Origin of the sequence: Nostoc sp. 'Peltigera membranacea cyanobiont' 232, assembly GCF_002245985.1 — a bacterium.
Classification (GTDB): Bacteria; Cyanobacteriota; Cyanobacteriia; order Cyanobacteriales; family Nostocaceae; genus Nostoc.
The window spans coordinates 1-40,654 of record NZ_NOLK01000067.1 but is presented as its reverse complement, the minus strand read 5'-3'; the positions used below and the strand labels follow the sequence as shown (position 1 = coordinate 40,654).

The 40,654-nt window shown below is 41.9% G+C and carries 36 protein-coding genes, 2 tRNA genes, 2 pseudogenes and 1 CRISPR repeat array; of the genes and pseudogenes, 18 read left to right on the top strand and 22 right to left on the bottom strand.

Annotated features, from left to right (window positions below):
* The 3 genes from CDG79_RS43925 to CDG79_RS21590 form a co-directional block, all read right to left on the bottom strand.
* A partial coding sequence (locus CDG79_RS43925) for a hypothetical protein (RefSeq protein WP_223278248.1) occupies positions 1-284 on the bottom strand: 284 nt, incomplete at its 3' end.
* 323 nt (positions 285-607) lie between these two features.
* Entirely contained in the window at positions 608-1,261 is a 654-nt protein-coding gene (locus CDG79_RS21595; protein ID WP_094343954.1) for a DUF938 domain-containing protein, read from the bottom strand.
* A 591-nt stretch (positions 1,262-1,852) separates the two neighbouring features.
* Positions 1,853-2,839, bottom strand: a complete 987-nt coding sequence (locus CDG79_RS21590) for a LysR substrate-binding domain-containing protein (RefSeq protein ID WP_094343953.1) — start codon at positions 2,837-2,839, stop codon at positions 1,853-1,855.
* 206 nt (positions 2,840-3,045) lie between these two features.
* Between CDG79_RS21590 and CDG79_RS21585 the strand changes: the two genes are divergently transcribed.
* The 3 genes from CDG79_RS21585 (at position 3,046) to CDG79_RS21575 (ending at position 5,285) form a co-directional block, all read left to right on the top strand.
* Positions 3,046-3,756, top strand: a complete 711-nt coding sequence (locus CDG79_RS21585) for a cadmium resistance transporter (RefSeq protein ID WP_094343952.1) — start codon at positions 3,046-3,048, stop codon at positions 3,754-3,756.
* A 79-nt stretch (positions 3,757-3,835) separates the two neighbouring features.
* Positions 3,836-4,498 (top strand): hypothetical protein, encoded by a 663-nt coding sequence (locus tag CDG79_RS21580; RefSeq protein ID WP_094343957.1) that lies wholly within the window; start codon positions 3,836-3,838, stop codon positions 4,496-4,498.
* Between the two features lie 358 nt (positions 4,499-4,856).
* A complete protein-coding gene (locus CDG79_RS21575; protein ID WP_094333096.1) occupies positions 4,857-5,285 on the top strand; it encodes a YidH family protein in 429 nt (142 codons plus the stop codon).
* 60 nt (positions 5,286-5,345) lie between these two features.
* On the opposite strand, the gene CDG79_RS21570 is transcribed toward CDG79_RS21575, so the two are convergent.
* Positions 5,346-6,068, bottom strand: a complete 723-nt coding sequence (locus CDG79_RS21570; RefSeq protein ID WP_094343951.1) for a class I SAM-dependent methyltransferase — start codon at positions 6,066-6,068, stop codon at positions 5,346-5,348.
* Positions 6,069-6,596: 528 nt separating this feature from the next.
* Here CDG79_RS21570 and CDG79_RS42580 point away from each other — a divergent pair.
* Positions 6,597-6,746, top strand: coding sequence for a hypothetical protein (locus tag CDG79_RS42580; RefSeq protein WP_189525074.1), 150 nt, complete (start codon positions 6,597-6,599; stop codon positions 6,744-6,746).
* A gap of 412 nt (positions 6,747-7,158) precedes the next feature.
* Here the strand turns inward: CDG79_RS42580 and ccmS are convergent, their stop codons facing one another.
* Together ccmS and CDG79_RS43920 are read right to left on the bottom strand one after the other, a co-directional pair.
* The gene (ccmS, locus tag CDG79_RS21565; protein ID WP_094343956.1) at positions 7,159-7,587 is read right to left on the bottom strand and encodes a beta-carboxysome assembly chaperone CcmS; all 429 of its coding nucleotides are present in this window, start codon (positions 7,585-7,587) and stop codon (positions 7,159-7,161) included.
* A gap of 52 nt (positions 7,588-7,639) precedes the next feature.
* Positions 7,640-7,834: pseudogene (locus CDG79_RS43920) on the bottom strand (ABC transporter); the annotation flags it as partial.
* 355 nt (positions 7,835-8,189) lie between these two features.
* Here CDG79_RS43920 and CDG79_RS21560 point away from each other — a divergent pair.
* From CDG79_RS21560 to CDG79_RS21540, 5 genes and pseudogenes are all read left to right on the top strand, one after another.
* Positions 8,190-9,872 (top strand): SulP family inorganic anion transporter, encoded by a 1,683-nt coding sequence (locus tag CDG79_RS21560; protein ID WP_094343950.1) that lies wholly within the window; start codon positions 8,190-8,192, stop codon positions 9,870-9,872.
* A gap of 337 nt (positions 9,873-10,209) precedes the next feature.
* Positions 10,210-11,517, top strand: coding sequence for an Nramp family divalent metal transporter (locus CDG79_RS21555; protein WP_094343949.1), 1,308 nt, complete (start codon positions 10,210-10,212; stop codon positions 11,515-11,517).
* A gap of 16 nt (positions 11,518-11,533) precedes the next feature.
* A pseudogene (locus CDG79_RS42575) lies at positions 11,534-11,680 on the top strand (tetratricopeptide repeat protein); the annotation flags it as partial.
* Between the two features lie 94 nt (positions 11,681-11,774).
* Positions 11,775-11,939 (top strand): hypothetical protein, encoded by a 165-nt coding sequence (locus CDG79_RS21545; RefSeq protein ID WP_223278247.1) that lies wholly within the window; start codon positions 11,775-11,777, stop codon positions 11,937-11,939.
* A 202-nt stretch (positions 11,940-12,141) separates the two neighbouring features.
* Positions 12,142-12,954 (top strand): alpha/beta fold hydrolase, encoded by an 813-nt coding sequence (locus tag CDG79_RS21540; protein ID WP_094343947.1) that lies wholly within the window; start codon positions 12,142-12,144, stop codon positions 12,952-12,954.
* A 214-nt stretch (positions 12,955-13,168) separates the two neighbouring features.
* Here CDG79_RS21540 and CDG79_RS21535 read toward each other — a convergent pair whose 3' ends face one another.
* Positions 13,169-14,653, bottom strand: coding sequence for a CIA30 family protein (locus CDG79_RS21535; protein WP_094343946.1), 1,485 nt, complete (start codon positions 14,651-14,653; stop codon positions 13,169-13,171).
* A 272-nt stretch (positions 14,654-14,925) separates the two neighbouring features.
* Here CDG79_RS21535 and CDG79_RS21530 point away from each other — a divergent pair, with 272 nt between their 5' ends.
* Positions 14,926-15,435, top strand: a complete 510-nt coding sequence (locus tag CDG79_RS21530; RefSeq protein WP_094343945.1) for a HugZ family pyridoxamine 5'-phosphate oxidase — start codon at positions 14,926-14,928, stop codon at positions 15,433-15,435.
* Between the two features lie 195 nt (positions 15,436-15,630).
* Here the strand turns inward: CDG79_RS21530 and CDG79_RS21525 are convergent.
* From CDG79_RS21525 to CDG79_RS21510, 4 genes are all read right to left on the bottom strand, one after another.
* Positions 15,631-15,704, bottom strand: a tRNA-Pro gene (locus tag CDG79_RS21525).
* Between the two features lie 50 nt (positions 15,705-15,754).
* Positions 15,755-16,120, bottom strand: coding sequence for a DUF1818 family protein (locus tag CDG79_RS21520; protein ID WP_094343944.1), 366 nt, complete (start codon positions 16,118-16,120; stop codon positions 15,755-15,757).
* A 42-nt stretch (positions 16,121-16,162) separates the two neighbouring features.
* The gene (locus CDG79_RS21515; protein ID WP_223278249.1) at positions 16,163-16,678 is read right to left on the bottom strand and encodes a hypothetical protein; all 516 of its coding nucleotides are present in this window, start codon (positions 16,676-16,678) and stop codon (positions 16,163-16,165) included.
* Positions 16,679-16,915: 237 nt separating this feature from the next.
* On the bottom strand, positions 16,916-17,152 hold the full coding sequence (locus tag CDG79_RS21510) for a DNA-directed RNA polymerase subunit omega (RefSeq protein ID WP_073645038.1): 237 nt from the start codon (positions 17,150-17,152) through the stop codon (positions 16,916-16,918).
* Between the two features lie 158 nt (positions 17,153-17,310).
* Here CDG79_RS21510 and CDG79_RS21505 point away from each other — a divergent pair, with 158 nt between their 5' ends.
* The 3 genes from CDG79_RS21505 to CDG79_RS42570 all read left to right on the top strand — a co-directional run bounded on the left by CDG79_RS21505 (position 17,311) and on the right by CDG79_RS42570 (position 18,790).
* Complete coding sequence (locus tag CDG79_RS21505) at positions 17,311-17,730, top strand: fasciclin domain-containing protein (protein WP_094343943.1); 420 nt, start codon at positions 17,311-17,313, stop codon at positions 17,728-17,730.
* 360 nt (positions 17,731-18,090) lie between these two features.
* Positions 18,091-18,552 (top strand): tRNA (cytidine(34)-2'-O)-methyltransferase, encoded by a 462-nt coding sequence (locus CDG79_RS21500; protein WP_094343942.1) that lies wholly within the window; start codon positions 18,091-18,093, stop codon positions 18,550-18,552.
* 70 nt (positions 18,553-18,622) lie between these two features.
* Positions 18,623-18,790: a hypothetical protein gene (locus tag CDG79_RS42570; protein WP_181154117.1), complete on the top strand. Its 168-nt coding sequence runs from the start codon at positions 18,623-18,625 to the stop codon at positions 18,788-18,790.
* Positions 18,791-18,919: 129 nt separating this feature from the next.
* Here the strand turns inward: CDG79_RS42570 and CDG79_RS41220 are convergent, their stop codons facing one another.
* On the bottom strand, positions 18,920-19,153 hold the full coding sequence (locus tag CDG79_RS41220) for a hypothetical protein (protein ID WP_143855537.1): 234 nt from the start codon (positions 19,151-19,153) through the stop codon (positions 18,920-18,922).
* Between the two features lie 193 nt (positions 19,154-19,346).
* Here CDG79_RS41220 and CDG79_RS21495 point away from each other — a divergent pair, with 193 nt between their 5' ends.
* Both CDG79_RS21495 and CDG79_RS21490 read left to right on the top strand, forming a co-directional pair.
* Positions 19,347-21,662 (top strand): peptidoglycan DD-metalloendopeptidase family protein, encoded by a 2,316-nt coding sequence (locus CDG79_RS21495; RefSeq protein WP_094343941.1) that lies wholly within the window; start codon positions 19,347-19,349, stop codon positions 21,660-21,662.
* Between the two features lie 225 nt (positions 21,663-21,887).
* Positions 21,888-21,961, top strand: a tRNA-Met gene (locus CDG79_RS21490).
* Positions 21,962-22,685: 724 nt separating this feature from the next.
* Positions 22,686-23,084: direct repeats of the CRISPR family, unit length 37 nt; unit sequence CTTTCAACCCGCTCAACACGGGAAGGGTCATTGCAAC.
* A 452-nt stretch (positions 23,085-23,536) separates the two neighbouring features.
* On the opposite strand, the gene cas12k is transcribed toward CDG79_RS21490, so the two are convergent.
* Positions 23,537-25,462: a type V CRISPR-associated protein Cas12k gene (cas12k, locus tag CDG79_RS21485; protein ID WP_094343940.1), complete on the bottom strand. Its 1,926-nt coding sequence runs from the start codon at positions 25,460-25,462 to the stop codon at positions 23,537-23,539.
* A gap of 228 nt (positions 25,463-25,690) precedes the next feature.
* Between cas12k and CDG79_RS21480 the strand changes: the two genes are divergently transcribed.
* The gene (locus CDG79_RS21480; protein ID WP_094343939.1) at positions 25,691-25,957 is read left to right on the top strand and encodes a helix-turn-helix domain-containing protein; all 267 of its coding nucleotides are present in this window, start codon (positions 25,691-25,693) and stop codon (positions 25,955-25,957) included.
* Between the two features lie 108 nt (positions 25,958-26,065).
* Here CDG79_RS21480 and CDG79_RS21475 read toward each other — a convergent pair whose 3' ends face one another.
* Positions 26,066-26,359: a hypothetical protein gene (locus CDG79_RS21475; protein WP_094343938.1), complete on the bottom strand. Its 294-nt coding sequence runs from the start codon at positions 26,357-26,359 to the stop codon at positions 26,066-26,068.
* Between the two features lie 196 nt (positions 26,360-26,555).
* Between CDG79_RS21475 and CDG79_RS21470 the strand changes: the two genes are divergently transcribed.
* On the top strand, positions 26,556-26,813 hold the full coding sequence (locus tag CDG79_RS21470) for a hypothetical protein (protein WP_094343937.1): 258 nt from the start codon (positions 26,556-26,558) through the stop codon (positions 26,811-26,813).
* Positions 26,814-27,090: 277 nt separating this feature from the next.
* Here CDG79_RS21470 and CDG79_RS21465 read toward each other — a convergent pair whose 3' ends face one another.
* Positions 27,091-30,162, bottom strand: a complete 3,072-nt coding sequence (locus tag CDG79_RS21465) for a DUF499 domain-containing protein (protein ID WP_223278246.1) — start codon at positions 30,160-30,162, stop codon at positions 27,091-27,093.
* Positions 30,137-31,903 carry a DUF1156 domain-containing protein gene (locus CDG79_RS21460; RefSeq protein ID WP_094343936.1) on the bottom strand — a complete coding sequence of 589 codons (1,767 nt, stop codon included), beginning with the start codon at positions 31,901-31,903 and terminating at the stop codon, positions 30,137-30,139. The genes CDG79_RS21465 and CDG79_RS21460 overlap by 26 nt, the downstream gene beginning before the upstream one ends.
* A gap of 253 nt (positions 31,904-32,156) precedes the next feature.
* Here CDG79_RS21460 and CDG79_RS21455 point away from each other — a divergent pair, with 253 nt between their 5' ends.
* Complete coding sequence (locus CDG79_RS21455) at positions 32,157-32,504, top strand: helix-turn-helix transcriptional regulator (protein ID WP_094343935.1); 348 nt, start codon at positions 32,157-32,159, stop codon at positions 32,502-32,504.
* 328 nt (positions 32,505-32,832) lie between these two features.
* On the opposite strand, the gene CDG79_RS21450 is transcribed toward CDG79_RS21455, so the two are convergent.
* The 6 genes from CDG79_RS21450 to CDG79_RS21425 form a co-directional block, all read right to left on the bottom strand.
* The gene (locus CDG79_RS21450; RefSeq protein ID WP_094343934.1) at positions 32,833-33,219 is read right to left on the bottom strand and encodes a type II toxin-antitoxin system VapC family toxin; all 387 of its coding nucleotides are present in this window, start codon (positions 33,217-33,219) and stop codon (positions 32,833-32,835) included.
* Positions 33,219-33,497: a hypothetical protein gene (locus tag CDG79_RS21445; protein WP_094343933.1), complete on the bottom strand. Its 279-nt coding sequence runs from the start codon at positions 33,495-33,497 to the stop codon at positions 33,219-33,221. The genes CDG79_RS21450 and CDG79_RS21445 overlap by 1 nt, the downstream gene beginning before the upstream one ends.
* A 138-nt stretch (positions 33,498-33,635) precedes the next feature.
* Positions 33,636-37,154 carry a helicase-related protein gene (locus CDG79_RS21440; protein WP_094343932.1) on the bottom strand — a complete coding sequence of 1,173 codons (3,519 nt, stop codon included), beginning with the start codon at positions 37,152-37,154 and terminating at the stop codon, positions 33,636-33,638.
* Positions 37,155-37,393: 239 nt separating this feature from the next.
* Positions 37,394-37,915 (bottom strand): TniQ family protein, encoded by a 522-nt coding sequence (locus CDG79_RS21435; RefSeq protein WP_094343931.1) that lies wholly within the window; start codon positions 37,913-37,915, stop codon positions 37,394-37,396.
* Between the two features lies 1 nt (position 37,916).
* Positions 37,917-38,756, bottom strand: a complete 840-nt coding sequence (locus tag CDG79_RS21430; RefSeq protein WP_094343930.1) for a TniB family NTP-binding protein — start codon at positions 38,754-38,756, stop codon at positions 37,917-37,919.
* 9 nt (positions 38,757-38,765) lie between these two features.
* A complete protein-coding gene (locus CDG79_RS21425) occupies positions 38,766-40,532 on the bottom strand; it encodes a Mu transposase C-terminal domain-containing protein (RefSeq protein ID WP_223278245.1) in 1,767 nt (588 codons plus the stop codon).
* Positions 40,533-40,654: the final 122 nt, after the last annotated feature.

Sequence of the window (40,654 nt, the reverse complement as noted above, 5' to 3'; positions counted from 1 at the left end):
GTATGTATACCGTACCCGCATTTCTCACAAGCTTCAGGCGTTTGATAGAGCAGAGGGGCAGAGGGGCAGAGGGGCAGAGGGGCAGAGGGGAAAGAACTTGGTATTTTTGTTCTCTCCCCTGCTCCCCTGCTCCCCTGCTCCCCTGCACAAGCACGGGCTTTGAGAGGTGTGGTGAGAAATCCGGGCTGAGAAATCCGGGCGTAGACCTGTAAGGGAGATAAGAGGCTTCTTTTTCTTTCAGCTATTTCCTCCTTCCCATATCTGAAGTTGTCTTTCTGCCGCAACTATGCAATTGAGATGCTTAGGTGGATACAGAAAATGATCGTAAGCTAAGGCCATCTGTCTAGCAGCTTCACCCTAGACGGCTAATCTTTTAAGCAGTTCCTCAATTTGGGCCGGAAGATATTGGTATTTCGATGTCAGCAGGGTATTTCTCAAATCTGCCTGACGATGATGACGGTGAGTATAGCCAATAACTGTGATAGATTGCTGTTAACTTTCAGGGTAGCTGCTTTGTCTGTAGGCTGTGTAGATATGGTGGCGCTATATACCAATAAAGTTATCTGTTGCCAGATGTTCGAGTCTGCACCAAAACCATTTCCAGGAATTATTCATCAGCAGAACGTTCAAAGACTACTGAAAGATTATTTGCTGGCATTTGGTAAATCTGTTTCAAGATGAAATGTTCTGCCTTAGCTGCTGCTACTACATCATCTAAGTTCCGCACACCCCATTCTTGATTTTGTCCACGTAAATATTCGTCAAAAGCTGCATTACTCGCTGCTGTATGTTTTCCACCTTGTTTAAAAGGCCCATATAAATAGAGGATTCCTCCTGCTGTTAAGATCCGGCCTGCCCCTGCCATTAGTCCTAGACAAGCTGACCACGGTGAAATGTGAATCATATTAATGTTGACGATCGCGACTATTGGCTCCAGATTCAGCCTCTGAGTCACTGCCTCTTTCTCCACTGCCCAAACTGGTTCTCTAACATCTAGCTCAAGCGGTGCATAAACATTATGGCATCCGTCGTGTTCAGTCCATGCAATAATGCTGGCTCGTAATTCTAAATTTACATCTGTCGGTAGCCACTGACAATCCCTGAACCTAGACGCAAAAAAGACTGCGTGTTCACCAGTACCGCTTGCTATTTCTAAAATAGTTCCACTCTGAGGCAATACTTGCAAAAGTATTTCTAAAATTGGTTCGCGATTGCGCTCAGTTGCTGGGGCGTATTGTCTTGCGTCTTGTGGTGTCACCATTAATGAATTCAGCCTGTTCGCTTATATCCCCCGAATTCTATGAGACTGTTGGTCAATTCACAAGGGGTGGGGCATTTACCAAATAGCTTATACCATTTCTGTATGAACGTGCGCCGAACTATATGAGGAACGAACCGCATTCGCGCAGCGTCTCGTAAGAGTTGGACGCATAGACGCAAAGCGGTGAAGCAGCGCGGTCTTGGGGGTTTCCCCCATGAGTGACTGCTGAACCCGAAGGGTAGGGCACAAAGAAAGAAATAAGAAGCAAAGGAAATTTGGCGCAGCTTCACAAAGAAATGGTATTAGTAAGCTGTCCTGCATTTAATTTGCACGCTCGACGCGGGCAGGATGCCCGCACTACAATGATTTGAATAAATCACAATGTGCAAATTACAAGATTATTAGCTTACAGTATTTGATTAATTCGTAGCGAATTAAATTTGGCAATATCTGACATTGTTAATGTGTCAGCTTGCATTGTTGTACCTAGTACTTGGTATTATTCTTACTCAGCACTGTAAAAGCAGGCATAGGTTTCAATATTTAAGTTGGTTAAGCGGTTACTACATAAGTAGTCGAACTCGCGTTACTTTAAATAATTGATATATGTTGATGTGAACTATCTAACATAGACGATATCAACATTTGTTCAAATACTTTAGAAAGAGCAGTTTGAAAACGCTGACGATGCTTGAGTTTGAAAAAAGGTCTAACTATTTCTGCGTAGGCATAGCCCGCCGCAGGCATCGCACCTTTACCCTCTCTATTATCAATCACTCGAATTGCCCGCAGAGTTCCTAGTTGTATTTCTTTTTTTACCATCAACTCAGAAATTCCGATCGCACCGACACCATCTTCGATCGCTGCTTTTGTCATCTCCCCACTATTGAACACTAAAATTACATCCAGTTCACTGAGATTGATTCCCCAATTTAGTAAAGCTTCTTCAAACCTTTGCTGGGTTCCAGAACCTGGTTCTCGCATCACCCAAACAGTTTTAGTCAATTGGCTTAAGTCGATTTCTCCCCACTCAAACCAAGGGTGTTTTTGACCTACAACAATTTGCAAGCGATCGCTCCCTACTATTTCATACTCTAGAGTACTCTGGAGTGCTGGCTTGATATCTCCTTCCACCAAACCTAAATCAAACTGTCCTGTGGCCGTTCCGAGACAAATATCCTCTGTATTGGCAAGGCTACAGTCAATCTGGATACCGGGATATAGGCTCTTAAACTCACTAATCTTACTTGGTAGCCAGTAGTTACCAATTGTCAGACTCGATCCTAATTTCAATTCACCCCGTTGCAGATTGTTCAATTCTCGCAATCCCCTTTCAGTCAAGGAAACTTGATCGAGAATTTTCTGCGCTTCCACTTGCAGTAATTTCCCCGCTTCAGCAATCTCGATATGGCGACCAATCCGATGGAATAGCTTCACACCGTATTCTTGCTCTAAGTTGTGGATTGCTGCACTGACGGCAGGTTGTGTAATATAAAGCTCCTCGGCTGCGCGAGTAAAGTGTAAGTGCTGCGCCACAGCTAGAAAGATTTTTAGCTGTTCAAGCGTCATTCCTGCCATTTATGGTATCCCTACAACTTGGTGTCAAAATTATAATCACTTTCATTTATCATTTTGACAAACAAAAGCATTTGATTCTATCGGTTAGTTTGACTAAAGTATAAATCAAGGCTTCGGCACGGACTCAAACGGCCAACTAGAAAGCAGGGGACAGGGGGAAATAACCAACGCCCAATTCCCAAGCATGAAAATAAGGACTTCCACAAATGAGCGATTTAGTAACTGCTATTACCACAGGGATTACCGCATTCACTGCCACCAACATCGATGATATTGTCATTCTGACGTTGCTTTTTTCACAAATAAGTAAAACGTTTCGCAGTCGTCACATCCTCGCTGGTCAGTATCTCGGTTTTGCTGCATTGATCGTTGCTAGCCTTCCCGGTTTTTTCGGTGGAATGATTATACCGCAGGACTGGATTAGACTACTTGGTTTAATGCCAATAATCATTGGTGTCAGTGGTTTACTAAAACGTCAAGAGGATTCACCAGAGGAAGCCGAAGAAGAAACCGAGCCGTCTTGTCCCTCTATAGTTAGTAGTTTTCTCTCTCCGCAAACTTGCAACGTAGCGGCGATCGCTTTTGCCAATGGTAGTGATAATATCAGTGTCTACGTACCTCTGTTTGCCAACTCGGAATTAGATAGTCTGCTAGTTATCCTAAGTGTATTCTTCTCGCTAGTGGGTGTATGGTGTTACACCGCTTACAAGTTAACCTACTTGCCTGCGATCGCAAACTTCTTAACTGAAAATGGCAACACTTTTGTGCCTTGTATCTTGATTGGATTGGGTGTGTTTATTGTCACAGAAAATGTTACCTGGACTCTTTTATCTGTAATTTCTAGTTATATATTCTCATTAATTTTAGGTTTCAATACTCATTCATCTAGTCAAGAACAAGAAAAACTAAGTATCTAGAAAGAGGTACATGATGAATTTTCTCGTCAAAATGAATTTAAAACGACAAAATATTTTACCCATCAACAGGAATCAAAACATGAAAGTCTGGAAATCTCTGCTAATTCTCTTAATGATTGTCGCCAATCTAGCCTTTGCTCAACCTTCTTTTGCTGACAGACCAAAATTTAGCAAAAACCCTGACTACATCGAAGTCACGAAAGCACTTAACGAATTGTCTCAAACAAAAGATACCCAAACTCAAGTTGAAGGTTTGACAGCAGAAGAAATTCAAACGAGAACTGAGGAATTAACACTGCAAAAATATGCATTAGAGACGGGAATCAACTGGGGTAAATGCGAAAATCAAACAGGTAAGACCATCGCAGTATACGGCAAAAGACCAAATGATGAAGACAATGAAGATGCCGTATACGACAATGGTCTGTATTTTCTAGCTAATGGTCAGTCTACAAAAAATAACTGGGATTGTGATGGCATTTATCTACCGACTAATGTCAAGGTAGCGGATTTCACTTCTAGTCCTAATGGGAAAGGTGAAAAATTGACAGGGCCTGTGGCTCTAAAGATCCTTGATGGAACTCAGTTGGTTGTTAAGACAAATCCAGATACTGCTGCGATTGAATTGAATGTTCCAAGCGTGAAAGTTCTTAACAGCAATAAGGCTAACTGGTTTATCCCAGAGATATCGCAGGATATCATTGATACACGAGTTCCTAATGCGCCTAGCAATAAGTCTTGAAATAGAACTGCATAGTCTATTTTTGAATGATTGTTTTCAATTTCAACAGGGTAACAGCCAAAATTAGAGAAGAAACCTGACTAGCACTGGTGAAAAATCTCTCTAATTCTTGGCTGTTTTTTATGTCCCTTGTTACTCACAGTTTTTCTATATCATCAATTACGAAGTACGAATTATCCTGTCAGGCTTGTTTTATTTCGATATCTGCATTAAAATTAATTTTGAAAAAATGTACAATCACAATAAGCATATTTCAATAGCGCAACTATTGCGCTCGGTGCGAGTCATCAGGAAAGAGATTTCCTACTACCTTCGCATTTTTTTGATAAGAGCCGCTTTGGGGATAAGGGTGTTATTGATGCAGTTAAAATTGAAATCCACAGAAGAAGATAAAGATAAAAAAAAGCCAGGACGACTCAATCCGTCCCGAATCCGAGATCACTTGGCAAATGAGCGAACCTACCTTGCTTGGATGCGGACAGGGATCGCTCTTTTAGGTTTTGGTGTCGTCATTGTGCGTTTGCGTGCCTTCCAAGTACCTTTGATACCCCGTCCTGGCAACGGCTGGAAGTTAGGTTTAGTCTTCTCGTTGGTGGGTTTAATCACAGTCTGGCTCTCAACAGCCCACTATTTTGCAGTCCGTCGTGATATCGAAGAAGATACTTATGAACCAACAGACCGATGGGTGTTATTGTTCAGTCTTGCTGTGATGATTCTCGGAGCTGGAGTAATCTATTTTGTTTTTACAACTTCTTTAGATCCATCAAGTCCACTTATCCCTGAGTGATGGTAAGTAGGTAGGCATAACTAATCTTATTCAGCACCCTTCATGCCTAGCTACTTATTTTCAAAACCGCACTTTATACAATTGAAATAATTCCCCTGATTTTTGAGTTATTATTTTAGCACCAGCCGCCTTAATGGTTTTTTCCCACTCAGCTACAGGCTCTAAAAACACCTCAGCCCCCAAATAGGTTTCCAGAACAGCCCAATCTTCTGCTAAAGGTTGTTCTGGATTGAGGATGTCAAATACAAAATGTCCACCTGGTTTTAAGACTCGCTTAACTTCTGCCAGTACTGCATTCCAGTATTCGAGTGGAAAATAGCAGCTAAATCCTGTTGCGATCGCTAAGTCAAACTGCTCTGGTGAATAGTTTAACTGATGGGCTGCTCCCAACTCAACACCTTTGAACAGCTTGGAATTCAACTGTGGCCCGCGAGAATTAAGGGTATCGCGTGCCACGTTACTGATTTCTTGCCCATGAAAAAATGCTTGCCAATCCCGCCAAGGATAGATTAAAAAGCTGATACCACAGCCAATATCTATACAGTGCTGGTTTTTTTGAGGTTGAGCAACTTCCCAAAAAGGGGAAGCAATTCTCCCTGCAAAACTACCTCCAATCCACTCACGGAATATCGGCATCGCCTGGACTTCGGTTGGGAGTTCAAAGGTTTCACGTTGATACTCTCGGTTAAAGCGATAGGCTATTTGGGCTAATCTTTCGTCCCAATTGGTTGATTTGGCTGAAGTAAAGAGATTTTGGAACTGCGAATCAGACTTTTTAGACATTAGGTTTTTGCTACTCTTTCTCAGAATTGTAGTCAAATTCGCTTTGTGATGTCTGTTACGTCTGGGCGTAACTATAGGAATCCGGTTTGATTTGGAGAAAAGATCCGTAGGGGAGCCAGTCGTGTGCGCGGGTTTCCCGACTTGGGCGGTAGCGACTGTGCGTAGCGTCACTGGCGTTGTGTTAGCACGGAGAGTACGGCACTAAACCATCGATAATGGTGCGTTACGAACTTCGTTCTCACACAGCCTACAATACCTAATTTTGTTCAAAAATCAAATAGGAGTCTTATATAAAGCAAGTTGGTTTTCTAGGTTATTTACCAGAGTGGGGTTGAATAAATGGCTAAGTTTGAATTAGAATCAAAGAGAGAAGTTTGGCTTTTTAACAAAATAAAGTATTGCGAAGTTATCTGAATATATATTGCGTATCTTCTCGATATATTGAGGATTAGTCTCAGTCAAGAATATTCAGCATTAAAGTATAGGTAGCACAATTAAAGCGACTCAAAAATAAGGAGTCCAAATATTATGGCTATTTCCAAAATCCTTGGTAATATAACCCAGTATATTTCTGAAGCTGCAATGCGGATTTTTGGCCCTAATGATGATGCTTATCCTGCTATTGGGGTACAACCTTTTACAGGTGAGCCTTATGATAAACGTACAGATGATAACTAGTAGGCGCTGATATAGCATTGATAGAGAATACGGGAGTCGAAATTCATAATTCAGCTTGGGCAGTGAGTAGGAGATTCAATCAACCATATAATTGAAAGCCATTAGATTGTAGATTTAGCTCTGTACTTAAACCCCTTTATTTAAAAGTAGTGGCGTATTGGAATATGCCACTACTTTTAATTTATGATGTATTCTAGCTCGCGACGAATAGACATATTGTAAAATTCAATTATTCACAACTATAGGACTTGTATTTTATTTTTTAAATCCACTCTACATATACTTAGATTTATTCAAAAATCAAATATGATTGCTATAGCCTTCAGCTACTTTAAAAGCCGAAGAATGAGAAATAATTGCTACACCAATATTTTCTGCTTACCCCTATGAATAAACTTGAAGCTTTAGGTAGTCATAAATTAAAAGTTTCATTCATGCGCTGTTCTAAAGCTTCTAATAAACCATCTACATCCTTCCCAACTTGCTCAAAACAAATGGGTGGCGCGGGTTCTGGTGCAAACTGAATTAACTTAATTTCACCCTTACCAATCCCAATCATCACAACTTCCAGTTCAGGTTTATGATTCTCGACAATTCCCAATATTTCCTGAAGCCGATTTTCAACTTTAATATTTAAATTCTCTATCTGCTCTTTCGGACAATAAACAAAATGCGGCGTTGGTTGCAAATCAATACCAACAGTACCCTGACTGTCACCATTTGCTAACCACAATCCCCAAAACAGCGCCGCCAAGTCCTGCTGATTTGCTTTTACAAATCTATCCAACTGGCCACGCCACTTGTTATCACCTGATTCTGGTTGGTTATTGCCAAAAAACATAAATAATTTGTAATTTGTAATTCGTAATTGAGACAGAAATAAGGCGCGAAACTTATCTAAAACCCGATTGTACGGCCAGAGACTAAAATAAATCCGCGATTTATCCAGCAATTGCTCATGGGTTCCCGACTCTACTAATTTCCCATGTTCTATGACATAAATGCAATCGGTATTGCGGATGGTAGAAAATTATAGTTCTATCTACTGTAATCTGTTCGCGCGATCGCCAGATTGCCGCTTCTACTTTAAGTAAGTTGGCACAATCAAACCAAACTGTGTGAAGAAAAGTAAAGAAGGCTCAAACCCTTTTTCCCCTTGCTCCCTGCTCCCAGCCTTATCCAAACGATAATTATTTACGCCGACCTCCTTTATTATCTACCGCCGAGGTAGCTTCATCTCAAACCAAAACGGGCGGATTCTTCAAGACTGCGATCGCCCGCTACAAGTTAATAACAATATAATTTTGACTTTTTTCGGAGATGTCTATAATAAAGGAGCTTTTCCCTCCAGGCTCTTTGAGGTTCCGGGCATTATGCTTAATTGCCCGGATTATGACATCTATCTGTCTATTAACAAATTGTCTATGAGAGTTGAAATGGAATATGGCAATATCTGATATCCTCCAAGAACCACAGCGTCTGGATCGTTTATTTAGTGGACTGCGTGGTGATTTGACGGGAGGACTGACAGCAGCAGTGGTAGCCTTGCCTTTAGCTTTAGCTTTTGCAGTGGCAAGTGGAGTAGAACCAAAAGCTGGGCTTTACACGGCTATTGTAGCAGGAATTGTAGCGGCAATTTTTGGTGGTTCCTCAGTACAGATTACAGGCCCAACAGGTGCAATGGCTGTGATTTTGGTGGGAATTGTCGCCAAGTACGGCATTGAGAAAGTTTGGATTGCTGGGGTAATGGCTGGGATTATTCAGGTTGCCTTGGGGGTTGCCAAACTTGGACAGCTAGTGAAGTTTATTCCCTATCCAGTGACAGCAGGCTTTACCAATGGTATTGCCGTGATTATATTTTGTGGTCAGTTAAATAATTTCTTTGGCTTAAAACTACCGCGTAGCGAACATTTTTTGCCAGAAGTTTGGCAAACTGTAAGTCATGTAGAAGCTCTAAACTGGGCTGCTGTTGGGTTGGCAATGGTGGTGATTGCAACCACGGTTTTATGGCCTAGGATCAATACCACAATACCAGGTTCTTTAATGGGGTTGGTCTTGGCAACAGCGATCGCTTCTTATTTCCATTTGGATGTACCCACAATTGGCAGCATTCCGCAATCTTTACCAATGCCCCAAGGTATTCCCCATTGGAATAATTTTAGGTTAATTCGGGAACTGATTAATCCAGCTTTGGCTTTAGCAGCACTGGGAAGTATTGAATCGTTGCTGTCGGCGGTAGTGGCTGATGGGATGACAGTGAGCGAAAAACACAATAGCGATCGCGAATTAATTGGTCAAGGATTAGCAAATATTATTGTGCCATTTTTTGGTGGCATCCCCGCAACAGGTGCGATCGCTCGGACTGTTGTCAATGTCCGTTCTGGCGCGAAAACCCGACTATCTGGGGTAATTCACGGCGTTGCTTTAGCCATTATTGTTTTAACTTTAGCACCCCTAGCAGCACAGATTCCTTTAGCTGCACTTGCGGGTATTCTAATGGTGGTTAGCGTGCGGATGATTGAGTGGAAAGCCATTGGTTTATTAATGCGTGCTACCTACTCCGACTTTGCTGTGATGATTCTCACCTGGCTAGTAACAATCTTGTTTGACTTAGTTCTGGCTGTGGAGGTGGGATTGATTGCAGCCGGAGCCTTATTCATCAAACAGATGAGCGATTTAAGCCTAGTCAAAATACCTGAAACTGAAGTATTTCCCCCTGGTACTCCTCTGGAATTAGGTAAGGAAATTGCCGTTTATCGGGTAGATGGCCCCGTATTTTTTGGTGCTGCTGAACGGTTTGTTACCTTCGTCCGCCATCAACCAGAAGTAAAGTATTTAATTCTCCGGTTGCGGTTTGTGCCAAATATGGACACAACTGGGTTAGTAGCCTTAGAGGATATTTACCACGACTTGGAACGGCACGATTGCCGCTTAATTCTCACAGGTTTACAACCCGAAGTCAAACAATTACTAGAACGTTCAGGATTGTTAAAAACAATTGGGTTATCAAATTGTTTTGAAACAACAACAGATGCGATTTGCTCTATCTCTCCTCAGATTGAAGGATGTTCTCAACCGATGGCGGCTGATTTGAAAACCAAAGAATTGATGGAATTAAATGACTGAGAAGATTTTGCCATTAGTCAAAAAATCCTCTGCCCACATTTTTGTCAGATTCACGCTGACTGACATCCCGCCCAGAACTTCAGTTTAGGGCTGATAGCTTGCATTCCACTCAAGTGGACTGAATTGATCGTTTATAGGACTTACGCACACTCTACAAATTCTTCTCTTCTCTACGAGAGGCTATACCAACCAGACGCTACCGTTCGCGTAGTGTCTCGTAGAGAAAGCGACTTGGTGGTAAATCCAAGTCATCCATCCATACTCGCCTAAAGGTTGATGTTTATTCTATATTTTATGAGATTATGAAAAGAATATGAGAAGATCGACGGCAAAATAAATGGCTCCCCCAGAAAACAAACCTAGCTTACCAGAGGTTCACCGCAGCATTAGAGTCCCTAACAGCAGCAGCTTTTGGCGCAAGATGATGGCTTATACAGGGCCAGGGTATTTGGTTTCAGTGGGATACATCGATCCTGGGAATTGGGCAACAGACATCGCTGGGGGGTCAAAGTTTGGGTACACACTATTAACAGCGATCTTGTTGTCGAACCTGATGGCAATATTACTCCAATCACTATGTGTCCGTTTGGGAGTTGCTACGGGGCGAGATTTGGCACAGGCTTGTCGGGACTATTTCAGTCCAAGGGTAAGCTTTTGTTTGTGGGTACTGTGTGAGATTGCGATCGCAGCTTGTGACTTAGCAGAACTACTAGGAAGTGCGATCGCCCTACAACTTTTATTTGGTATCCCTTTGATATGGGGTGTTTGCATCACAGCACTGGATGTTCTGGTATTGTTATTCCTGCAACATAAAGGCTTTCGCTATACAGAAGCCCTGGTAATAATGCTGGTAGCAACAGTAGGCATCTGTTTTACAGCAGAAATTATCTTTTCTCGTCCCGATCTGGGGGGTATTTTGTTGGGATATCTACCCAAAAAAGAGATTTTACAAAATCCTGAAATGCTCTATATTGCTATCGGTATTTTAGGGGCAACAGTGATGCCTCACAACTTATATTTACACTCCTCAATTGTGCAAACTCGTGATTGGCAACCTAATACTGAAAAAAGGTGGGAAGCAATTAAGTTTGGCACAATTGATTCAACTTTTGCTTTGTCTTTAGCACTATTTATCAACTCAGCAATTTTAATTGTGTCTGCTGCGACATTTCATTTTTCGGGTAATCAGAATGTAGCAGAAATTCAAGATGCTTATAAATTACTTTCGCCAGTGTTAGGAGTTAGTTTTGCCAGTGCTATTTTTGGTATTGCCTTACTTGCTTCTGGACAAAGTTCAACGCTGACTGCAACTTTAGCAGGACAAATTGTTATGGAAGGCTTTTTGCAATTTCGCTTTCCATCTTGGTTACGCCGTTTAATAACCCGTTTGCTTGCCATCATTCCAGCGATAATTACCATCATTATTTTTGGCGAACATAGTACAAGTAAACTGATAGTTTTTAGTCAAGTTATCCTCAGCTTACAGTTACCATTTGCAGTGATTCCATTGGTGATGTTTACGAGTAATCGCCACTTGATGGGTGAGTTTGTGAATCCCTTGTGGTTAAAATCTTTAGCTTGGTTAGTTGCTATTGTTATCGTAGGTTTAAATGTTTGGTTGCTATTACAAAGTATTTTGGGATAAAACCTCTGAGGGGGCGAACTTTCAAGATTACTATAACCAAGGGGTGCAAAAGCTTGAACAAGGTAGCTTTACAGGTGCGATCGCAGATTTTAACTCTGTTGTGCAACTAAATCCCCAATTTTACGAGGGTTTTTGCCTGCGAGGTTTGGTTAAATCTCAATTAAACAAAGTCCCCAGCAATCGATTGCTGGGGACTTTGTTATATCCTATATACACCCACTAGACATGGCCTCAAGATTTGAGGTCATATAAATTGGTTGACGATCGCAGAACAGGCACAAAGTGTCTATGCAGACGTAAAACGAATTCGCACTCACCCATTAGTCCCACCAGAAATTCTGATTTATGGCTATCTCTACGATGTCAAAACTGGGAAATTGATTGAAATTCCAGAAGCTACACAAGTTGGTCAGGCTAGCTAGGATTATCAAATTTTTACACAGCATTTGCATCTACCCAGAGTATGAATGATACCATGTTCGAGGAACTAATGGCGATCGCAGCCACTGCCAACACGATCAATCGCCTCGCCAACGGCTATCAACGGTGGATGAGAGATTAAAGACGTAGGAGTGTAGCCTTGTCCATCCCTGCTTCAGATCGGGTTCAGCAGAATTATTGACTATGCCAAAGATTCAGATTAACGGGATTGATTTGTTTTACGATATTAAGGGAACAGGTGAGCCTTTGCTCTTAATAGCTGGCTTCCTTTGCGATCGTACCTATTGGTCACTGCTCATGCCATCACTGGTTTCACAATATCAAGTGATTCGCTTAGACAACCGAGGTATGGGGCGAAGTTCTGCTCCCGAAACTCCCTATAGTCTGAAACAGATGGCTAATGATGTTGCAGCATTGCTCGACCATCTTGCGATCGATAAGGTGCATCTAGCAGGTCATTCAATGGGTGGTCAGATAGCGCAAGAATTAGTGTTAGCACATCCTGAAAAGGTACAAAGTCTGATGCTACTTTCATCCTTGGCAAAGGGCGATCGATTATTTAACAGCATCATCGAGACTTGGGGCGATCTCTGCGGTCATGTAGACTTGAAACTTTATGAAAAAGTCATATTACCCTGGATATTTACAGATACCTTCTACTCGATTCCTGGGATGATTGAAGGTCTAATCGAATTTGCAATCAGATATCCTTTCCCACCAGCGACTCATTCACTCCATCATCACAGTCGAGCTATGCTTGACTTTGACACAACAGACCGCCTTCAACAAATTCATTGTCCTACCCTAGTTCTAGTTGGGAAACAAGACATTCTTACCCCGCTAAAGTTTTCTCAGCAACTTGTCCAAGGCATTCCCAACGCTGAACTTGTAGTCCTCGACAGTGGTGGTCATGGCTTCTTAGTTGAATCACCGGATACTGTGATTTCAGCCATGCTTAACTTCCTGCGGAAATTTAAGCCAAGTTACACTATATAGAAATCATATTTGATTTTTGAACAAAATTAGATATTGTCGGGTGTGTTAGAACGCAGTTCGTAACGCACCATCATCAAGGGCTTGGTGCCGTACTCTCCGTGCTAACACAACGCCAGTGACGCTACGCACAGTCGCTAGCGCTCAAGTCGGGAAACCCGCCCACACGACTGGCTCCCCTACGTATCTTTTCTCCAAATCAAATACTAGTCCTAATTTATTTATCCTGTTCTAAGTAAGAAAATAGCCTCTGCCAATCGATAGAGTTCACACTATTGTCTCCCTGTTTTACCTCAAAAGTAACATTAGAAGCTGTCGCTATTTTTAGCGCTTGCACGCAAAGTTCTGCCACATCTTCACGGCTGATTTTGCCCTTAATATTATCACCTTGCTCGAATATTAATTCCTTACTTCCTAATTCTTCAGTTAAAGCACAAGGTCTGATAATCGTATAAGGAATTCCACTTTCTCTTAAACTATCTTCTCCCTTCAACTTCCAAGTTAAAATTCCTCCCAATTGGTCATTTAATTTCACTGCTGGCGGTTCTTCATCTAAATTAATACCAGGGCGACCGGGACGAGTCACGCCTGCTGAACTGACTAAAATAAATTGTGGTAAAGTTGTCCCGCCGTAAGCTTTAATTGATTCCACCTGCAAAGTAAAACCACCGGGGGAAAATTTGGGATTCAAAGCCCCATCATATTCAAATTTGCTCAACATCAGTTGGAACGAACAAATTCTACTCTGCTCAATTGGCGGCGCATCTTTGACAACTTTTGCCCGAAAGACGGGAATTAAATCTGCAAAGGGAATGTGAACATCTATCCAGGTATTAGCTACAGTATCAAAAGAATAGCTATAGCCTATGCCATCCCATTTTGTATCTGTCCGTAAGAAGATTTTATAACGCTGACCGTCACCTTTGACACGCAATTTCACACCTTTGTTAGCAGATAAATTGAAGGGTGGGTCAAAATTCTTAGTTCTGACAGAAGCAAATCCGCCAGAGTTAGCGGTGGAAACATTACCAGCAAATAAAGCTGTATTTTCTACTAATTGGATATTACTAGCACTCACACCACCCATGACAACATCATCCAGCGCCCCCCAGTTATCTTTTAATTCTGCTGATGGCTTTGTGAAATCAAATATTAGTTTTTCGTTTGCTTGGGGTAAATATTTTGCGGCCGCTTGGACTAAGTTTTTAACACCTTGATATTCTACATTTTCTGGGGTGTCACCAACAATCTCCGGCTGGTAAAATTTAACACCTTGATAATATTTGGCTCTATCTGCTGTGTCTCCCTCAACTGGTTGTACGCGCACTGCTGTACAACAAACTACAGCTTGGATATCAGCCATTACTAAAGAAGTTAAGGTTTCTGGTTGTGTGATATCCGCAACAACCAAGTCTATGTCATTACCAAGAATTGACCGCGCTTTGTCAATGTCTCGAACTAAGGCGCGAACTTTATAACCCTGTTGGAGCGATCGCTGCACGACTCGTTTACCTACACCACCTGTTGCACCCGCTACTAGTATTACACCCACGTTTCTCCCTCCATTGGGTCTATCTTGATTATCCTTAGGACGACCTTGGATTAACTGCTGTACCCAGTTAAGGAAAGGAATTACCTCAAAGTAAGTCAGGGTTTCAATAAACCTGGCTAAATCCCATTGAGAACGATTTTTGTCAGTCATATTTGCGTCCTCATAACTTTCTTAAGTCTAGCCCAATGTCTGTTTCTCCAAATCCTCCGGTACTCAGAACTTTGCTTGATTAAAGGACAATGGAAAAGAGATAGTTGTAAGCTATTCCCTCCAATGATGGAGGCTAGCTACAATTAAGCCAAATAGTTTGGTATTCCATGTAATGCCGATAGCGAGTATTTGAGCGTCATAGCCCGTCGGAAATATCGCTCAATCACGTAGGATACTTAATTAGGTGTTCCCAATCAAACGGTAATTTACTTATGAGCCAATTTGAAGACATTCAAGCTGAGTACGAAAAGTTTCCTGAAAAATTTGAGAGTGTAATCATTAGCACCGTTAGCGCTCAGGCAATACCCAATGCTAGTTATGCTCCTTTAGTAATGGATGATTCCAAGAATATCTATATTTATGTTAGTGGTCTTTCAACTCATACCAAAAATCTCTATGCTAATCCTCATGTTAGTGTCTTGTTTATCGAAGATGAAGCCAAGAGTAATCTAATTTTTGCCCGTCGTCGTTTGAGTTTTGATTGTACCGCAACTTTGATAGAACGTGAAACTGACAAGTGGAATCAAATAGTTGAGCAATTTCAAGGGCGGTTTGGTCAAATTATCGAGGTTTTGCGTGGCTTGTCTGACTTCCGGATTTTCCAGCTAACTCCTAATGAAGGTCGTTTTGTAGTTGGTTTTGGAGGAGCATATCATATCAGTGGTCATAACCTCCAGCAACTTGTTCAAATCGCAGGAGATGCTGACAAAAAGCAGGGATAAATTATGAATTATGTCTGTAATTTTGGTAAGCGTTCAGGGGGTGTAAAGAACACAAAAACAACCCCCAAAATTAAGCAATAAATAGTTATATTCTGTGTGGTACGTAATTGGTATTCGGTTGAGTTTTTCGGATAGAAAGCTATTGAAAAACCTGCCAATCTTTTGAAGAGACTAGCAGGCATGGCTTATCATCAATCGGAGCGGCGGGATTCGAACCCACGACCTCCACTACCCCAAAGTGGCGCGCTACCAAGCTGCGCTACGCCCCGGTCAGAATTACTATCATATAGCAAAGCTCTAGGATAATCAAGAGGCAAATTTAAAAAACTTTAAGCATTCCAGTCGCTTGTAGTAAATCTGGAACAGCAGAAGCATCCCATTTACCCTCTACACATCGCCCTGTATTCAAGATGAAGCGCAGACTGTAATCATGAGGATAGCCTTCCACTTCCATCCATAACAAATCGCTTTCGGCTTCACAAGCAATTTTTTCCTCTTCCATTAATTCAGTTGCAAGTTGCTTCATAGTGTCTGCTAACTGTGCTAGTAGACGGCAAAAATCATTCAACTCGGCTTCAGTTAACTCAATCGCCCAATTATCTGTACCGACTAAACCTTTAAATTCAGGTGGATCGGGATTCCAGCCAATACGCCAGCCAGATCCGGTTTTGATAACGCGTTCCATAATTAGTTAGGAGTTTACAACTCACAATTCCTAACTTTCCCACTATCTCAGTAGTTCAGCACCTCCTCGTTGGGGTGACTGTGGAGTAGTTGATTTACTAGGAGTGGCTGTGGTGTCAGGAGTGGGGGATAGGGTATTTTGGGAAGTGGTGGGGTTAAATATATTTACTAAGACTTGCACTAGGGCATCTCGCTGACTGCGAGTAAGACGTGCGATCGCAGCTTTATCGCCATCAATAGGATTTTCCCGTAGCGAATCATTGCCCGGATAGGTAGTATCATACATAATTTCATTCGCGCCCAGGTAATCAGCTAAAGTCAGCTTCCAATCCAAGCGATAAATTGGGGCACGCCCTTTGGTATAAACGTGATATCTAATCAGACGATTTACTAGGGTGTTGGTTTCGGCAACTTTCCCATTTTCTTTGCTGATATACTTGTTTTCCCGTGGTAAATCTGGCAATTGCTGATAAACTAGCTGCCAAACATCGCCAGGAGTGATTCTTTGAGCATAAGCAGGTTGGATACTAAATAAATTTCGATGTAGTGATTTACCCATCCCTGAACCCAAAACAGTTACACTCACTACCATTAAGGCAAGTAGTATTGGTGTTGGCGGTAGCGGAGCGTTTAGCCCGTGCTGAGTCACGAGTTTTGAGAGGATTGATCTAGGTAGAATTTTTTTCTTGCTCATAGAACGATATCTCGAAATGAGAGTGCTATCACACTGTATTTTTACTCGGCATGGGCTAAACGCCCCGCTAACGCTAACAGCACTCTCACCCCATTACTGTTTTTATAGTTCGCCAATAATCTCTGGTTGAGTCAATTCATCAGACATTTCGATAATTGCTCTTAGAACTGGCTTCATCATCGCATCTTCGTTATTTTCAAAATCTTCATAACGCCGACGTTTAGCACGATTTGCCACCTGAACCGTAATGCGGTAACGATTTGAGGCTGCACTAATCAGATCCTCAGCCCGATGCATAATCTGAGACTGAGTTGTCTCGAACTTAGAACGCTTTAGCATAATTCAGTGGTTCTTGGGGTCATTCACCAGTGTAGCAGTACTGAGAAATCTGCTGCTGTGTATTTAATCGCCAGCAACCTCTCTGTTGATAGAGGCTAAAAGCCTTCTAATCAATTTATAAGTTACTTATATACTTTTGACTAAAGTCACATATCCTTATGGCTGACCTTGTGGAAACTGCTATCAACGCGGGAAACTTTAATACCCTGGTGAAGGCTGCTACAGCTGCAAATCTTATAGAAATTCTCAAGAGTCCTGGTTCTTTCACACTATTTGCACCAACTGACGAAGCCTTTGCCAATCTGCCAGAAGGAACTTTAGATTCGCTACTAAAAGATATCCCTAAGCTCCAGAAAATTGTGGCGTATCATATCGTTAGTGGTGATGTTCGGTCTGATGATTTGCTAGAGATTAATGAGGCAGAGACGCTTGAGGGGTCAATTGTAGCGATTGAATCTGCCGACGGCAAAATTAAAGTAAATAGCGCCAATATCCTCAAAACAGACATTCTGACAGACAATGGCGCGATCCATATTATTGATGCAGTGTTGATGCCTGCAATGGTAGCAGGGAGGTAAGGACAGGGGAGTAAGTGAGAAGTTGCAGTAAGTCTTTCCCCTTTTTATTTCCATCCTTTCTGCCTCTTCTTTAGTACTGTGAGCATTTCATGTCTTTAGACCAACGGTAGATTTTCTGGGAGACATTAGCCCCAAAAGACACAAGCACTTAACTTTATCTACACAAAACTTAATATTTACTGATTTTAGCCAAATATCCTCTCAGGCATTGCTTTGGGAGGGTTCATGCTATTGTTTTAAAAATTTAATCAATGGAAGATGCTTGATTATTATTAACAAAACCTATGAATAGCCTCTACCCTTTGGTAGATTTAACATTGACAATAAATTGTTTTATACAATACGTAGATTATACGGATAATGCCCCAGGTAGTTTTAGTTAACCCACAAATTCCTCCTAATACAGGTAATATTGCCCGTACTTGTGCAGCTACAGGTACGGAGTTGCATTTGGTAGGGCCATTGGGGTTTGAAATTAGCGATCGCTACCTCAAAAGAGCCGGTTTGGATTACTGGCCTTATGTCAAACTGCACTATCACAAATCCCTAGAAGCCTTTAAAACCGTACATCAAGAGCGGGGAGGCAGATGGTTAGGTTATACCGTTGGTGGAAATTTTAATTATGTCAACTTTCAATTTCAAGCCGATGATTGGCTACTGTTTGGTAGTGAAACTACGGGCTTACCACCAACAATTTTGTCAGATTGCGATGCTACTCTGTATATTCCCATGAGTCAACCAGGGGTTCGCAGCTTAAATCTATCAGTAAGTGTAGCAATTGGCTTATTTGAAACCCGTCGTCAGTTAGGCTATTTGCAATAGTTTTTACCTTCACTAATATTGGTACATTTACTTACAACATCTAAATATCTCTATATAAAACGAGGGAATTGTGGCAGCAAAAGCTTTATTGATTCCAGGAAAATATGTAAAACAATATACCGAAAAAGAGGTTTATTCGGAAATTGTAGTGGAAGATACTTACAAAGGGAGCAAGGTTATTATAAGAAATTTATATATAAAACTTGAGATAATGCCAAATTTGAATGATAGATTTTGATGAATTTGAAGCATCCTCAATGAGGATTAAAAGAGCTACAATCCAGTGATATACTGTGTTTTAGCTATCTCGGTTTGATGAATGCCAGAAAGCAGCCGAAAAGTAGCTGATAGTTAATACGGTTGTTTTTTAGGGAATAATCAACGTAAAGTCTCGTGTTGAAGAAGACTGATTGGGTAGAAATATCTTGAAGATATCTACAGCAGGGGGCATCATTTTTCCAGAAGTCGCAGCAATTTCATTCTCGGCAGCGACTATGGACTTGACAAATAATTTGTCTAGTCCCCGCGATTGACGCAAGACAAACGCGGATAATGGTAAAGAGTAAAACGTCCTAAGTGGTGTTAGGAGTGGTTCGGACAAGTGTAAACACAGCAAACTTTAAGTTTTGCTAATACATGTAAACTTGTCTAAATCAGAGAAGCAGGTTAATCTTGCGTAAGCATCTCTGGTGAATGCGATCTCGATCTATCGTTCGTTGCGATCTAAATCATTGACTAGGATGCAACTGAAAAATCGAGGTCAATTAAGCGCTAGTGATCATAGGAGGTCGTCTTTGAAACGAGCATTAAAAAAGAGAGTAAAAGCTGTGTTGAACAATAACCCCAGCAGCGATGATGCCCCGGTAGAAGTGCTAAATGTGATGAATCCAAAAGTTAACCGCCGGGTGCGGACAAAAGCTGCCATGATTGGCTTGGCAATCTCTATGGGAGCAACCAGCCTTTTGGTGACTCGACAAAGCGATCAAGCCCAAGCAGCGGTGCCAGTAGGCAGCCAAAAGGCAACCTCAGCTATTCCTGCTGTTCCTGACACTGAGGTGAAATTTGCCTCCACAAAGCTGGAATCCCATGCAGTCTCATCAGCGAGCGTGCCGGAAAATCCCGTTATTGTGGAACCAACGGCAGTCTCACAAGTGCCTGGGCTTGAAGCTAAATGGCAAGTCGCTACAAATAAAATGTCTTTGCAACTTCCTGCATCAGAAACATTACCCCCAGCAACAGCCAGTTATAAAAATTCCACCAACCTGAAGCCTCAAGTGGCACAGGGATTGAACAACACATTAGCCGAGACTAGTTTCCCGACAGTCAATAATCTGTCTGACTCTAGTGCGAATGGTGTTGGTAGTACAAATATATCACTGAATGGCCAGCCACAAATAGTGGCAACATCTGGTGCAGTCAACAGTGAAATAAATGCACAACTTAAAGCGCAACAAGAGTTTGCACTGAATCGCTTACAAGAAAAATCTAATCGGTTAAGAAACAGTCTGGCACAGTTGCAGTCAGGGGAAATTGCAAACTCATCACCAGCTGATACTGCTTTGGCGCAACCGACGACTGTAGTTGAAAAAACTGTATTAGCCCAGTCGGACACTTCTGGCGATGCAAGCAAAGCGAACTTGATATCGAAGTTAAAACAGAAGACACAAACTAGTGCAATTGTACCAGTAGCAGCTACACCAACAGTCATTGCGTCCTCGGCTCGAACATCTTACGAAGTTAAGCCTGGAGATACACTAGCAGCGATCGCCAGCAAATACAATACTTCAGTATCAGAAATAGTTAAGGCAAATAACCTCAATAACCCCAATGAACTGCGAATTAGTCAACAACTAATTATTCCTGCTGTTCAAGTTGAGGCAACTGTAGCAAGTAAACCCACAGTAGCGAGTAAACCTACTTTTGTAGAGTCCAAGAAAACTCCCAAGGTAGCCACCTCCCCTGTAAACATTGGTAATGCTAACTCCTATTTACCATCGACTTCACAATTACCATCTATTGCCGACAACAGCAGCGTTGCCGTGCCTACATCGGTAATTGCGAATAATCCGGTTCAGGCAAATAGTGCCACAGACTTAGAAGTAGCCCCTACCACTACTAGGTCTTATGGTGTTGGTGGTGAAGATCCAGTGCCAACAGCTTTTGCCCAAATGCAACAGCCTAAAACAGCAGCAAATAGGGTAGCAAGGGGAAATAATAGCGATCGTTTGCAGGGCTTGCAAGCGGAAATTCAGAGATTACAGCAGAAATATCGCGCCCAACAGTCTGGTAACTTAGTTGTACCAGCAGCTAGCGAAACTAAGAATGCTGCAATGCTCACTCCTATTTCTACCCCCAATAATTTCACAGTACCCAATTTTGCAGTTCGACCGAATAGCGTAGCAATACCAATTCCAGTTCCTACACCAATTAGGTCTAACTATAGCGTTCAACCAGTTAAGCCCCAATTCAGTGCTGCTGTCCGTTCCACCGAACCAGTAAACCCAGAGTTCTTGCCTAATCTCGGTTCTGCTAGTAAGTGGACTCCCTCTGGCACTCAATCTGCCACAAGAGTTGCAACGCCTTCTGGAAGAGCAAATGCCTCTGAGTCATTAGGAATGATGCGGGGAAGGACAGTTTCTCCACAGGTAATGCCACCTTTGGCAGCAGTGGATCAATATTTGCCAAGACCCATTGACGAACTGACACCTCCTCCATCTACTTCCACCTTAGCTTACATTTGGCCAGCAAAAGGTACCCTAACTTCTGGCTTTGGTATGCGCTGGGGAAGACCGCACAAGGGAATTGATGTTGCTAACTCTACTGGTACGCCAGTAGTTGCTTCAGCTGAGGGGACTATTGAAAAAGCTGGCTGGAACAACGGTGGCTACGGCAACCTTGTTGAAATCCGCCATCCTGATGGCAGCACGACTCGCTATGCTCATAACAGTAAAATTCTGGTGCAACCTGGTCAACAGGTGCATCAAGGAGAAACAATTGCTTTAATGGGCACTACTGGTCATAGCACTGGGCCACACAGCCACTTTGAAATCCATCCAGCAGGTAAGGGTGCTGTTAACCCAATAGCCTTCTTACCATCCAATCGCGTGTAATTTTTGACTGTCTGTAACTAATCGTTGCCTTGTTAGTTGAGGGAGATTATACAGTGCTGAGTACTTTCTACTTTATTCAGCACTCAAGACTCAGAACTGAGTCCGGTAAACTCCCTCTTTTGCTTTCTATGACCTCAACAGAGATGAAAGCTGTAAGAAAATTGCAACAGGGGCTATTCTTAAGCAAATTTATATGCTATACTAGACAATAGTTTTATGAAATATGGCTCAGTAGCTCAGTTGGTTAGAGCACGGGACTCATAAGCCTGGGGTCGTTGGTTCAACTCCGACCTGAGCCACTTTAAGAATAACGATAATATAAGCAGGTGTACATTCACAAATTAGATGTAGCCGTTCACAAATTAATGTCGTTTTTCACACATTAATGTCGCTCTTTCACTAATTGGTGTCGTAGCTCATTGGAGAAAACCGTTCACAAACTAATGTCGTAATACTTAGATATTTATCGAGCGTGTACAGTGACTGGTCAACATCAGACATCCCTAATAGAAAACCATAAGCTTAAGTTTAACTCAAGCTCTAAAAACTTTTACTCTACCTTGCTTAAACAGAGAAATTTTGTTCTTTATAGTTAAGCAGGACGGAGTTGAACCCTTTCAACCCATACCCAATATTTCCTAATCTTTATATTTTCACTAGCCTTGTACTGGAAGAATTTACATAACTTTTCCTTTCTTGATCATGATTAAGTATTAAATTTTAATCCATTTTTGCAGGAATAGTCATTGTAACCTAACGTGAGTTCGACGGATTTTATAGGCTTAAAGCCTTGTAAATCAAGGATTATTCAAACTAAGGCTGATAGCAAATCTCAATCATTAGTTGAGAATAAGGTCAATAATTGACAGACTCAAGAGTTACTGATTTTATTCTCAATAAGCTCAAAAATTTTTAGAATCTGTTAGTTACCAGATAATATGCTGGTCAAGGGTTTCAGGCTTTAAAGTTCATCGAACTCACGTTAACCTACCGTTCCCGGTACACACGAGGTTTATGGCAAGCCTTTCAACCCGCTCAACACGGGAAGGGTCATTGCAACGTGGTTTAATTTTGGCACTTGTACCTGACCTAGGTTAACTTTCAACCCGCTCAACACGGGAAGGGTCATTGCAACTTGCACCACGAGTAAGGATAGCGATCGCCCAATCGGCTTTCAACCCGCTCAACACGGGAAGGGTCATTGCAACTTCGTACTCCTGCGCGGTTTCGTACTTACGCTGACTTTCAACCCGCTCAACACGGGAAGGGTCATTGCAACTGGTTACGTCTTTGGGTACTCTTGCGGGTGCTGTCTTTCAACCCGCTCAACACGGGAAGGGTCATTGCAACTTCAGACGAACAACAATTTCGCGAGTCTCATTGACCTTTCAACCCGCTCAACACGGGAAGGGTCATTGCAACCCTTCCTCTATAGAATCCTTGTTTTGTGAAGGATTCCAGAGTTGATAGCGCGGATGTATATTCCATGCTTCTTCAACTACCGTTTGAATGGGCAATTTGTGTGCCATTAAACGCTAAAACCCTTTCACCGCAAGCAAGCGCGAATCGACTGAAAATTTTTAATCTCTTCTAATGCCTGAAAACAAGGATTGGTATGGGTTCCCCCTTGGTCGGAGGTGATTTAGTAGCCACTACAGCAGTATATCCGCGCCCTTATTGCTGGGAGCGCACCTTATTCCTGTCCGGAGACAGCAGCATCAGGGTGAGCAGCTACTAGGGTCAGAAAGCAAGACTATCTTCCAATAGTCAAACTACCCCATATTTTTCACAGTTCAGCGGTTACAAAGAACATGAACTGCGGCGCTATTACTTATTTTATTGTCAAGGTTCAGTATATTTGCTCAATCTGAAGATTAAGATTTATTTTGACGAAAATGGTAAGCAGCGATCGCTAAATCTCGCGCTTTTTCTTGAGGACTATCTCGAATAGGTTGTGGGCCTTGTTCTATAGAAATGTTTGCCTTAGCGGCTTGGCTCTTAATACACCCAATCAGTCTGTTGTAGCTCCAACGATGAATACTCTGGCGGTACTGTTTAGCATACTGTTGCTGACCTTCTTTGTAATTAGGACATCTTTTCACTGCCCTAGCTTCTATTTCACTTTGGATGCTCTCGCGTACATTTTTCATTGTGGGTAGAACAATGCTGCCAGCTTGGTAACTTTTAGCTAACGTGATAATTGCTTGTGCTAGTAAGTTATCAATGTGCTTTCCTAACTCCAATTCTGACAACTTAATTTGTGTGTTGCTTTTTTGAGCTTTGTGGCGTTCATGAGAATTACGTTGCTGCTGCTGTCGCTGGCGGTTCAGTAGGTTGTAATTATCACCAAGTAGCTGTTTAACACTACGATACGCAAGAACTTTATTTGTGGGACAGTCAACAATAGCTATTGTTGCAGGCTTTTCTAGACCCAAACTCACACCAATGAGAATTGATGTTTTACCCTGATACAAGTTTTGATTAGGACGTGGGTAGGCGGTGTCGATTTTAGTGAGTGTTGAGTTAAGGCGTTTAACATAAATTTGCTGATTTTTATTTAAGTTTTCTTTTTTTTCCATGTCCGCCAGTTTTTCAGTAATTTCGTCTACTTTTTCTCGCCTAAACTCCTGAGTCCCTTCAATCGTCCACAAGCGAGTATCAACGCTGCAATAAAGAGTTAAACGATGAATCTTCCAGGGAAGGTCATTGCCTTTATTGTCTTGCCATGCTAAACGTCCTGAACGTAAAGTAAACAGAGAAGATGAATACTGTTTTTTGTTGTTGCGCTTAATGCTCTGATCTTCTAAAAATCTTTGAAACCAATAAATTTGTTTCTTATCACAGTAAATTTCAAAGATATGATTATTGAATTCTTCACCTGAGAAGCTAACACAAATACGACCTTTTTCATTTTTTGACCAAATAAGGTCTTCGTTGCTTGTAAATTGAACTGGAAATGGTATCGAACTAGAATTTTGTAAAAGATGTTTCTGCCAAATTTTAAATTGATTTTCGCTTTCAGGAACATTGGTAGTTGCGACTAAAAGGCTTTGTAGCCACTCTTGTCCTGTTAAATCACGACCACTAGGTATCCTCGATTTCAGTTGTTCTTTAAGACGTTCAATCTCTTTCAATTTCTTACTACGACGTAGAGCATACCGATTAGGGTCTTCCTCTTCTTCGCTAACCTGACAATTATTCTTCAATAAGTAAGCGATAGCACACCGATTAAGAGAAACCTTTGCTTGATCGTAAGCCTTAAATAAAATGTCAAACAGGGTGTAATTATTGTTTTTACTTTTGCTTTTTTTACGCTTATTTACATTTTTATTTGTAATATCTTGCTTATGATTTTCTTCAACCTTAGCAATATAGTGTGCTAAAACTTTAATAGCTTTAGCGCGAATAATATTTAAACTAAAGTTACTTTCTTGTTCCAGTTCTATATCACTTTTGAGCATATTGAGCCAATGCTCTTTTTTATCGATTTTTTGTTGTCGTTCTTTCTGTAATGCCAACCAAGACTTGTAAATATATTCGACTACTTCAATAGCTGATTTGTAAAAACGCTTAGGTTGGTTAACAAAGCATTCTTGAGTACTGAGTGAGTCACACAGTGGTTTGATTACTCCATCTGGTAGTTTGCCCTTTTTCAACCACTGTTCCATATCAGGATGTATTCTTACCTGTTTAAGTAGTTCATTAATCAAAGGTGTATTCTTCTCCGCCATCAATTGCCACAGATGGCGGCGGGTATCTTCGCTCGCTACTAATCGACATTGAATTGTGATCACGCTCATAAGCTGTTGCGTATTTAATTTGTATATGCGATGCGCTCATGTTGCCCGCACTACAATAATTTTACGTTTTCGTACTATACAATTTAGATGCACATCAGCTTAGTCATAGCGGTTTCTGTTTTCTAAACTTCATTAAATACACTAGTATTCTCAAAATAACACTTATAGTGTGCAAAACTAAATTTATTATGTGTAGATTTATGATTGATAGTACCTCACTATTAGGCTGTGAGGGAAAAAAACATCAGCATTGAATATCGTTTTGGAAAAGCGATAAGACGAAGAAGGCGAGAGCTAGATTATTCTCAAGAAGAACTGGCTGAAAAAGCTGGACTTCATCGTAATTACATCTCAAGTATTGAGACGGGAACCCGTAATCCTTCTCTCAAAAATATTGAAAAGCTTGCAAAAGCACTGAACATATCGATTTCTGCTCTTTTTACCAACTACAGTATTGAGGCAGAGCATAAATCAGAAAAAGATACTGAGTGTTAGTTTGTAGCGTTTTAGTACACACTGACACAAATTTGTCCTTCCAGTACTACAAAAAATAAGAAAGAGACGTGACTAACCTCACGTCTCCAGGTGAGCGGAGAAAAATCATTAAGCAGCTACATCCGCGACCAGTAGGCCGTTGACAGCAATGATCAAAAGTTGCGCTGAAGCAGATGTGTCACAGCAATGTCTTTTATCGCTATTGCAGGGTTGTGTTACCCATTTACCCTCAAGATTCTGATAAAAAGTTCCAAGCAGATGGGAACCATTCCAAACTCGATACAGTTCTCCAAAATCATCTGGCACTGAGTCGATTTCAATTTCTGGTGCTACTGCGTCATCTAATTCGTCAAACTCAGATTCTACGGAGGCTTTGTTGTCAAACTCTTCTTGTGTAATCATTTAAGTAACCTCATTGATGGGGTTTTACCAAAGGCGATCGCAGTCTCTTCCCGGAGGGCGATCGCCTTTGTATTGTTATTACACTATAACTACTTGTTATTACTAAAGCAACGACGTTACTACAAAATTTTCAAAATTCGCCACAATTAAGGTAAATAGAGTTATTACAGATTGAAAGTTTTCAGCAGAAAGTAGTATGGCAAAGCGGCAGACAACAAAATTGAGCAATCAGATTATTGTCAGAATGGATGATGAGACAAAGGAAGCTTTTATGAATAAAGCTAAGGCTGAAGGCAAGACAGCCTCAGAATTGATCATGGGATGGATTCGTTCTTACATGGCTGAAGAACTCCAAGGAACTCCAGACTTAGCCAAAATGCAAGCGGACTTGGAGAATCTAAAACAACAAGTTGCTGCACTCCAAAATGAATACTTGGGAAAATTAGCAGCCTGAGAGAAGAGAACGATTCTCTCAGGCTATGGATAGATCAAATTATCAGTTCTGCCCCTAAGAACCCAAAAAACCCGTCAGATGCCTGACGGGTTTAGTTTTGTTAAGGAGTTTAACTATGGGAAGATATTCAGTTACTACGAGTAATAAGTAGGTAGTAACTATGATTAAGACTGCGATCGCACTCAAATCCGTTAACCCACAAGACTTTCCCTTACTTCGTTGGATGTGACTTAATGCTTTACCTCATTACTATCTAACAAGTTTATCTACCTCAACTTTATTCTTGTTCAAATCCCTGATTACTAAATTTGAGAACCCGACAATTCTCGCTGACTGTGCGAATCACGTTCTCTGGAACTCCTTCAGGGACAGTGACCTGAAGTTCTAAGGTAATTTCTACTTCAGCATCTACTAAACTACTGAGGTGTTGAATAACCTCGTCTGCTATCTGTCCTATGTCACGTCTTAGCCGCAATGCGTCCAATTTGACTGAACCATAGAAACGTTTTGGTGGAACTATGACAGTTACTTGGCTATCAGAGGAGCCATCTGCTGTTACTACAGTGTCAATAGTTTTTTCTTTTTCAGTCTTGTAGCTTCCTGTTTTTTCTTTAACTACTAGTGGAGTTACAGGTTTAGCAGCAGCATCTGCCTCAAACTGGTGTTGTGCTACTTCTGGCTTAACTATCAGATTTTGACTGCTAAGGGTTACGGTAATGTGTTCAGCTGCTTTCAAACCAAGATAACGTCCTTTGGATTCATCCCAGCCTGTGGCATAAGCAAAGTTTTCATTCCACAGTAACGCTGCAACTCCTTCTGCGATCGCTTGTAATAGCACTTGTTGATTTTTGATGCGTGGCAGGTAAAGGTAGTACGCTAAGTATTCCCACAACTTTTTAAGGTCGAGGTGGTTTACATCGCGCCAGAGATAAGGGTCGAGAGCTTCCAAGCGCAGGCGGCTGGCGGCATAGTTAGCAATCAAATGTTCTTCATGAACTGCTTTGCGACTTGCTTGCAGAATAGGAGAGTCTTGCTTTTGCAATCGAATTTCTTGCCATTCAATCTCTCCTTGGGGGTCGGGTTGCATCGGCACTAACAGCCAGATGTAAGCTTCTTGAATTAAACTTTTTACATCTTTGTCGGTTTGCTGTTGTTTAGTCGTCGCCTGATTACTTTGAAAAACATCTAAGTTTAAGGCTACTTTATCTTGAATAATCGAATTCCAGGCGAGGTACTGGCAAACAGATTGTTCTAATAGCTCCAGTTTTGCCTTGTCTGGTGCTAGGAACAGCAACATATTCTTGCAGTACCGAGGACTGGCTCCCTTTTGGTTTAGTATTTCTTCGGCTCTGGTGCGGGCTTGGGTTTCGCTTTCCTTATTTTTATGGGGATGTTGTGGCCCCATGACAACCAGCCTTACGGCCATTTCATCAGGAACATCTGCCGAGGAGTCGGGAGCAATATGTACTCCAGCAAACTCGCCACGTTGCTTATCAGCCTTTAATCGGAGAATGATTTCATCCCAAACTTTATCCTGATCCTGTTGGATTTGCTCGGCTCTGTCTTGGGCAAGTCTGGTGACACTAGGCTGAGTTGAGAACCAGTAACGAGTATTATCGACATAAAGATGTGTGGACTGGTCAGTAAGTCGGCGCAAAGCATCGCCAAAAGTTGCTGCACTTTCCCCTGGTTGAACACACCCTAACTTGATTCGATGATCTTCTACACCACGATTAGCTGCTCTCAGAGTAGGAGCAGAACCAAGGTAAATCGTCCGGGCAACGCGGCGACAGGCAGAGTAACGTCCTAAGTTCGGGTTTTGGCGATCGCACGCTAATGGTAGAGAATTATATCCATCTACATCTTTTTCAATCACTGGCACCCAGTTATCTTCGAGGTAGCGGGTCAATTCTGTTTGTACCTGTCCGTCATCCATTGGCACGCTGGCAGGCATGATTAACAAACTCTTGTCCTGTCCTTCCCAAAGTGAATGAATCACCTTTGCCATCAGTCGCAGTACACCCCGCGTGCGTTGGAATTTGTCGAGAGTTGACCAGTCATTATAAAGTCGGTCAAACAGTTCTGGATGGATAGGATAGGCATTTTCTAGCCGTCGTTTGTAACTACCTTCTCGGCACTCACTAGGAAACTCCTGAGATTGGTTTTGGTACATTTCTGCAAAGGCACGGATGATGGCATCACGGGCAATAAAGCCACTTTCTTCGGTGATGGGTTGAAACAGCCGCCGCCGCACAATTTCAAAGCTTTCATCGGCAGTTGCTGGTCGCCAAGGAGATTCAACTCTGCCAATAGCATTTTTGAGTCTACTTAAGGCTGCTTTACCGCGATCGCCTCCAATCTCATTATCGGATGCCGGAATACTCACGACCAAAAGAGTTTGGTTAGCGTTTTTTGCCGACTCACTCAAAGTCTGGGCAAAGGTAAAGTGAGTGTCAAAGCTGCCTCCCGGAAGGTCGTTTATTTCGTGAAGCTGTCGGGCATAAGCCACCCATTCATCAATTAAAATCAGGCAGGGTGCATAGCGGTTAAACAGCAGCCGGAGAGTATCGCCAGGGTTCGTTGAGGTTTCATCTGCCTCTCGAATCATTTCGTAGGCTTCCCTACCGCCCAGTTGCCAAGCTAATTCGCCCCAGAGTGTTCGGACAACTGTGCCATCTTTTTTAGGTTGAGGCTGACCCGGAGAAATTTTATTTCCTACTAGGACTGCTGTATTAACTTTTGGCGGAGGTAAAACATTTGCCGCTTCCAGCACTGGTTCCAATCCTGGTAACTCGGATGCTGGAACTCCCATAAACAGGTGGTATAGTGCCAGCATCGCGTGGGTTTTGCCGCCACCAAAGTTGGTTTGGAGTTCGATAACGGGGTCGCCTTGATTGCTAGAAAGACGTAGTAAGGCATTTGTGAGCAGTTGCTTTAGCCCTTCGGTGAGAAAAGTACGGCTAAAAAACTCTGTAGGTATACGGTATTCGTCGGAACCTTCATCTAAATAAACTTGCCAGAGGTCGGCAGCAAATTCTGCTTGTTGGTAGCTACCAGAGGCAACATCTGGGTGAGGTGTAACAATTTCTCGCCAGGGTTTTAAACCGCCTACAGGATTGCCTTCTAGAGGTTGGAGAGTAGCACGACGAGTTTCACGACGGGCTTGTTCTGTAAAGCGTAGCCGCAAAAGTTCTTGTTTTTGTTTATCAACTTCATCTGCTTCTGGTGCAGAAAAAGCAGAAAGTAACCGCGATACACTATCAAGAGCGCGATAGGCATCATCTGTAGAGAGTGGCTTGTTGTGCGCCCAAGAGTTGCGCGTGTCAATTAATTCGATAGGGAGTAGCAACTAATTCTTTTTCTTTTGGAACAGCAATAGTATGAAAAAGATCGGGATAAATAGAGCTTAAAGAACGACGCAGCCAGACATAGAAAAAATCCGATAGATCAGCATAGCTAATATTGTCATAGTAAGGTGGGTCTGTACAGACAACAATTGATTTTGCATAGCTTAAAATATCTGTTGTAGTCGCATCTATTTGTTTAACGTTGCCAACCCCTTCAGCAACTAAATTTTTAAGCGCACGAACTATTGTGCTAATTGTAGTATTGTAATCGCCTGCTGCACTATTAAACATATTAGATTCTGCATAATCCCATACCATTGGAAGTGCTTGTTTAGTGAATGCATGGATTGCTTGATCCATACTTGGCTTCCAGGTAACTAGACTACATAAACTGTCACTTAACTTACTCAAAGCAAGTCCTAAATAAGTCGCCACTGCATCCGCATAAGCTGTTGCACTGCTACCAGCTTTGTAAAGCGGTAAATTATCATCTGCCATCCCAGCAGATATTGCATCAGTCAGTAACTTTTCTCGCGCTTCTTTAATCAAATCGCTAAAAGTTGTTAAAGCTACAAGCTGACGATTTGTGAAAATCTCGTGCCAATGTGTTATTCCATAGCCACGACCACTCACCAGATTACTGGTTTTTTGATTCATTTCCTCTTCTGGTTTCCACTCTGGTTTAGCACGAAGGGCTACAGATATATGCTGTTCATTAGGAGGTAAATAAATACGTCCTTTATTTCCTTCTGCAACAATTACCATTAGTTGGGCATCATTGCGTTTAGCACGAAACTCTGCCCGAATCTTTTCTTCACTGGCTATTTGATTACATACTAAACAACAAAACTTTGCACCGCGTCCAATCTTTGGAGGTTCTGGTACTTTCCCTTTGCCAGTCTTGACTTTAAAAGACACAATAGGCGGTTGCTGTTCCCTATCAACAATTGGTTCTACCCAAGCTTCTTTTCCCTTCTTTGTCGAAAGCACAAAAGAACGCACCAACGGTATTTTTGCGCCACAAGCAGGGTTAGGACATTTCACTGTTCTTGCCCACAACCAAGCAATAACCGTTGCCTCACCACCACCATACTCCTGCGGTACATTCACTTTTGGGTAAAGATGCCCAATTTGCTTAAAAGCTTCATCTCGCATCCATTGCCCGTAATAGCGAACATCTTCAGCTAATCCCTGCGCCCCAAACCATTTTTTAGTAGCTAAAGAGTTTTTTCGAGAATCAGGGTTAACCGGAGGCTGATTTGCAAACTTCGGCGGAATTTCAATTAAAGCTTTGGTAATCAAAACCGCCACCGGATTAATATCACTACCATGTGCCTCCAAACCCAATCTTTGCGCTTCCAAAGGTATGGAACCCCCACCACAAAATGGATCTAGGACAGGCGGTGGATTGTTATTAGTTGATTTGAGAATTTCTGCTTTAGCCGCGCCTAAAACTTCCTGATTATTGATATTTTCCCACTTCACCAATTGCTCAATAATTTCAAACAGGCGTTTTCTCTCTGTATCCTGCGCCTCTTTTGTGGGAAATTTATCAGGATGACTGGAGGGATCATCTACCAAAGACGAAAACAAAACTGCCCGACAAGTTGCTAGCGGCCGCCGCGCCCACCATAAATGTAGCGTCGAAGGGTGTCCATGCCTAATTGATTTTTCTCTGGCAGATTCTTTGTTAATTGCTTCCAGTGGTAACGCGACTTCGATTAGCTTCTTGCGGTAGGTCATTATTTTGCGAGACTGATATGATGGAAGCCAGTAAATGTCTGAGCAAGAAGCAGCACAAAATATTCCGAGTGAGTGGACTTACGGAATATTTACATCAAGCATTGGTAGGCTAATTAGTCTTTGTTGATTGCTGCTCGGCTAAGTTAGTTACAGAGCTTCGTCCGGCAATTATAATCACGATACTTGCTGGATGGTTCAGTGATAACTCGGAGCGCACATTATCTTTAGCTAAAAGCCTGTAGTTTAAAAAACGATGACTTCTAACACAATTTCTTGGGATTCTATCCGTGATGAGGTTTTAGCAGATCCAGAGGTAAAAGCTGAATACAATGCCTTGGAGTCAGAATTCCAGTGTGCAAAACAAGTTATTGCTTTAAGGAAGGCTAGCGGCTTAAATCAACGGGATTTTGCTAAGTTGGTTGGCATTAAACAGCCACAGCTAGCTCGGATTGAATCTGGGAAACAGGTTCCTAAAATTGAAACTCTAGCAAAACTTGCTAGGAGTGCAGGTTATGATGTCGAGATTCGCTTTGTAGCACCCAAAGGAAAGCGATCGCACAAAGTCGAGCCTTTGAGGATTTCTGCTAAAGAGTTAGTTTAGTCCTGTGATTGCTCTCACCAAAAGCATCCCTTTTTAGTTGGATAACTAGCTATAGCAATCCGATTTGATTTCTGAATCACTCGTAGAAGTAAGGGACTGGGGACTGGGGACTGGGAAGAAGGAATAAAGGTGTACTGAGTTTTTTTCAAAAATCAAATATGAGTCCTATATCCAATAAAGGAGGCAGACTCAAGAGCGATTAGTCTGACAAAATTGCGATGTCTACGACGGGCTACGCTTACGCACCGAAAAACAATCAGCAAACCAAGTAAACCTTTAGCAGTTATTCTAGAGAAAGCTAGAGTTATTAAATTTTGGCATATTTGAGCTAGCTGAAATCATCAGAGAATAATGGCACATCATAAAATTTAAACTTTTCGTCTACTGTAATTATTATTAAACCTTCTACCAAAGCTTGAGCAATTAACATCCGATCAAAAGGATCTTTATGGTGTAGAGGCAAATCAGCAACCTTTATTCCATGTGCCAATGTCATAGACAAAACCTCAAACCGACTGAAGCGCAAAGCCTCCTCCAAATTACTAGGAGCAATTAACTTTCCTAAAGACTGTTTAATTGAAATCTCCCAAGCACTAATCGCACTGACGAAAATTAAATTTTCAGGATTAGTAATTACCTCTCGCACCCGATCTGACAATTTAGAATCATTTTCTAAAAACCACAACAAAATATGAGTATCTAACAAAAAACTCACTACTCATCCCCATAAAATGCTGCAATTACTTCTTCTGGAGTCTCATCAAAATCATCAGCAATCTTAACTTTCCCCTGCCAAAAACCCGCAACTCTTGGCTTTAAAGCATCATTTAAATCAGCTTTAGTAACTGTAGGCTCAGGTTGAGTCAAAGGCAAAACTTTTGCCAAAGGGACACCCTGATGAGTTAGGGTAACTTCAACATTATTTTGGATATCTGACAATAAATCAGCTAAATTATCAGATAAGTCAGCAATATCAAAAGTTTTTTGTGACATTTTACTTATGCCCTACTGATTACCAGCATTATAACCAATAAAATCTACCCTCACTGAAGATGAAATCGAATAGTCTTGGAGGATGAAGAATGATTAAAAATATCAAGAATGTAATCATTAACACGGTAAATAATTATTTTAAACTGGCTCAGTTCCCTGTTGCCACAACTCCAGCCAATCATAATTAATACTCGTCACAGCAAAATCTGGTTCTTTATGGAATGGACGGCGTAAGTAGTGAATAGAACAATTACCTTCCATATCTTCTACTAAAGGCACTTGCACCAATGCCAAAATGAAATTATCGGGCTTGTTTAGAGCGGTAATAATTTCATTCTTCGTCACTGTCACAGTTTTAGCGCCTGTAATTCGCCCTTTCACCTCAATAAATCGCAACTGTCCCGTTTTAGGGATGCGTGACTCAATATCATAGCCGCACTTCTGGGTACTTACATCTGTTGGTTCGTACCCTAAATTGCGTTCTACTTCCATCACAGCCGTCATTGCTGCCTGTTCTACCCGTTCCGTCTCCTTGGCAAACATCGCTGTTGTTGCCTGTTGTTTGCCTTGCATTCGTTGCAGTAAGCCTACTGAAACTACCAACGCGCCCCCAACCACCACAGGCGGTAATGGCGATAATCTACGTTCTTGCTCTAATTCTTCCAAGCGCTGCATTAACCGTGCTTGTAAATCATCCGCTCGCTGACGTGCTTTACCTGAGTTAATTTTGGCATTAGGCTTGCCAGCTTCCTCTTGCATTTTCAGTTCTTCTGCCCGATGATCCCAGTAATTAATTTCCTTGGTTAATCTATCTTTTACTGCCGTCATCGTCTTAGCAATTAGTTCCTCTTTGCGCTGCTTGAGTTCTTGAAGATGTTGGGGAACAAGGTGAGCGATCGCATAACTCTTGGCTTTTGCTTCTAAATCTTCTCGCAACCAAGATTCTTCTAAAACTTTTTCCACAACACCCTTTTCCTCGTCTGTTAGCGGACGGTAGTTGAGGTAAGGTGCGTAACCTGCATTGTCAGTATTGCCTTCTGGATTGATTTCTACATATTGCATCCGCCGCGATACTAAACGCCTAGAGCCATTTAGATTTGTCCGCGCGTCTTGTATGGAATGTTCTAAATAAACTAAGGCGCGGGTTCCTTCGCTGGAATCATTTTCATCGACTAAGATAGTCCCTTGTTTCAACAAATCCCGGTGTCGTTCCAAAGTCAGGTCAATTGTGGCATCCAGTAGAGAATGTCCAGAACAGATGAAAGCAGCTAGAGGTTTAAGAGAAACACTGATCAAATCTTTTTCAAAGCAGACACGTTCGTAACGTAGCAGCAACGGTTCTCCTACACCAATTTGCCGCCCTCGATTGCGAATAACTGCCGGAACATGACTGATTTCGTAACGCTGGGGTTCTCGTTGACGCAATGTTCCACCTAATTGGGTAAATGCTTCTAGGAAGAAAGAAGCAATAAAATGAGGTTGCAACCGTCGCGCTTCTGCCCTTTCCATTTCTTCCCGAATTTGCTGCACTTTGGCGATATCCATTGAATCCCGCGCCAAAGCTCTTTCTTCTAAAAGTTCGCGTAGTCGCTGTTGGTCGAGTTTATCATGTACGACTTGGTTGAGTCTGTCTCGCACCTCTGGTTGATCGCCATAGCGAATTGCTTCAATCAATAATTCTCGTAATTCCGTCCCTGCGATCGCTTTCCCCAATACATCAAATACTTTACCTCCCAGTGCCTTCTGCTCTGCCTCTATCTTTTTCAATAACGCTAAATACACATCGCCTTCACGAGTGCCTTTTGCCACTAAATTCCATAAGTGACATACCTCCGTCTGCCCAATCCGGTGAATTCGTCCGAAACGCTGTTCTAGGCGGTTAGGATTCCAAGGTAAATCGTAATTAACCATGAGGTGCGCCCTTTGCAAGTTAATCCCTTCACCCGCAGCATCCGTAGCTATTAAGACTTGTACTTCGATATCTTGGGTAAACGCTTCCTGCATTTTGCGGCGTTCTTCGCGTCCCATTGCGCCATGTATATTTACCACCGCTTCATTACGTCCAAGTAGCGTCCGAATCCGATCTGTCAAATAATTTAATGTGTCCCGGTACTCGGTAAAAATCAGGAGTTTGCGCCGATGTCCTTGGGCGTTGAACATTTCGGCATCATTTTGCAACAGATTCGAGAGTTCTTCCCATTTTTTATCTTTACCACTACGCCGCACCCGCAGTGCCAGTTGCTCTAATTCTTCTAAAAGCTTAATTTCTGTTTGTAATTCTGCGATCGTCCGTGATGCTGTAGCTAGGTCAACTACTTCCTGTTCTGTTGCTTCTCGTTCTTCACCAGGAATATCCTCTAAATCATCTTCTAAGTCTTCCAGATCCAGAACCTGCTTAAATTCAATGATGATTGCATTACTTCCCTGCCTCAAAACTTCTTCTTGCCTCAGTCGTTTTTGCAACCTTTCCCGACGGCGTAGCAGCGATTGATATATAGCTTCTGGGGAAGAAGCAAGCCGACGTTGCAAAATTGTCAAAGCAAAGCCAACATTACCTTTGCGCCCTTCATTTTCTAAAGCATCGGCACGATTAAATTCCTCGCGGACGTACTCAGTAACTCGCTTATACAGTACCGCTTCTAAATCCGATAGTTCATATTCTATAGTGCTAGCTTGGCGTTCTGGAAATAGCGGTTTTCCATCAAATTTCAGCAAATCTTCTTTAACCAATCGCCGCATCAAGTCGGAAGTATCTGCTACGTGAACACCATCACGGAAGCGTCCTTCAAATCTGTCTCCATCCAATAACGCCATAAACAACTGGAAGTCTTCCTCTTTGCCGTTATGTGGTGTCGCTGACATTAATAAAAAATGCCTAGTCAAAGTTGAGAGTAACTTACCAAGCTTGTAGCGTTTCGTCTCTTTAATTTCACCACCAAAAAATGAAGCTGACATTTTATGAGCTTCATCGCAAACAACTAAATCCCAGTCTGTCTGTGCTAGTTTTGCTTGTAAATCTTGATTACGGCTGAGTTTGTCCAGCCGCACAATCACCAACGGCATTTCAGCAAAAGCATTTCCAGTTACTGCTGATTCAATGCGATCATTAGTAAGAATTTCAAAGCGTAAATGAAACTTTTGTGACAATTCATCTTGCCACTGTGGGGCTAAACTGCCGGGACAAATCACAAGGCAACGATGCAAATCACCTCGGATCAGCAATTCCCGCATCAGCAACCCCGCCATAATAGTTTTACCTGCACCTGGGTCATCTGCTAAGAGAAAACGCAGAGGTTGTCGAGTCAACATTTCCCCGTAAACGGCGGTTATTTGGTGGGGTAAGGGTTCGACTAGAGAAGTGTGAACGGCTAGCAAGGGGTCAAAGAGATAAGCTAGACGGATGCGGTGTGCTTCTGATGCCAGACGAAAATTAGCTCCATCAGCAGTGAAACTCCAAGCACCACCAGAGGTGATTATTTCCAAGGTAGGTTCTCTGTCTCGAAAGACTAACTCATTCCCTAACGTGCCGCTAGCATCTTTGTATGTTAATTCCACAACATCAGAGCCATGCCACTGAGCATCAACGATGGCGACAATACTATTTGGCAGGATACCTTGTACTTGCGTGCCTTTTGTTAAATCCTCAAGTCTAACCATATTGCGGTGTTTTCCCTTTTGGCAGATGTCAGTAGCAATGTAGATACCAATGTTTTTTGGTCGGACATTGCTCCTTATGACCATAAGAGACACTAGGCTGGTTAGTAGCTAGTATATTTACTGTTTTTGGCTGTAGTAGCTTGATGTTGCTTAATTGAAAAGCTGATTTTAAGCGATCGCAATCTGATAACTAGGTTTGAGGTACTGTATTGTCAAAGTGTTAAGACAAGTTCTCTTAGTCAGTAATGCTTTTGATGTTCTGCCATTTCTGCAAAGGATGTAAAACATCGCTGGCATTGTCCGTCCATCCATAAAGCCGGAACTGGAAAGGGTTTTTCACAGACAGGGCATTTTGATAACAAGCGTAACAGATGGCGATCGCATCCTACCCTCTTTTTAAATTGCCACTCGATTTTATGGCAAACTGACTCAGCATAGCAGGCACCACACAAGCGAATTGGGCTGTGCTTCATTCCCACACCTTCTGGAGGCAACATCTGTCGTAGTCTTTCAGCATCAAGCTCAACCACAGTTGCTAGTGCGTCTAACTCCTGATGAGTTGGGAAGGGATTGAAGTAAAACTTTTCCCAACGTGCTAAAACGACCCCAAGCCCTGCAACATCACCTAATCCACTAGGGGCAGAAAACTTATTCCCTTTTTCTCGTCGAAATCTACCTAAAAAATGACTGATACTTTCTCCATCAAAAGGCTCAACTCTGGTTAACCAAATTTGTCTTTTTTCATCTATATTTTCTTCCATCTCACAATTTCGATGCTGCAATTACTTCTTTTAAAATATCTTTATCGACTTGTTTCTGTCCTCTCAGTAATGAGCGAATAGCAGCTTTACGAAGAATCATGTCCAACCTACCAATTAATTTCTTGGTTGCTTGCTTTAAAATCTTGAGGTTATCTCCACTTGCCAATTTTGATTCTTCTGGCAATCTGAGAACATCTCGTTCCCATATTTGAATCATTTGCTTAAATTGAGTATCCTCTAATCTGTCTAACTCAAACTGTTCTAGAAAACGGTTCACAACTTGTTCATCGCGCTTAACTATTGCTAAAAGGCGACTTGTAGTACCAACAAGAAGAACTGAAATCTTTAACTCATCATCATCATAAATATGCCGTACATCTGAGAACGTCTCGAACTTAAGGTGATTAGCCTCATCAATAATAAGCATCTCAACCTGATGTATTGCTAGGCTATCCAGTGTTCGTTCTCGCAGGTCAGAAATAGTTCCATTGGAGGGTTTATTTAAAGCTTTAAGGATTTTCATAAAAAAATCTCTGGAGCCACAATTTTTGCCAACCTGAATATAAACTACAGGCTTCATGCGCTGACCCTTTGTCTGCCGTAATTTGTTATAAAGATTTGCAAAAGCTTTGCAAGTGACCGTTTTTCCGCAGCGTGATTCTCCTAGCAATAAACCAGTCATTCTAGAGATTACTAACTCATACATCCAAGCGTGACAACGTTTTACTTGGTCGAGTTCTAAGTAAGGTTGACGGCTTAAACGTTCAATTTCAGCTTGGATTTCTGGCGTAAGTTCCTGAATCACACCAAATTGCTTGGCAAGCGACATTGCATTAGTCATTTTTTATACCTAATCTTCCTCAAAAAACTCATCCATATAGCGAACTTCGTATTTGGGTAACTCTATATCTGCTTCGCTTTCAGGTTCGACTTCTTTTTGTTCCGGGGTAGCAAATTTCTTAGCCACTTGCTCTACAGGGTTTACTTGCTCATTTGCTGCTTGTCGGCGCTGTTTGCGGTTTCGTTTTACCGTTTCCTCCACAAAAGCTTGACGGTCTATCATTGCCTCTAAAATTGAGTCATTATTGATTTCTTGGCTTGCTTCATTTAGCCGCTTATTAATTGCCTTTAGTTCGCGTAAAGACAGGCATTCAGTCTCTAAAGCTTGAGCATGAGCGTAATCCATAAATTCTTCTGTTCCGTCTGCATTCATCTTGTATACAAGAAGTGTAGTTATATCAGCCGGATCGTATCGAAATGCCACAGTTTCTCCGTCTCGACCTCTCAAATGCTCCGCCCTATAGGTCAAGTTTTCAAATTGAATACAGCCATATTTTTGGACTTTACGCCGTTCTTGCTTCATTAAACAAATTGCCAAGTCCAATTGATCATAAAGATATGGGTCTGCCATTAATCCAGCCTCCCATCGTCCAATTCGAGACTGGCCTTTCATCCTAGCATCTGTGTGCGGGTTATACTCATTAACGATGAAGCGTACTAACAATAGCTCTAAATCCTTAAGAGTTAAGCAAGCATCTTTATCCACATTTTCTGGTCTTTCCTGCACGTTTGAACCCGTATATCCAGGCAGGGTATTTAGCACTTGCAAATTAAGTGTTTTAAAAAAACGCTCCACAATTCCGCCATCAGATGGTCGTCTTCTCAAAGCACAATTAAAACCTATTTGTACTGCAACTTGTTCTGTAGTGTGGATGGAAGTAAAATCTTTTCCACCATCGGTATAGAAGTAATTAGGTTTTCCGTAAGCTTGCCATTCATTGCGTAGTTGGTACTCGGAACCGTAAGACTTGGGCAAAATGGCATGACCTAGAGCTAGGGTATCTATTTGGGAGCTAGGGTGATCAAATCCTACATAAAACCCCACTAGGCAACGGGAGTAGGAGTCGATAACAATTGTCAGCCAAGGACGGTCTAACACTCCATACTCATCCACAAGTCTTACATCTAAACGAGTATGATCGCATTGCCAAACATCATTGCTACCCTCCACCTCCAACTCTCGCCCATCGCGGGTCATGTGCGTCAATCGCTCTCCTAAATAGCCAGGGCTTCTTGCTTTCTCCTTTCTCTCTTTCTGCTCAATATGTTCGTCAAGAATTCGATAAACCGATTGGTGGCTAGGGTGTTCACTTTTGTTAAGGCTAAGTTGTTTAGCTCTACCTTTGACCTTCAGAAATACCTGATTCCGGGTCATCCGCTTGCTACCTTTATTACCCTCTTTATAAGTATTAATGATGAAATCTATCCACTCCTGCTCAAGGCGATACTTCCCCTTATCTGAGCGTGTTGTAGTCAGTCCCACTAACCCTTGTTCTCGCCATTTTTGAAGTAAGCGTTCTACTTGGCGAATTGATACACCCAGTTTTTGGGCAGCTTCTATCTTTTTAGCCCTATAGGTTTTGCGATCGCATGGCTCTGTGAGGCTTTGAATTACCTCCATCCTCAGCTTTACCTGCTCTGTGATTAACTCTTCTGACGGCAGTTTATGAGGTTTTGTAGAATTTTGATGCTGTTGTAATTCAACAGCATCATCTTCGCTTGAAAGACAAGAATTCTTTAACTTCTGATACATTCTTAACTGAACAATATAACCCACATTCCGCACTTCAACTTGAAGTATAAAAAGATTACAGTCAAGATAAAAGCGAAAAGTCAGGATAATTAAGAAAATAATACTGAATTAATATGATGAAGGACGAGAAATAATCAAACATAAAA

Excerpts from the sequence above, each read along its gene's own strand:
- CDG79_RS21445 (WP_094343933.1), bottom strand. The coding sequence starts at position 33,497 with ATGTCACAAAAAACTTTTGATATTGCTGACTTATCTGATAATTTAGCT.
- CDG79_RS21505 (WP_094343943.1), top strand. The coding sequence starts at position 17,311 with ATGGCTGACCTTGTGGAAACTGCTATCAACGCGGGAAACTTTAATACC.
- CDG79_RS21460 (WP_094343936.1), bottom strand. The coding sequence starts at position 31,903 with ATGACCTACCGCAAGAAGCTAATCGAAGTCGCGTTACCACTGGAAGCA.
- CDG79_RS21585 (WP_094343952.1), top strand. The coding sequence starts at position 3,046 with ATGAGCGATTTAGTAACTGCTATTACCACAGGGATTACCGCATTCACT.
- CDG79_RS21535 (WP_094343946.1), bottom strand. The coding sequence starts at position 14,653 with ATGACTGACAAAAATCGTTCTCAATGGGATTTAGCCAGGTTTATTGAA.
- CDG79_RS21555 (WP_094343949.1), top strand. The coding sequence starts at position 10,210 with ATGGCTCCCCCAGAAAACAAACCTAGCTTACCAGAGGTTCACCGCAGC.
- CDG79_RS21440 (WP_094343932.1), bottom strand. The coding sequence starts at position 37,154 with ATGGTTAGACTTGAGGATTTAACAAAAGGCACGCAAGTACAAGGTATC.
- CDG79_RS21435 (WP_094343931.1), bottom strand. The coding sequence starts at position 37,915 with ATGGAAGAAAATATAGATGAAAAAAGACAAATTTGGTTAACCAGAGTT.
- CDG79_RS21580 (WP_094343957.1), top strand. The coding sequence starts at position 3,836 with ATGAAAGTCTGGAAATCTCTGCTAATTCTCTTAATGATTGTCGCCAAT.
- CDG79_RS21510 (WP_073645038.1), bottom strand. The coding sequence starts at position 17,152 with ATGCTAAAGCGTTCTAAGTTCGAGACAACTCAGTCTCAGATTATGCAT.
- CDG79_RS21590 (WP_094343953.1), bottom strand. The coding sequence starts at position 2,839 with ATGGCAGGAATGACGCTTGAACAGCTAAAAATCTTTCTAGCTGTGGCG.
- CDG79_RS21595 (WP_094343954.1), bottom strand. The coding sequence starts at position 1,261 with ATGGTGACACCACAAGACGCAAGACAATACGCCCCAGCAACTGAGCGC.
- CDG79_RS21430 (WP_094343930.1), bottom strand. The coding sequence starts at position 38,756 with ATGACTAATGCAATGTCGCTTGCCAAGCAATTTGGTGTGATTCAGGAA.
- CDG79_RS21520 (WP_094343944.1), bottom strand. The coding sequence starts at position 16,120 with ATGGAACGCGTTATCAAAACCGGATCTGGCTGGCGTATTGGCTGGAAT.
- CDG79_RS21530 (WP_094343945.1), top strand. The coding sequence starts at position 14,926 with ATGAGCCAATTTGAAGACATTCAAGCTGAGTACGAAAAGTTTCCTGAA.
- CDG79_RS21475 (WP_094343938.1), bottom strand. The coding sequence starts at position 26,359 with ATGATTACACAAGAAGAGTTTGACAACAAAGCCTCCGTAGAATCTGAG.
- CDG79_RS21470 (WP_094343937.1), top strand. The coding sequence starts at position 26,556 with ATGGCAAAGCGGCAGACAACAAAATTGAGCAATCAGATTATTGTCAGA.
- CDG79_RS21560 (WP_094343950.1), top strand. The coding sequence starts at position 8,190 with ATGGCAATATCTGATATCCTCCAAGAACCACAGCGTCTGGATCGTTTA.
- CDG79_RS21575 (WP_094333096.1), top strand. The coding sequence starts at position 4,857 with ATGCAGTTAAAATTGAAATCCACAGAAGAAGATAAAGATAAAAAAAAG.
- CDG79_RS21500 (WP_094343942.1), top strand. The coding sequence starts at position 18,091 with ATGCCCCAGGTAGTTTTAGTTAACCCACAAATTCCTCCTAATACAGGT.
- cas12k (WP_094343940.1), bottom strand. The coding sequence starts at position 25,462 with ATGAGCGTGATCACAATTCAATGTCGATTAGTAGCGAGCGAAGATACC.
- CDG79_RS21540 (WP_094343947.1), top strand. The coding sequence starts at position 12,142 with ATGCCAAAGATTCAGATTAACGGGATTGATTTGTTTTACGATATTAAG.
- CDG79_RS42580 (WP_189525074.1), top strand. The coding sequence starts at position 6,597 with ATGGCTATTTCCAAAATCCTTGGTAATATAACCCAGTATATTTCTGAA.
- CDG79_RS21570 (WP_094343951.1), bottom strand. The coding sequence starts at position 6,068 with ATGTCTAAAAAGTCTGATTCGCAGTTCCAAAATCTCTTTACTTCAGCC.
- CDG79_RS21515 (WP_223278249.1), bottom strand. The coding sequence starts at position 16,678 with ATGGGTAAATCACTACATCGAAATTTATTTAGTATCCAACCTGCTTAT.
- ccmS (WP_094343956.1), bottom strand. The coding sequence starts at position 7,587 with ATGTTTTTTGGCAATAACCAACCAGAATCAGGTGATAACAAGTGGCGT.
- CDG79_RS21455 (WP_094343935.1), top strand. The coding sequence starts at position 32,157 with ATGACTTCTAACACAATTTCTTGGGATTCTATCCGTGATGAGGTTTTA.